This is a genomic window from Halegenticoccus soli, from assembly GCF_002844195.1.
In the GTDB taxonomy this organism is placed as follows: domain Archaea; phylum Halobacteriota; class Halobacteria; order Halobacteriales; family Haloferacaceae; genus Halegenticoccus; species Halegenticoccus soli.
Map to the genome: position 1 here is coordinate 1 of NZ_PEND01000006.1, position 57,671 is coordinate 57,671.

General features: G+C 68.6%; 41 protein-coding genes, 2 tRNA genes, 1 rRNA gene and 1 pseudogene (1 of these 45 running past the window's edge). 29 read left to right on the forward strand and 16 right to left on the reverse strand.

The window, feature by feature from the left end:
* A 16S ribosomal RNA gene (locus tag CNO20_RS16250) occupies positions 1-165 on the reverse strand; the annotation flags it as partial.
* A 907-nt stretch (positions 166-1,072) separates the two neighbouring features.
* Here CNO20_RS16250 and CNO20_RS16255 point away from each other — a divergent pair.
* Positions 1,073-1,633, forward strand: a complete 561-nt coding sequence (locus CNO20_RS16255) for a TATA-box-binding protein (RefSeq protein WP_101297185.1) — start codon at positions 1,073-1,075, stop codon at positions 1,631-1,633.
* Positions 1,634-1,752: 119 nt separating this feature from the next.
* The gene (locus CNO20_RS16260) at positions 1,753-2,547 is read left to right on the forward strand and encodes a helix-turn-helix transcriptional regulator (RefSeq protein ID WP_101297186.1); all 795 of its coding nucleotides are present in this window, start codon (positions 1,753-1,755) and stop codon (positions 2,545-2,547) included.
* A gap of 328 nt (positions 2,548-2,875) precedes the next feature.
* Here the strand turns inward: CNO20_RS16260 and CNO20_RS16265 are convergent, their stop codons facing one another.
* The gene (locus CNO20_RS16265) at positions 2,876-4,075 is read right to left on the reverse strand and encodes a Cdc6/Cdc18 family protein (protein ID WP_101297187.1); all 1,200 of its coding nucleotides are present in this window, start codon (positions 4,073-4,075) and stop codon (positions 2,876-2,878) included.
* Positions 4,076-5,887: 1,812 nt separating this feature from the next.
* On the opposite strand from CNO20_RS16265, the gene CNO20_RS16270 reads away from it, so the two are divergent.
* The 3 genes from CNO20_RS16270 to CNO20_RS16280 all read left to right on the forward strand — a co-directional run bounded on the left by CNO20_RS16270 (position 5,888) and on the right by CNO20_RS16280 (position 9,555).
* Entirely contained in the window at positions 5,888-6,316 is a 429-nt protein-coding gene (locus CNO20_RS16270; protein ID WP_233204233.1) for a hypothetical protein, read from the forward strand.
* A 646-nt stretch (positions 6,317-6,962) separates the two neighbouring features.
* The gene (locus CNO20_RS16275) at positions 6,963-7,283 is read left to right on the forward strand and encodes a hypothetical protein (protein WP_233204234.1); all 321 of its coding nucleotides are present in this window, start codon (positions 6,963-6,965) and stop codon (positions 7,281-7,283) included.
* Between the two features lie 172 nt (positions 7,284-7,455).
* A complete protein-coding gene (locus tag CNO20_RS16280; protein WP_101297188.1) occupies positions 7,456-9,555 on the forward strand; it encodes a DEAD/DEAH box helicase family protein in 2,100 nt (699 codons plus the stop codon).
* 95 nt (positions 9,556-9,650) lie between these two features.
* On the opposite strand, the gene CNO20_RS16285 is transcribed toward CNO20_RS16280, so the two are convergent.
* Positions 9,651-10,790 (reverse strand): pyridoxal-phosphate-dependent aminotransferase family protein, encoded by a 1,140-nt coding sequence (locus CNO20_RS16285; protein ID WP_101297189.1) that lies wholly within the window; start codon positions 10,788-10,790, stop codon positions 9,651-9,653.
* 230 nt (positions 10,791-11,020) lie between these two features.
* Here CNO20_RS16285 and CNO20_RS16290 point away from each other — a divergent pair, with 230 nt between their 5' ends.
* A complete protein-coding gene (locus tag CNO20_RS16290; protein ID WP_101297190.1) occupies positions 11,021-12,001 on the forward strand; it encodes an AIR synthase family protein in 981 nt (326 codons plus the stop codon).
* 80 nt (positions 12,002-12,081) lie between these two features.
* Here the strand turns inward: CNO20_RS16290 and CNO20_RS16295 are convergent, their stop codons facing one another.
* Positions 12,082-12,846, reverse strand: coding sequence for a hypothetical protein (locus CNO20_RS16295; protein WP_101297191.1), 765 nt, complete (start codon positions 12,844-12,846; stop codon positions 12,082-12,084).
* 243 nt (positions 12,847-13,089) lie between these two features.
* Here CNO20_RS16295 and CNO20_RS16300 point away from each other — a divergent pair.
* Positions 13,090-13,163 (forward strand) — tRNA-Tyr (locus CNO20_RS16300).
* A 59-nt stretch (positions 13,164-13,222) separates the two neighbouring features.
* On the opposite strand, the gene CNO20_RS16305 is transcribed toward CNO20_RS16300, so the two are convergent.
* Positions 13,223-13,762 carry an ester cyclase gene (locus tag CNO20_RS16305; RefSeq protein ID WP_101297192.1) on the reverse strand — a complete coding sequence of 180 codons (540 nt, stop codon included), beginning with the start codon at positions 13,760-13,762 and terminating at the stop codon, positions 13,223-13,225.
* A 407-nt stretch (positions 13,763-14,169) separates the two neighbouring features.
* Between CNO20_RS16305 and CNO20_RS23085 the strand changes: the two genes are divergently transcribed.
* The 9 genes from CNO20_RS23085 (at position 14,170) to CNO20_RS16345 (ending at position 21,152) form a co-directional block, all read left to right on the forward strand.
* On the forward strand, positions 14,170-14,316 hold the full coding sequence (locus CNO20_RS23085) for a hypothetical protein (RefSeq protein ID WP_158237437.1): 147 nt from the start codon (positions 14,170-14,172) through the stop codon (positions 14,314-14,316).
* Positions 14,317-14,703: 387 nt separating this feature from the next.
* Complete coding sequence (locus CNO20_RS16310; RefSeq protein WP_101297538.1) at positions 14,704-14,904, forward strand: DUF7835 family putative zinc beta-ribbon protein; 201 nt, start codon at positions 14,704-14,706, stop codon at positions 14,902-14,904.
* A gap of 238 nt (positions 14,905-15,142) precedes the next feature.
* Positions 15,143-15,559 carry an acyl-CoA thioesterase gene (locus CNO20_RS16315; RefSeq protein WP_101297193.1) on the forward strand — a complete coding sequence of 139 codons (417 nt, stop codon included), beginning with the start codon at positions 15,143-15,145 and terminating at the stop codon, positions 15,557-15,559.
* 233 nt (positions 15,560-15,792) lie between these two features.
* Positions 15,793-16,254, forward strand: a complete 462-nt coding sequence (locus tag CNO20_RS16320; RefSeq protein WP_101297194.1) for a 6-pyruvoyl trahydropterin synthase family protein — start codon at positions 15,793-15,795, stop codon at positions 16,252-16,254.
* 14 nt (positions 16,255-16,268) lie between these two features.
* Positions 16,269-17,042 carry a 7-carboxy-7-deazaguanine synthase QueE gene (locus tag CNO20_RS16325; protein WP_101297195.1) on the forward strand — a complete coding sequence of 258 codons (774 nt, stop codon included), beginning with the start codon at positions 16,269-16,271 and terminating at the stop codon, positions 17,040-17,042.
* 172 nt (positions 17,043-17,214) lie between these two features.
* The gene (queC, locus tag CNO20_RS16330) at positions 17,215-17,868 is read left to right on the forward strand and encodes a 7-cyano-7-deazaguanine synthase QueC (RefSeq protein WP_101297540.1); all 654 of its coding nucleotides are present in this window, start codon (positions 17,215-17,217) and stop codon (positions 17,866-17,868) included.
* Positions 17,869-17,967: 99 nt separating this feature from the next.
* Positions 17,968-18,804 (forward strand): class I SAM-dependent methyltransferase, encoded by an 837-nt coding sequence (locus CNO20_RS16335; RefSeq protein ID WP_101297196.1) that lies wholly within the window; start codon positions 17,968-17,970, stop codon positions 18,802-18,804.
* Between the two features lie 157 nt (positions 18,805-18,961).
* Positions 18,962-20,035, forward strand: coding sequence for a patatin-like phospholipase family protein (locus CNO20_RS16340; RefSeq protein WP_101297541.1), 1,074 nt, complete (start codon positions 18,962-18,964; stop codon positions 20,033-20,035).
* A 178-nt stretch (positions 20,036-20,213) separates the two neighbouring features.
* Entirely contained in the window at positions 20,214-21,152 is a 939-nt protein-coding gene (locus tag CNO20_RS16345) for a DMT family transporter (RefSeq protein WP_101297197.1), read from the forward strand.
* A 29-nt stretch (positions 21,153-21,181) separates the two neighbouring features.
* Here CNO20_RS16345 and CNO20_RS16350 read toward each other — a convergent pair whose 3' ends face one another.
* Positions 21,182-21,595, reverse strand: a complete 414-nt coding sequence (locus CNO20_RS16350; RefSeq protein ID WP_101297198.1) for a VOC family protein — start codon at positions 21,593-21,595, stop codon at positions 21,182-21,184.
* A gap of 432 nt (positions 21,596-22,027) precedes the next feature.
* A complete protein-coding gene (locus CNO20_RS16355) occupies positions 22,028-22,516 on the reverse strand; it encodes an SRPBCC family protein (RefSeq protein WP_101297199.1) in 489 nt (162 codons plus the stop codon).
* 80 nt (positions 22,517-22,596) lie between these two features.
* Between CNO20_RS16355 and CNO20_RS16360 the strand changes: the two genes are divergently transcribed.
* Positions 22,597-22,845 carry a hypothetical protein gene (locus CNO20_RS16360; protein ID WP_101297200.1) on the forward strand — a complete coding sequence of 83 codons (249 nt, stop codon included), beginning with the start codon at positions 22,597-22,599 and terminating at the stop codon, positions 22,843-22,845.
* On the opposite strand, the gene CNO20_RS16365 is transcribed toward CNO20_RS16360, so the two are convergent.
* Both CNO20_RS16365 and CNO20_RS16370 read right to left on the reverse strand, forming a co-directional pair.
* Entirely contained in the window at positions 22,842-23,822 is a 981-nt protein-coding gene (locus tag CNO20_RS16365; protein WP_101297201.1) for an NAD-dependent epimerase/dehydratase family protein, read from the reverse strand. The genes CNO20_RS16360 and CNO20_RS16365 overlap by 4 nt on opposite strands.
* A 160-nt stretch (positions 23,823-23,982) precedes the next feature.
* Positions 23,983-28,521: a DUF7997 domain-containing protein gene (locus CNO20_RS16370; RefSeq protein ID WP_101297202.1), complete on the reverse strand. Its 4,539-nt coding sequence runs from the start codon at positions 28,519-28,521 to the stop codon at positions 23,983-23,985.
* A gap of 233 nt (positions 28,522-28,754) precedes the next feature.
* Between CNO20_RS16370 and malA the strand changes: the two genes are divergently transcribed.
* Positions 28,755-30,824 (forward strand): alpha-amylase MalA, encoded by a 2,070-nt coding sequence (gene malA, locus CNO20_RS16375; RefSeq protein WP_101297203.1) that lies wholly within the window; start codon positions 28,755-28,757, stop codon positions 30,822-30,824.
* A complete protein-coding gene (gene gghA, locus CNO20_RS16380; RefSeq protein WP_101297204.1) occupies positions 30,821-33,361 on the forward strand; it encodes a glucosylglycerol hydrolase in 2,541 nt (846 codons plus the stop codon). The genes malA and gghA overlap by 4 nt, the downstream gene beginning before the upstream one ends.
* Positions 33,362-33,593: 232 nt before the next feature.
* Here gghA and CNO20_RS23450 read toward each other — a convergent pair whose 3' ends face one another.
* Positions 33,594-33,749, reverse strand: coding sequence for a DUF7563 family protein (locus CNO20_RS23450; protein WP_199174893.1), 156 nt, complete (start codon positions 33,747-33,749; stop codon positions 33,594-33,596).
* A gap of 107 nt (positions 33,750-33,856) precedes the next feature.
* Complete coding sequence (locus CNO20_RS16385) at positions 33,857-36,181, reverse strand: DEAD/DEAH box helicase (RefSeq protein ID WP_101297205.1); 2,325 nt, start codon at positions 36,179-36,181, stop codon at positions 33,857-33,859.
* Positions 36,182-36,288: 107 nt separating this feature from the next.
* Between CNO20_RS16385 and CNO20_RS16390 the strand changes: the two genes are divergently transcribed.
* The 3 genes from CNO20_RS16390 (at position 36,289) to CNO20_RS16400 (ending at position 38,085) form a co-directional block, all read left to right on the forward strand.
* Positions 36,289-36,552, forward strand: a complete 264-nt coding sequence (locus CNO20_RS16390; protein WP_101297206.1) for a hypothetical protein — start codon at positions 36,289-36,291, stop codon at positions 36,550-36,552.
* A 2-nt stretch (positions 36,553-36,554) separates the two neighbouring features.
* Positions 36,555-36,974: a GIY-YIG nuclease family protein gene (locus tag CNO20_RS16395; RefSeq protein ID WP_101297207.1), complete on the forward strand. Its 420-nt coding sequence runs from the start codon at positions 36,555-36,557 to the stop codon at positions 36,972-36,974.
* A 322-nt stretch (positions 36,975-37,296) separates the two neighbouring features.
* Positions 37,297-38,085 carry a helix-turn-helix transcriptional regulator gene (locus CNO20_RS16400; RefSeq protein WP_101297208.1) on the forward strand — a complete coding sequence of 263 codons (789 nt, stop codon included), beginning with the start codon at positions 37,297-37,299 and terminating at the stop codon, positions 38,083-38,085.
* Between the two features lie 142 nt (positions 38,086-38,227).
* On the opposite strand, the gene CNO20_RS16405 is transcribed toward CNO20_RS16400, so the two are convergent.
* Together CNO20_RS16405 and CNO20_RS16410 are read right to left on the reverse strand one after the other, a co-directional pair.
* Positions 38,228-41,626: an FAD-binding and (Fe-S)-binding domain-containing protein gene (locus CNO20_RS16405; RefSeq protein WP_101297209.1), complete on the reverse strand. Its 3,399-nt coding sequence runs from the start codon at positions 41,624-41,626 to the stop codon at positions 38,228-38,230.
* Between the two features lie 88 nt (positions 41,627-41,714).
* Positions 41,715-43,433, reverse strand: a complete 1,719-nt coding sequence (locus tag CNO20_RS16410; RefSeq protein WP_101297210.1) for an L-lactate permease — start codon at positions 43,431-43,433, stop codon at positions 41,715-41,717.
* Positions 43,434-43,857: 424 nt separating this feature from the next.
* Here CNO20_RS16410 and CNO20_RS16415 point away from each other — a divergent pair, with 424 nt between their 5' ends.
* The 5 genes and pseudogenes from CNO20_RS16415 to CNO20_RS16435 all read left to right on the forward strand — a co-directional run bounded on the left by CNO20_RS16415 (position 43,858) and on the right by CNO20_RS16435 (position 49,632).
* A complete protein-coding gene (locus CNO20_RS16415) occupies positions 43,858-44,427 on the forward strand; it encodes a helix-turn-helix domain-containing protein (RefSeq protein WP_101297211.1) in 570 nt (189 codons plus the stop codon).
* Positions 44,428-44,610: 183 nt separating this feature from the next.
* A complete protein-coding gene (locus CNO20_RS16420) occupies positions 44,611-46,398 on the forward strand; it encodes an Nramp family divalent metal transporter (RefSeq protein ID WP_199174894.1) in 1,788 nt (595 codons plus the stop codon).
* 155 nt (positions 46,399-46,553) lie between these two features.
* Positions 46,554-47,036: pseudogene (locus tag CNO20_RS16425) on the forward strand (LutC/YkgG family protein); the annotation flags it as partial.
* Positions 47,029-49,257 carry an LUD domain-containing protein gene (locus tag CNO20_RS16430; RefSeq protein WP_101297213.1) on the forward strand — a complete coding sequence of 743 codons (2,229 nt, stop codon included), beginning with the start codon at positions 47,029-47,031 and terminating at the stop codon, positions 49,255-49,257. The pseudogene CNO20_RS16425 and the gene CNO20_RS16430, both read left to right, overlap by 8 nt.
* A gap of 84 nt (positions 49,258-49,341) precedes the next feature.
* Positions 49,342-49,632, forward strand: a complete 291-nt coding sequence (locus CNO20_RS16435) for a PRC-barrel domain-containing protein (RefSeq protein WP_101297542.1) — start codon at positions 49,342-49,344, stop codon at positions 49,630-49,632.
* Between the two features lie 83 nt (positions 49,633-49,715).
* Here CNO20_RS16435 and CNO20_RS16440 read toward each other — a convergent pair whose 3' ends face one another.
* Complete coding sequence (locus CNO20_RS16440; RefSeq protein ID WP_101297214.1) at positions 49,716-51,170, reverse strand: DHH family phosphoesterase; 1,455 nt, start codon at positions 51,168-51,170, stop codon at positions 49,716-49,718.
* A gap of 690 nt (positions 51,171-51,860) precedes the next feature.
* On the opposite strand from CNO20_RS16440, the gene CNO20_RS16445 reads away from it, so the two are divergent.
* Positions 51,861-51,934, forward strand: a tRNA-Lys gene (locus tag CNO20_RS16445).
* Between the two features lie 590 nt (positions 51,935-52,524).
* Here the strand turns inward: CNO20_RS16445 and CNO20_RS16450 are convergent.
* Both CNO20_RS16450 and CNO20_RS16455 read right to left on the reverse strand, forming a co-directional pair.
* Entirely contained in the window at positions 52,525-53,712 is a 1,188-nt protein-coding gene (locus CNO20_RS16450) for a pyridoxal-phosphate-dependent aminotransferase family protein (protein WP_101297215.1), read from the reverse strand.
* A 76-nt stretch (positions 53,713-53,788) separates the two neighbouring features.
* Positions 53,789-56,827 carry an FAD-binding and (Fe-S)-binding domain-containing protein gene (locus tag CNO20_RS16455; protein WP_101297216.1) on the reverse strand — a complete coding sequence of 1,013 codons (3,039 nt, stop codon included), beginning with the start codon at positions 56,825-56,827 and terminating at the stop codon, positions 53,789-53,791.
* 145 nt (positions 56,828-56,972) lie between these two features.
* Between CNO20_RS16455 and CNO20_RS16460 the strand changes: the two genes are divergently transcribed.
* Positions 56,973-57,671: the 5' portion of an MFS transporter gene (locus CNO20_RS16460; RefSeq protein WP_101297217.1), read on the forward strand. The gene runs 579 nt beyond the window's last position; the window shows 699 of its 1,278 coding nt (coding positions 1-699); the start codon lies at positions 56,973-56,975; its stop codon lies beyond the right edge, outside the window.

A 57,671-nucleotide genomic window follows, 5' to 3' on the forward strand; every position in this document is an offset into this window, starting at 1 on the left:
TGGGAACGTTATGAGGTATTAGCCTCAGTTTCCCGAGGTTATGCCTCTCCGTAGGGTAGTTTGGCCACGTGTTACGGAGCTATTCGCCACGAGTCTGAACTCGTGCAACTAGCATGGCTAAATCGGATCCCAATAGCAATGGCCTCCGGCAGGATCAACCGGAATGGTCCTGGGCTCCCGGTTGGGAGCTCAGGGGGCGTGGCGGGAACTGTCGCCGTGTGCGGCGACAGGTCACCATAGCATTGCATGGTCCGTGTTCGGCGACGCGGTCGTCGGTCGACCGGGTGTCACCGAACTATCAGGGCTAACGTCAGATTCCATCTGTACGGCGGACCGCAGGGGTGGAATCCTCATGTCCTTCGGACCCTAGCGTAGCACAGTCGGGGCCTTAAACCCGTCGAAGTGCGTGTCGCCTCGCCCCCGACGGGGCGAAGAGGTCCGAGTGTGGATCGAATCGAACGACCCACGTCTTCTTCGGACGTGAACGGAAGCGACGTTCGGGTATAAACCCGTTGATTCGCTTCCGCCGCGGGAGTGGATCCCGCACCGTCCGCGAATATGGGTCGAGTTGAGCGACCCACATCCACGCTGCGTCTTACGCATTTCTACCGAGTGGTCTGTAGTACTTAATAGCACTGATATCGCCCGATATCCGAAAAATCATTGAGAAATCGGGGGCGTGTGCTACGGATTGCCACCTCATCCGCGATAATCTGAAAAGTGTTCAACAGAGTACCAGTAACGGAACCCGGTGACTGTTCGCCGGGCACGTCTATCGGTTCCCAGGTAGTCGGCGAGAGAGACGGTGAGAGAGGCGGTGAGAGGAGGGACGAGAGAAGGGAAAGGAAAGCGAAAGGGAGGGGAAAGAAGAGAAGAGAGACGTCCGGGAAAGCAGGGAGAGAACGAAAACGCGCAAGAGGGGCCCGAGAGAACCGGGCCGCCGCCGATGTCGGGGGTGAGCTTCGGCTCGTGGACGAACGTCAGTCGCTGGTATTTTCTACGCGTACGCGCGGCCACGTCACTTTATAACGTGTCCGTTTATAAGCCAAGGGTGAGGAAAAGAGAGCGAACAATGACCTCGCCAGCAGACTCTATCGAAATTCAGAACGTGGTGGCATCGACGGGGATCGGACAGGAGCTCGACTTGGAAGCGCTCGCCGACGACCTCCCCGGCGCGGACTTCAACCCGGACAACTTTCCCGGACTGGTTTACCGAACCCAGAATCCGAAGGCGGCGGCGTTGATCTTCCGATCCGGGAAGATCGTCTGCACGGGAGCAAAGAGCATCGAGGACGTTCACGACGCCCTCGGAATCATCTTCGACAAGCTTCGCGATCTGAGCATCCCGGTCGAGGACGACCCCGAGATCACGGTCCAGAACATCGTCTCCAGCGCGGACCTGGGGCACAACCTCAACCTGAACGCGCTGGCGATCGGCCTCGGGCTCGAAGACGTCGAGTACGAGCCGGAGCAGTTCCCGGGGCTCGTCTATCGAATGGACGCCCCCGAAGTGGTCATTCTGTTGTTCGGCAGCGGGAAAATCGTGATTACCGGTGGGAAACGCACCGACGACGCGACGACGGCGGTCGAACAGATCGTCGAGCGGATCCAGAACCTCGGACTGCTCGGCTGAAACGGGGAGACGCTGTCGAGGGAGTGTCGAAGGGCGACGCTATTCGCGGTGCGGGCGCGACCAAACGGGCCGCGGGAAGTCCAAAATGGTGATGTATCGGCGTCCGCAATGGAGGTTCGATGAGCGCACGAGAGGACATCGCTTTTCTCGTCGGTTCGGAAAGTCGGATAGAGATTTTGCGGGCGGTGAACGAGGCCGAGTTCCGACCCACCGATCTGGGCGAACGATGCTCGTGTGCCAGGGAAACCGCCCAGCGAACGCTGCGAGGGTTCGTCGAGCGCGGGTGGGTCGAGAAAGCGAACGGGCGATACCGAGCCACGCCGGCGGGACGGATGGTCTTCGAAGACTACGAACGGCTCGCCTCCACGGTGACCGACACGAGCCGGTTCCAGCAGTTTCTCGCACACGGCGGGGAAATCGCGCGGAGGCTACGGCCGGAGTCGCTCGTCGATCTGACCGTTACGACCGCGACCGCGGACAATCCCCACGCGCCGATAGACCGCTACCTCACCGTTCTCGGCGACTCGCCCGTGACGTCGTTCCGGGGAATGGCGCCGATCGTGAGCCGCGTGTTCAACGAGGCGGCGGAGGCAGTGATCGGACCGGAGACGAGCATGGAGCTCATCATCGACGAGGCGGTGCTGAACGCCTCGGAGGCGAGGTATCCGGACGCTCTCGCGAAGGCGTTTGATCTCCCCCAGTTTGAACTCCTCCTCTCGCCGGACGAGATCGACTTCGGCTTGGCGCTGATAGACGGGCGCGCGTTCGTCGGCGCGTACGACGAGCACGGCAATCTCATCGCGAGCGTCGACGGGACCGGCGACGCCCTCTGGGACCTCTCGACGGAGGTGTACGCCGAGTACCGCGAGCGCGCGCGCTCGCTCGAACGCGCCGACGTGACCGCCCGGCACTGAAACCGGCGCTGGGCACTGAGATCAGCGCTGAGACGAACGAACCGTGGGTGAGCCGGACGATCTTGGCCAATTCGGTAGTGTGACGGGATGGATCACTCGTGATTGTTTCGGTCACGATAGGGAGTGAAAAATTATAAGTCATCCCTGCGCCTGGACTCGAATGCAGCACGACCGAATCGTGCCTCCGTACCCCATCCGCTTCGGCCCTCTCACCGTTTTCTACGTCGTGGTTCGACGTCGTGGAGTGCCCCGGACGTCGGACAGCGCGAGATTTTCGCACCCGGTGCCCGAAAAGAGAGCTCGCCCGCCGCGAAGAACGCGCGAGCGCTCACGTGCTCTCGGTCAGAACTTCCTTGACGACTTCAGGATCCTCCAGCAGTTGGTGTTTCGTGTAGCTTCCCTCGGCACTGCCGCCGCTGTGCTTCGATTGTTCGATGATGTCGAGGAACGCGTGTTCTTTGAGGAGATCTCGAACTCGGCGCAGCGAGAGGCTGTCCGAACCTTCCTGCCGGCAGATGCTCTCGTAGATCTCGTACACTCGGCTCGTCCGGAACCCGTCCTTGCGCTGGTTCGAGAGGGAAAGGAGGGCGAGCGCCTGGAGGACGTACCGGGAGTGGGGCGTGGAGCCGCGGATGAGTTCGCGGAAGCGATCAGTCTCCGCGCGCTCGCGCGCCTGCGTGACGAACTCCTCTTTGACCGTCGGGGCGCCCTTCGACTGGGCGATTTCGCCGGCGTACCGGAGGATGTCGATGGCTTTGCGCGCGTCGCCGTGTTCCCGCGCGGCGAGCGCGGCCGCGCGGGGGATCGTCGACGGGTCGAGCACGCCGTCGCGGAACGCGTCGCTCCGCGCCTCCATGATGTCTCGGAGCTGGTTCGCGTCGTACGGCGGGAAGACGAACTCCCGCTCGCAGAGGCTGCTCTTGACCCGTTCGTCCATCCGATCCTTGTACTGGATCTTGTTGCTGATGCCGATGACCCCCAGTTTGCACTGTTCGATCTTCCCCGCCTCGCCCGCGCGGGAGAGCTGCATCAGGATGTCGTCGTCGTCGAGCTTGTCGATCTCGTCGAGGAGGATGAGGACCACGTCGAACTGCGCGTCGAGGATCCGCCAGAGTCGCTTGTAGTACGTCGACGTGCTGAGGCCCTTGTCCGGAACTTTGATACCGGTCGCGTCGACGTCGTTGACGCTGTCGGCGATCGTCTGCACCGCCTGGGTCTCGGTCGTGTCCTGCGCGCAGTCGACGTAGGCGAACGTCGCGTTGACGCCCTCGTCGCCGGCGGTTTCGACGAGCCGCTGGGAGACGTACTTCGCACAGAGGGACTTTCCGGTTCCGGTCTTCCCGTAGATGAGAACGTTACTCGGACTCTGACCGAAGATGGCGGGGTTGACCGCGTTGGCGAGGTTCGAAATCTCGTCGTCGCGGCCGACGATGCGCCCCTCCCCCGGAAGGTGGCTGATCTCCAGGAGCTCCTTGTTAGCGAAGATCGGGTCGTCTCTGGTGAAGAGATCGTCCCCTGTGTCCAACATACCAAGCCACACCACGTTTCCGGTGAAATGAGTTGTCCTTTTAGTCGGGACAGACACACCGGGTTTCCGGTGAAACGCGTGAACGGTGGATAGCGGTCCAGTTGAAACGGGGGGTTCTGATTCACCGGAAACGCGGTGTGCGCTCTTTCTCGCGAGCGCGTCGCAACTGTTCGAATGTCCTCCGGTGGTAGACGGACGACGAGAAAGAAGGCGACGACGGGGGCGCTGAAGACGATGAGGGAACGACGGAGGCGTGAGCGAGAGCTGACGGAGACGTGGAGAGAGCTGACGGAGGCGTAAAGAGAGCTGACGGAGGCGTAAAGAGAGCTGACGGAGGCGTAAAGAGAGCTGACGGAGACGTAAACGAGGAACAACGAAGGCGTCACGGTACGTTACGCCGGGCCGAAAACGACTGTAGGAGGACGGAGGAAACGATGGGCGCTTTCGACTGCGGCCTTGAGCGAAGCTCTCGTTTCAATTTTTGCGAAGAACTTGGTGAACTATTCACGAGTTCTATGTTTAAACCTTTTGAAAGTAGCTCCGCCACTACACCCGTGACGGACCTTCGTTGATAGCCTCGGCTCCCCGTTTCGGTTCCTTGTTTTAGTTTCCCGTTTCGGCCTCCCCTTTCATCGGAAACGTGGTGTGTCTCTCCGTACCGCTACCCGTTCCTCGTATTTTGACTCTCCGCGTTCCCCGCCCTTCCGCCTCCGTTTCACCGGAAACGCGGTGTCTCAGCGCGAACGATGGCCGAATTCCAGTGTATGACTGAATTCCGCTGAATCGGTAGATTTCGGCGTCGGCCGCCGTCCGTGAAGTCGCGGGCGACCCCCGCCGACTCTCCTCCCTGATCACGGTTCGACCGTTCGATTCACCGGAAACGTGGTGTGGTAGGGCACCGCGCGGGGGATGGAGGTCGAACTTCTCCGAATCGATTGCGCTGTTCACTCCGCGGCCGAACCGACCCCTTTCACATCCTGCATCCTCCGGGGAAGCCCCGCCGATGAGGAACGGAAGGCGGTAATCGGAGTACGCGAACGGCCAACCGGCGGGGGCGAGAAGCTCGATAGGGATCAGAACCGACCGACTGCACGGCGACGACCGCCCGGTTGAAGGCGGCTTTCAGACTGCGGAAGCCAGCGGCGGCGTCGGAAGCGTTCACCGGAAACGCGGTGTCTCCGCCGGCGTTCCCGTCGTCACAACTCGCGCTGCCCCTACTTTCCGCTGCCGTCCCACTTTCCGCTGCCGCCCCCCTTTCCGCTATCGTTCTATTTTTGACTCTCATCCTATTTCCGCTCTCATCTCACTCTCCCCCGCTGTCGCCCCAACTCCCGTTACGGCGGAACCGCCTCCACCGCGGGGCGTCCATCGGAAACGTAGTGTCCGTCCGTCGGATGCGCCGAAATCGTTCCGTCGTTCTGACTGTCTCGCATTTCACCGGAAACGCGGTGTGTTCGACACGGAATCTCTGGCCGCCCTCGTTCGACCGTCTCACGCCTATCGAGCCAAGGAACTTCACCGGAAATTCGGTGTGACTCGGCGCATTACCACCGTCCGAAAACCACCGTCCGAAAACCACCGTCCGAAAAGCGGCGCTCCGTCGCGCTTACACCGCCGCAAACGGCATAAACTTCCGGATCGTAGCCGCGTTCAGTGGCGTCGAGACACGGAAGTCAAAGCGCGGGAGGATCGACCGTCCGTTCGCAACGAACTCTGTGGGACCCGCCCGTTCGCGATCCGGGCGCCTACGCTCTAACGGACCACTTTCGTCGCCGTCTGCGACAACAGGGACGGTACGTCTCGCTTCCGATCGTGAGCGAGGCCATCAAACGCGGCCAGATCCGCTGGAACAGTTCCGACGGCTGGCGATTTTCGTTCGTCGAGGACGGGATCAGGTTCACCGTCGTCGTCGGCGATACCGAAACCCCGTCGCCGGTGGTTGTCACCGGCTGGACCGAGGTCGAATCGTGGCCGGCGGCGCTGTCGTCGCCGCGTTGGACGGAGAACGACGTTCACACGATACAGCTTCGCTCCGACCTGAGCGCGCACCGCGACGAGCAGATTCCCTCGCTCATCCGACCGCGCACCGTCGACCGTCCGTTCGAAGTCGGGAACCACCGCATCACGACCGAAGCGGGGGCCGGCTGCGTCGAGTGCAACGATTGCGGTCGTCGGTTCCGTTCGAAGGCCGAACTCTGCGGTCGCCGGTGCCGCGAACCCGCCGATCTGACGTCGATGTAATGGTGATGTGACGGTGGTGTGACGGTGGTGTGACGGTGGTGTGACGGTGGTGTGACGGTGATGTAACGGTGGTGTGACGGTGATGTAACGGTGATGTAACGTCGATGCGACGGTAACCCGAATCTCCTACAAAACGTCGTTGGAGCTCGTCCGCCGTCTCTCAGCGTCGAGTCACTGGCCGCGCGTTCGACCGATCGAACGACCAATAGAAAATACGTATTTACCCGTAGCGGAGACTGTACCGTTCGATAACGCGTATTTGGAAAGGCTGAACTATAACTCGCTCGGGTGCGTAATTTCGTTGTCGCTCGGAACGCGCTCGCTACGAGCACGAATCCTCACGACCACGAGCACGATCGCTCTACGGAGGCGAACCCACAGTGAACGGAGACCCGAACGGAGGCCGACCATGAGAACGCCGGCGTTCAATCGCGCGTGGACGCGAACGCGCCGGTGTATCGCACGAGCACTATCCGCGATAACGACCCCGCTCAGGGCCGCATCCGCCCGCGTAACGGCCCCCCTACGCGATCGATCGACGAACCGGGCGTGGGAACGGGCGTGGATCGCGCGCGGCGAGGCGCGGTGGCGGCGGGGTTCGGAGTCGATCGAGTGCTTTCGCTTCGCCGACGGCTACGTCGCGACCGTGGAGTACGAGGACCGCGACGTGACGTGGCAACTGACCGCCGGGCCGGCGAACCTCGCGGGAGCGCTCTTCACCGTCGGACTGTACATGCAGCACGGCGTCACCCCGCAGATCGACCCCGAAGGGCGGATGTTCATCGCGATCGGCGACGACGGACCGGTGCAGGTGTTCGAGGAAACGACCCGCGACCCCGTCGAGTACGTCTACATCGACGCGTTCCGGACGCTCGAGGAACTCCCCGGCTGCGTCGACGCCGACGAGATCGAACGCGCGTACCGTCGGCTCTCGCAGGACCGGCCGCGCGAGCTGCCGTCCGGATGAATTCACGGGAAGTCCACGCTCACACTCCGCGTCGACTTTCGAAACTTCCGCGCCGATCTTCCGCGTCTTTCCCCTCCTCCACCTCCATGTCTTTCCCCTCCTCCACCTCCATCCTCGATCTTCGTCCGCGGATGTCGCAACCCGTTTGCCGCTGGCGACGCTACCGCGACCGATGACCGACGAGGGGGACGATCCCGCGGACGACTTCGCGGACGACGCGACCGCCGATCCGCGAGACGACGCGGCCGCCGGTTCGAACGACGACGCGATCGACAGTCCGGATGACGACGCGATCGACGGTCCGAGTGACGACGCGGCTGACAGTCCGAATGACGACGCGGTCGATGGTCCGAATGACGACGCGGTCGATGGCCCGAATGACGACGCGGTCGATGGCCCGAAGGACGGTACGGCCGACGATCCGAGCGACGACGGCGAGCGGGCGGAGCCGACCGTCACGATCGATTCGTTCTACGACGCTATCGAGTCCGAGGGTCGACCGGTCGTGACCGCTCAAGAGGTCGCGCGACGGCTCGGCTACTCGCAGGCGAGCGCGGCCGAGGCGCTCGAGCGGCTGGCGCGCGAAGGGACGGTCCGGCGGGTCGACGTCGAGACCGATCCGGTCGTCTGGTACCCGACCGAGTGGGACGAGATCGCCGCGCGCGAACGGGTCATCCTCTTCCCCGAGCGCCGCGAGATCGTGGTCGATCAGCCGACGCAGTACACCCGCGCGCAGCTGTCGCAGTTCGCCCACCTCGTCGACTCGACCGGCACGCCGGGCGCGGGGACGCGGACGGAGGGCGCGGGCGGGTACCTCTACAAAATCAGACGGGAGGACGTCTGGCAGGCACCGTTCGACGACCTCGACGGCCTCCTCGCGAGCGTGCGAGCGGTCCTCCCCCGGCGGTCGCCCCACCTCGAAGCGTGGATCGAAGACCAGTGGCGGCGCGCGAACCAGTTCACCCTGCGCACGCACGAAGACGGTTACACGGTCCTCGAAGCCGCGAGCGAGAGCCTGATGGGCAACGTCGCCCGGCAGAAGCTCGACCACGAGCACCTCCACGGCCCCATCTCCGACACCGAGAGCTGGGCCGTCGACGGCGCGGAAGCGGCGATAAAGCGGATCCTCTACGAGGCCGGCTACCCCGTCCGCGACGAGCGCGATCTCGACGCGGGCGACCCGCTCGACGTCGAGCTCCGCGTCGACCTTCGGGAGTACCAGCGCGAGTGGGTCGAGCGCTTCGCGGACCAGAAATCCGGCGTCCTCGTGGGGCCGCCGGGGGCGGGGAAGACCGTCGCCGGAATCGGCGTCCTCGCGGCCGTCGGCGGCGAGACGCTGATCCTCGTCCCGAGCCGTGAACTCGCGGGACAGTGGCGCGACGAGCTCCTCGCGCACACCTCGCTCTCCCCGGAGCGGATCGGCGAGTACCACGGCGGCGAAAAGGAGATCCGGCCGGTCACCATCGCCACGTACCAGACCGCCGGTATGGATCGCCACCGTTCGCTCTTCGACTCCCGCCGCTGGGGACTCATCATCTACGACGAGGTCCACCACGTGCCGAGCCGGATCTACCGCCGCAGCGCCGACTTGCAGGCGAAACACCGGCTCGGCCTCTCGGCGACGCCCGTCCGCGAGGACGACCGGGAGAAGGAGATCTTCACACTCATCGGCCCGCCGATCGGCACCGACTGGTCGCGGCTGTTCGAAGCCGGGTTCGTACAGGAGCCGGAAGTCGAGATCAGGTACGTCCCCTGGCGGGACGAGACGGCGCGAAACGAGTTTCTCAGCGCCGACGGGCGCGACCGGCACCGGCTCGCCGCGGAGAACCCCGCGAAACTCGACGAGGTTCGGGCGATCCTCGCCGACCACCCGGACGCGAAGGCGCTCGTCTTCGTGGAGTATCTGGACCAGGGTCGCCGCCTGTCGGAAGTCCTCGACGCGCCGTTCGTCAGCGGCGAGATGCGCCACGCGCGCCGGGAGCGACTGTTCGAGGAGTTCCGCCGGGGCGACCGACGGACGCTTATCATCTCGCGCGTCGGCGACGAGGGGATCGACCTCCCCGACGCCGACCTCGCCGTCGTCGCCTCCGGTCTCGGCGGGTCGCGCCGGCAGGGCGCACAGCGCGCCGGCCGGACCATGCGCCCCGCGGGGAGCGCGCTCGTCTACGTGCTCGCGACGTACGGCACGAGCGAGGAGGACTTCGCCCAGAGACAGATGCGCCACCTCGCCGGAAAGGGCGTCCGGGTGCGCGAACGCGCGGCCGACGACTGAGCACCGAGCACCGCGCCCGACGACAAAAACACGTCGGCGACAATTCAACACCGGCGAAAGTCCAACTACGAGCGGCTGACGCTTCTGTCTGCGCTCTACTCCCCGTCCAGTACCGCGCCGAGCGCGTCCATCGTCCGGTCGACCCTCTCCACGTCCGCGTTGTACCCCATGTGCCCCACGCGGAGGATGTCGTCGGCGAGATCACCCAACCCGGTCGAGAGCACGACGTCGTGTTCCTCGTCGAGCCGTCGCTGGAGGTTCGCCGCCCGACCGGGGACGTGGAACGCGGTGACCGTCGGGGAGCTCCGCTCGGGATCGGGGTAGAGGTCGAGTCCGAGTTCGCGCCCGCGTTCCCGACACCGCTCCGCCGCCGCCTCGTGGCGGGCGTAGGCGGCGTCCAGCCCCTCGTCGAGCAGGAGATCGAGCGCGGCGTCGAGCGCGACCACGTTCGCCGTCAGGTGGGTGTACGGGAAGCCGTCGCTCGTGTCGCGCCACGGGAGGAGATTCGTGTACAGCGTGTTCGGATCGCGCGCCTCGATGGCGTCCCAGGCGGCGTCGCTGACCGAGACGGTCGTCAGCCCCGGCGGCGCGCTGAAGCACTTCTGCGACGCCCCGAGCCCGATGTCCACGTGCTCGGTCGGCACCGGCGTCCCGCCGAGCGACGAGACGGCGTCGACGATCGTGAGCACGCCGCGCTCGCGCAGGCGTTCGAGCACCCCTCCGAGGTCGTTCAGCGTCCCTGTCGGCGTCTCGCAGTGGACCATCGTGGCGGCCTTGAATCCGTCTCCGCCACCTGTACCGCCGTCCCGGTCAGTACCGCCGTCCCCGCCAGCACCGCCGTCCCCGCCCTCCCCGCCAGCACCGCCGTCCTCGTCCAGCGCCTCCTCGACGGCGGTCGCGTCGAGCGGTTCGGTGTAGTCGACGCCGACGAGCGTCGCCTCGCCGCCGTAGCTCTCGACGAAGTCGGCGAAGCCGTCGCCGTACAGCCCGTTCGACAGACAGAGCACGCGGTCTCCGGGCTCGATCAGCGAAGCGACGGCCGCCTCCAGGCCCAGGATCCCCTCGCCGCCGAGGACGACGAGGTCGTCGTCCGTCCCGTACACCTCGGCGAGCTTCCGGGTCACGTCCGCGTATCGTTCGCCGAACGCCTCCTCGACGTCCGGGTTCGGCATCTCCCGGCTCATCGCTTCCCTGACCTGCGGCGGGACTGCGGTCGGTCCGGGCGTCATTAGCATACGTCTCCGTAACACACCGGGGGATTTAGCTGATACCGGTTCGCTCGCGCCGAGTCGACGCGAGTAGCCAACTACCTGGCGGTGCGGCGACGAAGACGAGGTCGTCGCGGAGTCCGTCGGTATCGTCTCCGAGTCAGCCGATATCGTTTTCGAATCCACGGCTCGTCGCGACGGGACGACAGTCGGCGTCGACGGGAAGGCACAAGAGCGGGGGACGGCATACCACGCCCATGACGGGCAAATTCGATCCGGCGGACCTCGACCGCTACGTCCTCTCGCGGACGGGTGCACCGAACGACGATCTGCTCGTCGGACCGGCCTACGGCGAGGATGCGGCCGCCGTCCGGATCGGCGACGAGACGCTGGTCGTGAGCACGGATCCGATCTCGCTCGCCGCGGAGCGGATCGGCACGCTCGGCGTCGCGATCGCCTCGAACGACGTGGCCGCCTCCGGCGGGATCCCCGAGTGGCTCGTGAGCGCGGTTTTCCTCCCCGAACGCGACCTCGATCTGCTCGACACGATCACCGCGCAGCTCGACCGAGAGGCGGACAGGCTCGGAATCACCGTCGCCGGCGGACACACCGAGGCGGTCGGGGCGCTCTCGCGGCCGCTCCTCTCGCTGACGTGCATGGGGACGACCGACCGCTACGTGCCCACGTCCGGTGCCGAACCGGGGGACGCCGTCCTCCTCACGAAGGGAGCCGGCGTCGAGGGGACCGCCGTGCTCGCGACCGACTTCCGCGACGACCTCGAATCGCGCGGCGTCGCCCCGGAGGCGATCGCCGCCGCCGTCGAGTTCTTCGACGACATCAGCGTCGTACCCGAGGCGACGGCGCTCGGGCCGATCGCGACGGCGATGCACGATCCGACCGAGGGCGGCGTCCTCGCCGGCCTGATCGAACTCGCCCGCGCCTCGGAGGTCTCGATCGCCGTCGACCGCGCCGCGGTGCCGGTACGCGACGAGACCCGGACGCTCTGCGGGGCGATGGGCGTCGATCCGCTCCGCATCCTCGGATCGGGCGCGCTGCTGGCGACGGTTCCCGATGACGAGGCGGACGCGGCGCTCGACGCCCTCGCGGACGCGGGCGTCGACGCGACCGTCATCGGCCGCGCCGAGGCCACGGAAAGGGGGGTCGAAGCCGGCGTCGCGCTCGATGGCGAACGCCACGCCGAGGCGATCCGCGACGACATGTACGCACTCTGGGACTGAGCGACCGGCGGCCCGAACGCCACCGTCCGAACGCCACCGTCCGAACACCACCGTCCGATCGCGCACCGCGCGCGGAGCCTCTACATCCGCTCCGGTTCGCTCCACCTGTCGTCCGGATCGACCGGCTCCAGGGCGTGCTCGATCTGCTCCTCGGAGAAGTCGATCCCGTCGAGGACCATGCTCAGCCGCTGCCATCGCGCGCTGAGTTCGGACTCGCCCTCGGGGCCGACTCTCGCACCGCGTGTTTTGAAAAACTCCTTTCCCCGACCCATCCGGCTTCCCTCGCCGGTGTGCCCGTCGAAGATCACGTCGTACCGGCCGCTGGGTTCGAGGTCGCCGACGGGGAAATCGTGCGAGGGCTCCGTCCCCCGCTCGCGCGCCTCGGCGCGGACGTCGGCGACTTTCCGGAAGTACTCGTCCGCGTTGGCGGCCTCCCGCGACGCGGTCGCGCGGGCGACGGTCAGGGCGGCCTGGATCGCACACAGCCGGCCCTTCCAGGAGTCCATCGACCACCGTTCGGTCGCGAGTTCCTCGTACCGCTCGACGAGCAGCGCGGCGTCCTCTCCGGCGCGGAGGTCCTCGACGACGTAGAGGTTCAGCCGGTCCCAGAGGTTCCAGCCGTAGCCGGAGCGCGCGAGCTCCCAGGCGGCCCACGCCGCGACCTCCTCGTCCCCGCGGCGAATCGCCTTCTGCAGCAGGCTCGACACGTCGTACCGGTTGTAGCCGCCGTCCGTCTCGTCGTCCCCCTTCGCCTCGCCGAAGTCGTTCGCGCCGGTCGCCTCCGGCGGCACGTCCCGGTTGAACGTCCCGTCGCTGCCGAATGTGGCCTGTCGGTCGTCCCCCATGGGGCGGCGGACGACCGGGTTCCACAAAGTCCCGTCGGACGGACTTCCGAAGGTTCGTCGGACGGGCTCTCGGAACGCCGACGATCGGAGTCTCGGAGTTCCGCCGACCGGTCTCTCGGAACTCCGCCGACCGGATTCTCGGGGTTGCGTCGGACGGCTCCGCGAGCGAGGGGGACCGCGAACGCCGCGCCGAAACCGCGAATGGGAATTTTTAAGTCCCGATCGGCGACTACTGTACGGTGACCGCTCTTAGCTCAGCCTGGCAGAGCAGCCGACTGTAGATCGGCTTGTCCCCCGTTCAAATCGGGGAGAGCGGACTACTTCACTCGTCGGCCGGTCGCCGGCGAGTCCTCGGTCTCGTCGCCCCCGCTTCGACTCAGTCCCGAACGGTGCGCCAGACGGCGCGCGCGATAGTGAGCGGGTGCGCGAGCGGCGTGAGCAACCGGCCAAGCCCGCGGTCCGGTTCGTGGAAGACACCGAGTTGTCGGAGTACGGTGGCCCGGTCGTAGTAGATGCGTTCGCCCGCGAGTTTGTCCTCCTCGTCGAAGGAGTAGACCGCACACAGCGGGAACTCCACTCGGCGGCCAGTGCCCGGTAGCCCCCGCCACGGCCCCGTGTGGGTCCCGCTGATGACGACCTCCAGAACGACGTGCTCGTCGGTCACGTGGCGGCGCTGTACGTCGATGTGCAGGTCGGGCACCGCCCGTAGCAATCCCTCGTAGTACGCGCGGACGCCGTCCCGGCCGGTGTGGTGACCGCGCCACGGCGTATCTTCGTACTCGGGCGTCGCGCCGAACGTGGCCATCACGGCGTCGAGGTCGTGCCGGTTCTCGTGTCGGACGTGTTCCTCGACGAGAGTCAGTCGCGCCTCACGCGCCTCGCGTGTACCGCCTCCCGGTGAATCGTCTACTGTCATACCTGATCACGATTAATCACACGTGATCGGCGGACATAGCGGTACAGGGTAGTGGGGTGATATCGCCAGTTAGCGCCTCTTCGGCCCGCTCCGACGATTCGTCCTCGTGTCATTCGAGGGATAGACTCCCCGCCTTTTTCGGATCCGAAGACGGCAGTCCCTGCACGACGTGACGTGTGGCTCGTCTGCAAAGCCACGGGCGGTACTCGTGACGTGAGGGCGGCGCGGTGGACCGCCGTAGGTGGCCGTCTCGTGCCGTTCCCCTTCCAAATGGGGAGAGCGGACTCGCTCGCAAACCGGTCGAGCCGTTTCGAAGAGGAATCTCGCCCGAAGTTCACCCCCACGTAAACCCTTACAAATACAGAGAGAACTGGTATACGAACCGCGGGTATACTGCAAGTCGGCCGATGAACGAACCGAGACAGTACCGGTGCGAGGACTGCGACTGGGGCGTCGACGAACGCGACGAACCGGGTCGCGATCTCCCTCGCCTGGCCATCGAACACCACGCCGAAACGGGACACAGGATCACGAGCGACCGGATACGCAGCTAACCCCGTCGAGCGCTCGGACGACCGAGGGGTACGGCCGCGTATCGAACGCGAGGATCGCCGAACGCGAGCGCGATCGGACGACGGGGATCGATCGTTCGCGGACGGCTTTCGTACGCAAGGACAGCACCTTTTCCGTTGTGTCTCCTCCGTCAGTATGCAACGGCGGGGCACCCCGGGCTGACGTATCCCGAGACCGATTCGGGAGCGGCGCGTATCTGCCGCCGCGGATCGGCGGCTACGCGCCGCAACGACCGTCGTGCGTCGCCCGGCGGTGTCCGGGACGCGAACCCCGCTCGGCCGTACGTTGCGAGTCGCCGGAGACGAACGACGGCGGTGCGGAACGCGGTCGGACGCCTCCGCGGCCTCCACAGCCGGAATGTCACAACCATGTCCGAACCAGCAGATCAACTGAAAACCGTGATCGAACGGTGTTCCCGGTGCGACCGCGAGACCGAACACCGCGTCTCGATCGACCTCGTGACCGAGAGCGATCGAGACCGAAACACCGAGTTCTCCCGCGAGCCGTACCGCGTCAGCGAGTGCGTCGACTGCGGGACGCAGCAGACGCAGCGGATGAACAACGCGTGAACCGGAAGGCGACGCGACGCGGTCCGATTCGACGTTTCCGACGATAATTTTCTTCGGTTCGTTCGCGCCTCGAATCGCCCGATACCTTCGGTTCGACCGTCGTCACCGATAACCACACAGGCCGATCGTCGTCGCCGATGCCGCATCGATCGATCGTCGATCGCCGCTCTACTCCCGGACGGTACGCAGCGCGCGCCGAACCGGTGTCGTTTAGCGAACGCGGACCGTCGAATCGGCGATGTCCGACTACCGGTACGAAGCTTCGATCCAGGTTCGGTTCGGCGATCTCGACCTGCTGGGGCACGTGAACAACGCGGTCTACGTCACGTATCTGGAACAGGCTCGGATCGACTACTTCTCGGACGTGCTCGGCCTCGATCTGGACGACCTCGGCATGGTCATCGCGCGCCTCGAAATCGACTACCGCCGATCGGTCACGCTCGAAGACGAGCTCGTCGTCGCGCTGCGCGTCTCGCGGCTCGGCGGATCGAGCTTCGACATGGAGTACGAACTCCGCGCGGGCGAGGAGGTCGTCGCGACCGCAGAGACCACGCAGGTGACGATCGACGACTCGGGGAGTTCGCGGCCGATTCCCGAGCCCTGGCGGCGGCAACTCGCCGAGTACGAGGGGATCCCCGCGGGATTCGAGGGGTAGTCGCCCCGGGCTACCTCGGTCCCCGCTCTCGGCGTTCGTCTCGTTCTCGTTCTCGTTCTCCGCACGTCGTTGTCGCTCTCCTCACGCCGTTGTCGTCTCCTCACGCCGTTGTCGCTCTCCGCACATCGTTCTCGCTCTCCTCGCGCTCTGTGCGCTTCGCCGCTCGCGCCGCTCACGATCCGGCAGCCCGCCGAACGACTGGGGTTTATATGCACGGGCGATAATCTCCGAATATGACTCAGGGAGTATTCGAGGGGGAACCGAGTGCAACCCTCGCCGACGCGGGCGAGCGCGTCCTCCAGATCGGACGCGACAGGCCCATCCGGATCAGCGCCGGCCATCGGCTGCTCCACCACGACGGGAAGTGCAGCCGCCCGCACGGCCACAACTACGAGATCTCGGTGCGAATCGTCGGCGAACTCACGGCTGAGGGGTGGGTCGTCGACAAGGGCGACGTGACGGACGTGCTCCGCGAGTGGGACCACCGCTTCCTCCTGGAGCGCGGCGATCCGCTCGTCGAGGCCTTCGAGGCCGCCGGCGACGAGGACGCGGCGATCGTCCTCGACGCTCCGCCGACGGCCGAGGTGATGAGCGTCGTGCTCGAACGGAAACTGCTCGACGCGCTGCCCGACACCGTCAGCGACGTCTCGGTGCGGGTCCGCGAGACGAGCGAGCTCTGCGGCGGCGGGCGCTGATCGAGGTCCCGACGATGCCCGTCACCTCGAAGATCGACCGTCCCGAGAGCGCCCCGGAGGGTCCAGCTCTACCGATCAACGAGCTGTTCGCCTCCCTCCAGGGCGAGGGCAAGCTCGCGGGCGTCCCGAGCGTGTTCGTCAGGACCAGCGGCTGTAACCTCCGCTGCTGGTTCTGCGACTCGTACCACACGTCGTGGGAGCCGACCCACGCCTGGATGGGACTCGCCGAGATCGTCGACGACGTGCGCGGGTACGACGCCGACCACGTCGTCCTCACCGGCGGCGAACCGCTCGTCCACGACGCCTCCGAGGCGCTCCTCCGCCGCCTCGACGACCTCGGGTACCACACGACCGTCGAGACGAACGGGACGATCGTCCCCGACGCCGACACGCCGATCGACCTCGCGAGCGTCAGCCCGAAGCTCGCGAGCAGCACGCCCGTGCCGGAAAAGGACCCCCTGGGTGCCGGCGAGTGGGCCGAGCGCCACGACGCCCGTCGGGTCGACCTCGCCGCGCTCGCCGCGCTCGTCGACCGCTACGACCGGCAGCTGAAGTTCGTCGTCACCGGCCCGGAGGACATGCCCGAGATCGAGTCGCTCGTCGCCGACCTCCGCGAGGTCGCGAGCGCTCCCGTCCCGAACGAGGACGTGCTCCTGATGCCCGAGGGGCAGACCCGCGAGGAACTGGCCCGGACGCGGAACGTCGCGGCCGACCTCGCGATCGAACGGGGGTACAGATACACGCCGCGGCTGCACGTGGACCTGTGGAACGACGCGCCGGAAACCTGAAACCCGTGCCGAAACCTGCGACCAGATTGCCGACCGGCCAAGCCCGACCACCGACCGATCGTAGACCGACCACCGACCGCCAATCGATCAAACCCGATCCCGATCACCCGTGACCGCCACCGAATCCACCGACGCAGAAAAGAAACGCGCCGTCGTCCTCGTCTCCGGCGGCATGGACAGCGCGACGACCGCCTACGAGGCCAGAGAGCGAGGGTACGATCTGTACTTCCTGCACACGTCGTACGGCCAGAAGACGGAGGCGAAGGAGTACGAGTGCGCCCGACGGTTGGCCGAGGACCTCGACGCGGCCGACTTCCTACGCATCGAAACGGATCACCTCGCACGCATCGGCGCGTCGAGCCTCACGGACGAGTCGATGGCGGTCGAGGACGCGGACTTGGAAAGCGACGAGATCCCCTCGTCGTACGTCCCCTTCCGGAACGCGAACTTCCTCTCGATGGCGGTCTCCTACGCCGAGGCAAACGGCTGCGAGGCCGTCTTCGTCGGCGCGCACAGCGAGGACTACGCCGGCTATCCGGACTGCCGCCCCGAGTTCTTCGAGGCGTTCGAGGCGATGGTCGAGGTGGGCACGAAGCCCGAAACGCGGATCGCCGTCGAGGTGCCGTTCGTCGAGAACTCGAAGACCGAGATCGCGGAGCGCGGCGTCGAACTCGGCGTCCCGTTCGAACACACGTGGAGCTGTTACCGGGCCGAGGCGCCCGCCTGCGGCACCTGCGACTCCTGCGCGTACCGCCTGCAGGCGTTCCGGAACGTCGGCGTCGAGGACCCCATCGAGTACGAGACGCGGCCGCGGTACGCCGACTGACGCCGCGGGCGACCCTCGGTCGGACGTATTCGGTCAGTGTGACCGGCCACGCCTGCCGCGCTGCGAGAGGCTTTGGTGCTCGGCCGCGACGGACCCGCCATGAGCGACGACCGATCGCCTCCGACGGACGATCGACCGCACGCGGACGACGGACGATCGCGCGGTAGCGCCGGCGACGACCGATCTCGGAAGCGCACGACGGCCGAATCGTTCGGTCGGGCCGCCGAAGCGTACTTCGAAAGCTCGGTTCACCGGGAGGGCGACGACCTCGACCGCATCGGATCGTGGTGCGCCGACGCGAACCGCGCGCTCGACGTCGCCACCGGCGCCGGCCACACCGCGGGCGCGATCGCGGCCGCCGGGGTCCCGACGGTCGTCGCTGCCGACATCTCCCCGGAGATGATCGACACCGCGGCGACGGCCTACGACGGCGTGCTCGGCGTCGTCGCGGACGCGGAACGGCTGCCGTTCGCGGACGACTCGTTCGACGCCGTCGCCTGCCGAATCGCGGCGCACCACTTCCCCGACCCGGAGGCGTTCGTCGCGGAGGTCGCGCGGGTGCTCTCGCCCGGCGGCGTCTTCGCCTTCGAGGACAACGTCGTCCCCGAGGACGAGCGGCTGGCGACCTTTCTCAACGGGATCGAGCGCCTCCGGGATCCGACGCACGTTCGCCACCGTTCGGTGTCGCGGTGGCGCGGGTGGTTCGCCGACGCCGGGCTGTCGGTGCGCGAGTCGTCCGTCGCCAACCTGCCGATCGAGTACGAACCGTGGGTCGAGCGGACGAGCGTCCCGCCGGATCGGCGACGGGAACTCGAGGCGCGCTTCGCCGGAGCGCCCGACGCCGCGGTCGACCTGTTCGAGATCGAAACCGACGCCGACGGCGTCCGGTCGTTCTCTATTCCGAAGGCGCTGATCGAGGCGACGGCGGAGGAGTGACGGTCCCCGGACGGCAGGTGCGCCCCGGTCTACCGACTCGGAATTTATTGTGATCGAACCCGCTACCGTCCAGTGTGCCATCGCCCACGCCCGATACCGGAACCGCGCGGCGCTCACGTCGCCTCCCCGCGGCCGCGCCGACGTCGGGGAGGCGCACATGAGCGACGACGCCCCTCGAAAAGTCGCGATCGCCTGCCAGGGCGGCGGCAGTCACACCGCCTTCACCGGCGGCGCGCTCCAGCACTTGCTGTCGAATTCGGACGAGGAGTACGAACTCGTGGGGATGAGCGGCGCGTCGGGCGGTGCGGTCTGTGCGCTCACCGCCTGGTCGGGGCTGCACAACGGCGGCGAGCGAGAGGCCGCAACCCGCCTGACCAGCCTCTGGAAGGCGCTGTCCGCGAATACGTGGTTCGAACGGTTACAGAACGACGCGCTCGTCCGAGGCGTCCGAATGGCGGACGTCGGCATCGGACTGCCGCAGGTGAGCCCCTACGCCGTTCCCTACACCGAGACGGCGGTGGAGGACCTGGAGGAAACGCTCCGGGACCACATCGACTTCGAGGGGTTACGGCGGTCGACGGCGGAAGACGTGCTGACGAGAATCAGCGCGGTCGACGTCAACGACGGGACGTTCAAGACGTTCTCGAACGAGGACGTCTCCGTCGAATCCCTCCTCGCGTCGATGGCGGTACCGAACCTGTTCGAGGCGGTCAAACTGGACCCGACCTCCGATCCGAGTCCCTCCGACCCCCGATCGGAGGGGGACTCGCCGTACGACGGCGACTACCACTGGGACGGGTTGTTCTCCCAGAATCCCCCCGTCAGGGACTTTCTCGAACGACCCGCCGGGATCGAGAACAAACCCGACGAGATCTGGATCGTCCGAATCAATCCACAGCGCGCGCCCGGCGAACCGACGACGCTCGCGGAGATCGGCGACCGCCGCAACGAACTGGCCGGGAACCTCTCGTTGAACCAGGAGCTGCGCTTCATCCGCCAGGTCAACGAGTGGCTGGACGACGGAACGATACGCGAAGGCGGAGCGTTCAAGACGGTCCGACTGCGCTGTCTCGAACTCGACGGCGCGGGGCTCGACTGGTCGCTCGATCCAGCGTCGAAGCTCGACCGCAGTCCGGAGTTCGTCGCTGCGCTCATGCGGCGCGGCCGGGATCAGGCGCGGGACTTCCTCGCGAACCCTGACGACGACGCGTACGACTGTCCGCGAACCTGAGACGATCGGCGGAGGGGTATCGGCGGTCGCCTGTTCGGCGATTTCCGACGGATCTCGACGATCACCAGTTCGACGAGCCCCGGCGGACCCCGACAGTCACCAGGCCGACGAGCTCCAGCGGATTTCGACGGTCACCGCTTCCACAACCTGTAAGCCCCCGCGCCGGCTCTGCTCGGCCGTGAGTTCAGCCGTCGACGCGCGGGTGTCGCCGCTGGCCGCGCTCGCCGTCGCCATCGTCGCGGTGAGCACGAGCGCTATCCTCGTCCGGTGGAGCGAGGCGCCGAGCCTGATCAAGGCGCTCTACCGCGTGCTCTTCACCACCGCGCTCGTCGCGCCAGTCGCGCTCGCCCGTCACCGGGGGGACTTCCGCCGCCTCGGCGGGCGGGATCTCGCCGTCGCGTCGGCCGCGGGCGTCGCGCTCGCGCTCCACTTCGCCTCGTGGTTCGAGAGCCTGAACTGGACGACCGTCGCGGCCAGCGTGACGCTGGTCCAGTCGCAGCCGCTCTTCGTCGCCCTCGGCGCGTGGGCGCTCCTCGACGAGCGAGTCACCCGCCGAACCGTCCTCGGCATCCTCGTCGCCTTGGTCGGCATGGTCGCGATGTCGCTCGGCGACTTCCTCTCGGGCGTCGCGCTCGAAGCCGCCCGGCCGCTCTACGGCAACGGCCTCGCGGTCGTCGGCGCGGTCATGGCCGCCGCGTACGTGCTCGCCGGGCGCTCCCTCCGGCAGCGGATCGCCCTCCTCCCGTACGTGACGGTCGTATACGGCGTCTGCACGCTCGCGCTTTTCGGCCTCTCGATCGCTCGCGGGCACGCGCTGGTCGGCTACCCCGCCCGCGAGTGGCTGCTCTTTTTCGCCATGGCCGTCGGACCGGGGCTCTTCGGCCACACGGTCATCAACTGGGCGCTCGCGCACCTCGAATCCAGCGTCGTGAGCGTCTCGCTGCTCGGCGAACCCGTCGGCAGCACCCTGCTCGCGCTCGTCCTGCTCGGCGAGGTGCCGACGGCCGCGACGGTGATCGGCGGGGCGGTCGTCCTCGCGGGCATCTACGTCACCGCCTCGGCCCGCCGGATCGACGACCCCGCCGAGGGGGCCGACGAACTGCCCGGCGACGCCTGACGTTCGACGTAAACGCCTTTCGGCGCGGCTCAGTGCAGCTTGAGTTCGACCCGCCGCCCGTCGGGATCGCGGACGTAGGCGGCCCAGTCCCGTCCGTACGCGCCGTATCGCCGGTACGGCTCTCCGTCCTCCACCTCGACGCCGGCCCCTCTGAGGCCGTCCAGGAGGCGCTCTATCTCCTCTTCCGTCTCCGTCTCGCTCGACCGCAGGAGCAGACAGACGTGCTCGCCGTCCACGTCGATCGACTCCTCGTCCGTCGGGACGAGGTGGAGGTGCCGACCGCCGGCGACAACGGCGACGTAGGGGACCTCGCCGTTCTCGAAGCGCTCGCGGTCTCGGACCTCCATCCCGAGCAGGCCGTGGTAGAATTCGAGCGCGCGGTCGAGGTCGGTCACGCGGATCGCGACGTGGTCGACGTCGACCACACCGATGTCGAGGGTCATGTCCCCCGATTCGACCCCGGAGGGAAAAACCGTGGCGGCGGCCAAGAGGGCGCTGTTCGCGCTTGTACAACTGACGCGAGCGTGATTCAGTCGCGTGAGCTGCCGATACGGTTTCGAAAGCCCCCGGGCGCTCCGGTCGCGCGCCTCGCTGTGGTCCTCGACCTACGGCCTGCGGTCCTTGCTTCGGCGTGCTTCCCGGAGCCCCCGGCCTCTTTCAGTCCCTCCCCACGGCGGTTGGGCCGCCTGCAACCGCTTTATCCGAACACCGGCGGCCAGGGATATGTCCGCGTTCCTCCGCCTTCGGTTTCGTCCCTGGTCACTTCAGCGTCGCCCTTGGTCTCTCCGTCCTCCCTGCCCGTTCGATCGCTCTCGCCTCCGTTCGATTCCGGTCTCCGCCCGCCCCGTCCGAATCAACTTTACTCCGCTCTCGACTCAGCTCCGCCCCTCGAGCAACTCCTTCGTCCGCCGGTGTCGGTAGCGGAACATCGGCTCGAAGCCGACGCGGGCAAAGGGTCCCAGCGCCGCACCGCACCCCCCGAAGGGAAGCTCGTACTCGACCGCGTCGTCGACGATCGTCCCGCCGCCGTCGGCCGTGAACTCGTGGGTGTGGACCCACCGCCGGAACGGGCCGCCGACCATGTCGTCCTCGAAAACGGCCCGCCCGTCCTCCCGCCGACGCTCCGTGATGCGCGACACCCACCGCTGCCGCGGGCCGACGCCGAACGGCCGCAGCGACATCTTGACCTGCGACCCGGCTTCCAGCACGTCGGGGTCGTCCGTCCCGTCGGGCCCCCGGATCCGCTCTATCGAAAGCCCCATCCAGCCGGGCGTGAGCGCCTCCAGACCGGAAACCCGCGAGTGGAACTCCCAGACCGCTTCGAGCGGCGCGTCGACGCGCGTCCGACGGTGGTACGTGGGCATACCGCCGACTACGTGCCTCGCGGGCAAAAGATCACTGCGGATTTCGAAACGCGTTTGACACGTGGGAGCGAGCTCCCCGTATGGCCCCGCTCCCCCTGTTCGGCCCGATACCCGCCGGTCCGGAGCTCGTTATCGTCCTGATGGTGTTTCTCCTCCCGATCGCGGTCGGCATCTGGGTGTACTTCGACGCGAAACGCCACGAGATGCCCTACGCGCCCGCCTGGGCCCTGGGCGTCACCGCCCTGTTCATGGCGGGGTTCCTCCCCGGAATCCCTGCGTTCTTCGCCTACGTCTACGTCCGGGAGAAGCGGGCGAGGCGGCCCCGCTAGCCGGACGCCTCCGCCCCGACGCCGTCGACGAGAAACCCCTCCTCCTGCCACGCCTCGACGACCTGCTCCAACCCCTCCCGGTAGGTCGGGTACGCCGGCTCCCAGCCGACTTCCTCCCGAAACCGACGGTTCGTCGTCGTCGCCGACTTCGTGAACGCCCGAACGGTCTCGCGTCCGAGCACGGGGACGAGCAGCCAGCCGGGGAGCCGACGCGGCGACGGCGCGTCGAGCCGCTCGGCCAGCGAGCGCAGCAGCGCGGCGACGGCGACGGGTTCGTCGTCGACGACGTGCCACAGCCCCTCGACGCCGGCCTCCGCCGCGGCTACGAACGCCCGCGCGGCGTCGTCGACGTGGAGCACCGAGATCGCGGCGTCCCGACGGCCGAGCGGTCCGCCGCCCGGGATCGGGAGGCGTCCCTTGCGGAGGTTCTCGCCCGTCGTCCGCGTGTGCGCGGCGTCCGGCGCGTAGAACGTCCCGCACCGGAGGACGCCCACGTCGAACCCCTCACGGTCGCCGGCTCGTCCGGCGATGTACTCGGCGTCCAGGGCCGACTGGGTCACCCGTGTCGGATGGGGAACCGAATTCTCGTCGAACGCCGAGCCGTCCGGCTGGCGGGCCACCCACGTGATGCTCTGTTGCAGATACAGGCCGGCTCCGACCTCGGCCGCGGCGGCGGTCAGCGCCTCGGTCCCCTCGCGTCGGACGCGGTCGTTTCGCCGCCAGTCGGCCTCGCTCGGCCGGACGCCCGTCGGAATGGCCGTGGCCGCGTGGATCACCGCGTCCGCGCCCTCGGCTCCCCGGGCGAGCGACACGGGGTGGAACAGGTTCCCCCGGTGGGGCTCGCCCCCGCGGGCCTCGACGATCGCGTCCCCCTCCGCGCTCCGCGTCAGCCCCGTCACGGCGTGGCCGCGCTCGGCGAACCGGTCGACGAGCCGCCGACCGAGCACGCCGGTCGCGCCGGCGATGAACACGCGCATGCCCGACCGTTCGACTGGTCGTCCGGTAAACCTCGGCATCTTCAGGTCCGTCGGAACGTGGTCGCGCTGCACTGCGGTCCGGGATCGCTGTCGACGACTCGACGGCTCGACGATTCGACCGCCAGGAGTGCCGAGAGGCCCGGTCGACGGAACGACGCCCTCAGAGCGTGAACCGCTTGACCGTCGTCCCGGCGACCGTCAGGTCGGCGTCGGTCGCCGCCGCGACGACCACCTGATTCTCGCCGTGGCCGATGCCGAGTTTCGTCTCGAACCTCCCGCCTTCGGGTTCGACCAGCGTCGTCTCGGCGGGCGTTCGGACGGCGACGACGGCGCCGTCCGTCTCGCCGGACACCTCGAGCATGTCGCCCTCGAAGCGCGTGTCGACGCGGAGCGACGGCCCGTCGGGGCGGTCCGTTTCTATGTACCGTTCCCGGACGAAGGCGGGCGTCTCGATCGGCTCGCCGGCGTCGATCCCGTGGGCGAGGCGGACGTACTGCGCCATGCTCCACGCCAGCGGCGTCGCCGCCCCGGTCCCCCCGCCGAACTCCCAGCCGTACTCCGTCTCGTGCTCGCGGTCCCACACCTGCTCGGGGAGCATCCGGCCGCTGTTTGCGAACCCCTCCATGGTGCGCAGGAGGTTCTCCGGGGCGAGCGGCCCGTCGTCGGTCCCGGCGAGCAGTTCGTACTCCCCGCGCTCGCCGGTGAATATCGGCCACAGCCGACCCTTCCCGGCGGCTTCGATCGACCAGGGCGCTCCCTCGTCGTCGCGGCTGCGCTCGCCGTAGCCGTCGCCGTTGTAACGGTACCACGCCGGCCCGTGCGGCGTGTCCACGCGGATCGTGTCGTCCACCTCGGCGAGCGAGTTGCGGATCACCTCGTCGTTCCACGGCTTGATCCCCAGGCGCGTGAGTTCGAGGAAGCCCGCGTCGATGATCTCGCGCTCGTCGAGCGTCGGGCCGTTGTTGGCCAGCGTCCGGAGGTGGCCCGCCTCGGGGTCGCCGTCGCGCGTCACGCGGACGTAGTACGGCGTGTGGGTGTGCAGGTCCGTCCCCGTCTCCGTCGCGGTCCACGACTCGACGTTCTCCGTCCAGTCGTCCGCGAGCGCGAGCCAGACGAGCGCGTCCTCCTCGTGCCCCTCGTCGAGGGCGATGGCGGCCGCGCAGACGAGGCCGGCGATCTCGGCCGCGATCGAGGACGGCGAGTAGCCGGCCTCCTCCTCCCACCGCTCCTGCGCGGTCGGCGGGCCGTTCCGCGCCACGTAGTCGGCGGAGCGCTTGACGTTGACGTAGTCGTAGGGGGCGTCCTCGAAGCCGACACCGCGCCGTCTGAGCGCGTAAGCCATCACCTGCGGGAAGGAGATGTTGTCCATCTGCTCGCCGCCCCAGCGCGTCCGACCGTTGAGGTAGGTGTTCTGCGGAATGAACCCCTGCTCGTCCTGCTGGTACTCGTAGATGTACGCGAGCGCGTCCGCCGCGGTCTTCAGGTCCCCGACCGCCTCGAACACCGTGAACACCTGGTAGAGGTCGCGGGCCCAGACGAAGTTGTAGCCGTATCCCTTCGACTCCTCGGCGGTGACTGCCTCACCCCACGGCACCGAGGGGCTGGCGATGCCCGCCCCGAGGAACGTCTTGTCCTCGACCGCCCGCAGGCCCATCAGCGACGCCTTGTACTGGTTTTCGAGCTCCGGGTCGCCCCGCACGCTCTCGGGGAGCGGCTTGTCCCCCAGGAAGTCCGCCCAGGAGTCGACGTACGCCTCGCGGACGGTCTCGTAGCCGCGCGTGAGCGCGCCGACCGCCTCGCCGAGCGCCGCCGCCGTGTCGGCCTGCTCGGCGAACCCGAGCGCGAGCGTCTCGTCGATCTCCGCGCCGACGTCGCCGACGCGGCCGACGAGGACGACGTTCTCGTCGTCGATTCGGTCCCACGCGTCCGGCGGTTCGCCGTCGGTGAAGAGCCTGCTCAGGTGCTCCGACCCGGCGACGCCGACGGTCGCCCAGTCGAACCGGTTCGCGGCCGTGAGCGCGACGGCGACGCTGTACTCCTCGCCGTTCTCGTCGATGAGCAGCGGCTCGCTGGCCTCGCCGGTGTCGTACGCGCCAGAGTCCCGGGCGACGAGGTGGTGCCCGCCGGCCCGGCCGAGGCGGAGGCCGCGGTCCTCGTTGCCGGTGTTCGTCAGCGCCGCGTCGGCGATCGCGTACACCTCGTACTCGTTGTCGTCGTCGGCCTCGAAGCGCATCTCCGACAGCAGCGCGTCGTGGGCGGGGTCGACCGCGTACTCGACGGTGAGCGTCCACCGGTGTCCGCGGCCGTCGCCCGACTCCGAGATGGTGTGCCGGAACACGAGCGCGTCGTTCTCGACGATCTCCGCCCGGCGCTCGATCGTGTCGGCCGCGTCGTCGAGCCGCGTCTCGTTGTGCGTCCGGGCCGTGTACGTCGAATCGGGGTCGGCGTCGACGACCAGGAAGTCCAGCGTCCGGAGGTTCATCAGGTCGACCCTGGGGAACCGAACCTCCGTCAGCGCGCCCTCGGTCAGCGTGAACCACACCCGGGACGGGTCGGCCGACCCGTGATCGGCGACGGTGCCGACGCCGTACTTCTCGCCGGTCGTCCACCGCGGCCGGTCGCCCGGACCGGACGGGGCGGGCTTGGCCGCCGGGAGCGCGTCGTGCTCCCGCAGGAACGCGGTCGTGTGCAGCCGGAGCGCGTGCGACCAGCCCAGCGGGGTCGCGCTGTCGGGCGTGCCGTCGTCGAACATCTGCTCGACGAGGTAGCCGACGTCCGTACAGAGCGGCCCGCTCGGATCGAGCAGCTCGTACAGCTCGGCCGCGCGGTCGAGGAGCGCCTCGCCGTCGCGGCCGTACCCTCCGAGGAGGACCCCGAGCTTCGCGGCGGCGTTCGCGCCCCACGCGGTCGAAACCGACCAGATCTTCTCCGGCACCTGCTCGCCCGTGCGCCAGAAGTCGTCCTCGAAGCGGACGAGCCCGGCGACGGGGGTGTCGTCGGGGTCGCGGTAGAGCCCGTCGAGCGTCTCCTCGACGTGCGATTCGAGCCTGTCGAGGTCCGCCTCGGTCAGGTCTTCGAGCGCCTCGTACTCGGCGAAGGCGTCGACGAGCGCGAACGTGCTCGAATCGAGCCGCGCGTCGGGCTCGCCGCCGTCGAGCCGCAGGACGTAGTGCCCCTCCGCCTCGTCCCACAGTTCGTCGAGGCCCCCGAGGACCGCCCGCGCCTGCTCGGCCGCGTGCTCGCGGAGGCCGTCGTCCACCGGCGCCCGCGCGACGGCGGCGTACGCCTCGAGGAAGGTGGCGGCCGTGTGCGTGAAGCGCCCGCTCATGTTCTCCCAGGCGTTCTGACAGCGGATCGGCAGCCCGTCGTCCCCGACGGTCTCGTCGAGCCCGTCGACCGCGCGGCGGAGGGTCTTTCGGATTCGGCCGGCCAGATCGTGCGGGAGTTCGCCCCGCCGCAGCCGGAGCAGCGTCGCGAGGAACGCGGCGACGCTCGCGGTCTGGTCCGCCTGGTACTCCGCGCTGGCGGCGCCCTCCACCCGGGCGTTGGCCCACCCGGGAGCGACGGTCCCGTCGACCGCCCAGACGCGGTGCGGCCAGGTGCCGTCCGGCCGCTGCGTGTCGCAGTAAAAGCGCGCACTCGTCTCCAGCCGATCGCCCAGACCGAGGTCGAGCAGGTCGTCCGCGTCGAGCAGGTGCGCCGAGATCTCGGCGTCGTCGCGGAACCACGTGTACCCGTAGCCGCCCGAGTGCGAGTAGAACGGGTCGAACTCCGGACCGGCGATCCGGGCGCCCGTCGGCGCCGTCAGGAGCGAGAGCACCCGCAGGTCCTCGCGCACGACGCGCGCCCGCGGCGCGTTCTCGGGGACGGTCACCTCCGCCCTGGCGCGCCCCGCCTCGCGGAGATCCTCCGCGCTGGCATGCCGGAGCGCGCAGTGGCGCAGATCCGAGAGCGCCTCCTCGCGGGTCATCTCGCCGTGGTTCGAAAGCTGCGTGACGAGCGTCGTCCTCGCGGCCCGCCCCTCGCGTTCGAGCGGCGCGCTCACGACGATGTCGCCGCTCAGGTGGGTGTCCTCGTAGCGTTCGAGGACGGCCTCGCGGGGGAACTCGAACGCCTCCTCGGAGAGGATCTCGTCGAAGCGCTCGGGGATCTGCCCCCGGACGTCGTCGAGGCCCGTCGAGGCGGTGACGTAGTCGTGCTCGGTCCGGTGGAAGACTTCGACGGCTTTCGTCCCGTTCGGCCCCGCCTCCTCGTGGATGAGTCGGCCGACCCGGGTCTCGCGCCCCTCGGGCGCGAACGTGATGAAGGCGGTCAGGTGCGCGTCCGTCGGCACCGCCCCGCGGAGTTCGACGTGCGTGACGTGCGCCCGCCCCAGCGTCAGGTCGTACTGGTGGACGGTGAACGCCCCGGCGTCGTACTCCGTTTCGACGACGTTCGTCTCCCGGTAGTAGTGCTGCCGCACCGGGTGTAGTTCGTCGAACCAGTAGGTCTGCTCCGGCGTCTCGATGCCGAAGCGCGAGCGGTCGATGCCGTACAGCCCCGACAGCGACGAGGAGTAATCGCGGAGGAACCCGCCGGGATCGACGTAGACGAGCCGATCGCCGTGCCCGGAGAACGCGCCGGCCGCCGTCGGGAACTCCTCCGGGAACGGCGACCCGCGGTTTCGCTTGTAGTCGTTCAGGGCGGTTCGGAGTCGCATGGAAACACAGCCGTCGCCCACTACATAAGTATTGCCGGAATCCGCAAAATAGGACGAACCGCGGTTTACGGCGCTCTCGCCGCCTCTACACCGGTTATTTTTCGTTCGATTGATGGATCCGGAACTCGGGATTCACCTCTACTATTTAAATTTTTCTTATCGATGTACTACACCTGTTCACAATACTTCGCCGAGGAGTAAAGACAAAGTAGCGGTGAGCGCAGCATCTCGGTATGCATCACCCTGGTCCGCCGAGGTTCGTCGCCGCGGGCGACTCCGTCGAACTCGCCCCGCGGGACCCCGATCCGGAGGCGACGTACACGTGGCAAGTCAAGAGCGCGCCCGCGTCGAGCAGAGCCTCCCTAGGCACCGACGCCGTCGAGCACTTCGTCCCGGACGAACCGGGCAGGTACGCGGTCGAACTCGACGCCCCTGACGGGATTCACGAGCTCACGATCCGGGCGTTCCCCGGCGACCTCCGACCGGTCGACGCGCCCGCGGAAGGCGCGAGTGGCGTCAGCGGACGCAGCGGATTCAGCGGCGCGAGCGGCGTTAGCGGCGTCAGCGGGATGGCCGGCGCGAGCGGCTCCGGAAGCGGAGCGCGCGGGGGCGACTCCGGTGGCGGAGGCGGTCGCCCGCGGATCCAGCTTCGGGCGCGCGTCGAGGGCGACGCCGTCGTCGTCGAGGCCGACCCGCGGCCCAACCCCAACAGCGACGCGGACCCCGCGGACCTCGGCGTCGAGTTCCTCCTCGACGACCGCGACGACGTGAGCGAGGGCGACGTCGAGATCGGCGACCGGACCGTCCGAATCCCCCTGTCGAAACTCTCCGATCGGGTTCGCGTCCACGCCGTCGCGATCGACGACTCCTACAGCGTCCCGGACTCGATCTCGATCGAGCGCGACCCGAACTCCGGCGACCTCGTCTCCGACGGCGGTGTCGAGGCCGGTACCGTCGAGGATGGCGGTGTCGGGGGCGACGGAATCGCGGACGGCGGAGTCGACCTCGATTCCGCCGCGTCGAACCCGAGCGAGGGCGTCGAGGTCGTCCGCCTCAACGACCCGCCGGAGTGGTCGAAGTCCGTCACGCTCTACGAGATCTACGTCCGCGGGTTCGCCGCGGACGACGAGGAGGCCGAAACCACCTTCGAGGCGCTCGAAAAGCGGCTCGACTACCTCGCCGACCTCGGCGTCGACTGCCTGTGGCTCACGCCGGTGCTGCAGAACGACCACGCGCCGCACGGCTACAACATCACGGACTTCTTCAGCGTCGCCGCCGACCTCGGCACCCGCGAGGACTACGAGTCGTTCGTCGAGGCGGCGCACGACCGCGGGATGAAGGTCCTGTTCGACCTCGTGCTCAACCACTCTGCGCGCGAGCACCCGTTCTTCCGGGACGCCTACGGGAACCCCGACTCGGAGTACTACGACTGGTACGAGTGGCAGGAGAACGGCGAGCCCGGCACCTACTTCGACTGGGAGTACATCGCGAACTTCAACTTCGACAACCTGGAGGTCCGCCGCCACCTGCTCGACGCGGTCGACGCGTGGTTCGAGCTGGTCGACGGGTTCCGCTGCGACATGGCCTGGGCCGTCCCGCAGCCGTTCTGGCGCGAGCTCCGCGACCGCGTGAAGGAGCGCGACCGGGACTTCCTCCTCCTGGACGAGACCATCCCGTACATCGCGGACTTCCACGACGGGATGTTCGACGTGCACTTCGACACGACCCTCTACTTCACGCTCCGGCAGGTCGGCAGCGGGCACGAGCCGGCCGAGGCGATCCTCGACGCGATCGAACAGCGGACGGAGGTCGGCTTCCCCGACCACGCGTCGTTCATGCTCTACCAGGAGAACCACGACGAGACGCGCTACGTCGGCGAGTGCGGCGAGCCGGCGGCGTTCGCCTCCGCGGGCGCGCTGTTTACGCTCCCCGGCGTCCCCATGCTGTACGGCGGCCAGGAGCTCGGCCAGCTCGGTCGCCGCGACCCCCTCGCGTGGGAGCACGCCAACGAGGAGCTCCGCGACCACTACGAGTCGCTCATCGAGACGCGGAACGAGGTCCCCGCGCTCCGGTTCGCGGGCGACTTCCGCCGCGTCGACTACGAGAGCGACTCCGACGAGGCCGTCGCGTTCGCCAGGATCGACGGCGACGAGGGGTACGTCGTCGCGCTGCACTTCGGCGAGGGGGCGGCGACCGTCTCGGTCGATCCCGACGTCGGGGAGACGGACGTCGTCTCCGGCGAGTCCGTCGTCGAAAGCGGTGCGCTGCGGGTCGACGACGTCGCGGTGGTACCGATCCGATGAGCGCGGAGGAGACGCACACGGCCCCTCGGCTGCTCGACGGGGCGACGGCCGATCTGCTCGCGTGGCACGGCGACGTCCTCTCGCGCCACGAGTCGGCGTTCGAGGCCGCGAAGGAGCTCTCGACGCGGCTCGGTGCGCACCGCGTCGACGGACGGGGGAACGAGGGCGGAACGGGGGGCGATGCGCCCGGCTCCGCGGCAGGCGGGGGCGGGAGGACCGACTCTGCGGTCGAGGGAGATGGGTCGACCGGCTCCGCGGTCGAGGGGGACGGGGCGTCGACGGCCGTCGCGCGGGTCGGATTCTGGACGCCCGAACTGCTCGACGCCGACGTGCCGCCGGAGAACGTCTTTCTCGAAGTGCTGACGCCGACGGAGGACGTCGATCTCTCGGCCGACGAGCGGACGGTGACGTTCCGCCGCGATCGGGTCCCGCTGCGCCGCAAGGGCGAGTACCACTGGGGCGTCGTCGAGGGGATGCGCCCCGGGACGAAGGAGCGCCTCGGTTCGCTCTACCAACTCGTCTACGAGGCGGACGGCGAGTGGCGCTCGGTGACCGATCCGCTCGCGTACTCGGTCCCGTTCGGCGCGTTCGCGCCCGCCGAGTTCTACGACCTGGACCGGCTTGACCGCGAGCGACCGGACCGGGAGTACTTCGAGTCGCTCGGAACCGCCGACGAGCGGGTGTCGACCACCGAAGACGACGATCTCCCCCGGGTCGACCCTGCTGTGAGTATGCTCGAAATCCACCCCGGGACCGCGACCGAGTCGGGGACGCTCGCCGGCCTCGCCCGACGCTACGAGGAGATCGGACGCAAGGTGCGCGGGGGGGAGGATCTGACCCCCGCCGAGCGAAACTTCGTCGGCTACGACGCGATCCAGCTGATGCCCGTCGAGCCGATCACCGAAAACGAGAATCACCCGGGGTACTGGCGGCCGCAGGAGACCGACCCCGACGCGGACGAACTGGAGGTCGCGGTCTCGCGGCCGGACGCGATCAACTGGGGGTACGACATCGTCGTCTCCGCCTTCTCGGCGACGAATCCGGCGGTCCTGGAGACGGGTCGGCCGGACGAACTCGTCGAGTTCATCGCGGCCTGCCACAACCACCCGGAGCCGATCCGCGTCGTCTTCGACGTCGCGCTCGGCCACGCCGACGACGGCGCGCTCGAACTGCTCAACGACTACTACTTCGAGGGGCCGGGCATGTACGGGCAGCACCTGAACTACCGCCACCCGACCGTCAGGGCGATCCTCCTGGAGATGCAGCGCCGGAAGATGGACTTCGGCGCGGATGGCATCCGCGTCGACGGCGCGCAGGACTTCACCTACTGGGACGCCGAACGGGAGGAGAACGTCCACGACGACGCGTTCCTCGCGGAGATGGACGCGGTCGTCCAGGAGGTCGCTGGAACGCGGTACCGCCCGTGGATGATCTACGAGGACGGCCGCCCGTGGCCCCGCGAGGACTGGGAGCTCGCGTCGACGTACCGCGCGCTCATCGAACAGCACCCCCACTCATTCCAGTGGAGTCCGATCACGTTCGCGCACAACACGCCGGCCCTGCTCACGTTCTGGGCGACGAAGTGGTGGCGCGTCCGCGAGGTGGCCGACTTCGGCGGCCACTGGCTCACCGGCGTGGCGAACCACGACACGATCCGCCGCGGGACGCAGATCGACCCGACGGTCGAGTTCAACCAGTCGCCGGTGAACCCGTACCTGGGCGAGACGCTGCCCGACACGCTGGACGCGGCGTACAACAATCCGGCGGCGAGCGCGCTGTTTTACTGCGCGCTGCCCGGCGTGCCGATGGACTTCGTCCACGCGAACATGCGCGCGCCGTGGGGCTTCGTCCGCGACACGGACGCGATCTGGAACGTGAAAGTGGTCTCCGAGGAGTCGAACTTCGTCGACTGGCAGGTGCGCCCGGAGGCGTTCCAGCGCCCGGAGCACTTCCGCCGCCTGAAGGACCTCGGCTTCGAGAACCGCGAGGAGGTGCGGACGTTCATCCGCGCGCTGTCGGCTTCGGTCGACGCGACGGACTACGACCTCGACGCGACGGCCGCGATGCTCTCCGCGCTCGACTCGCCGCTCGGGTCGGCGCTTTCGCCCGACGACCTGGAGGCGTTCGGGTACGCGTGGATGCGCGACGTGCACGACTTCGCCAACCTCGCCCACTGGACGGACGCGCAGGACGACGACCGCACCGCGTTCGACCTGTCGGTCCGCCGGTTCCGCCACGACCGCGAGTGGCTCCGCGACGACCTCCGGGAGGGCGACTTCTTCACCTACCGCCACCCGACGGAGGGGACGGTGCTGTACTACGGCCTCCGCGAGTCGCCGGACGGGGACGAGCAGGTGCTCTTCGCGGCCAACATGGAGGGCGTTCCAGTCGCCGTCTCGCCCGAGCTGCTCGACCTCGACGAGGCGTCGAGCGAGGGGTGGCGCGTCGCGCTCTCCTCGCCCGGCGTCGACGAGGCCGGGGGCGAACCGTTCTCGCTCGCGAACGGCGAGGCGGTCGTCTGGACGCGCGCGCGGTAGGCGGGATCGGGGACCGGCCTCCGCTCTCGGCGCTCCTTCACCTCTCCGCGGAAGCCGTGTATCGCGCGTCGGACACGACGCGCCCCGCGGGGGTCGCGTGCGTCACACGGCCGACGAAGTCGATCGGAAAGCCGTCGAGACCGAGACGGCGCGACCCCTCTGCGGTCGACGGCGGGAGAAATCCGCGAATCGCACCCCGACGGGCGAGACCTCTCGCCGGTCGCCGTCGAATTCAGAGGCGCTTCGAGCGCGCGTCGCGGACGGTCCCGCCGTCCCGAACCTTGTCCTCGCAGGCGGGGCACACGCGAACGTCCGCGTATCCGTCGGGCGCGAACACCCGGACGTACTTTTCCGTCACGAACGCGCCGCAGTTTAGACATTCCGGCATCGCAGTCTTATCGTGGCTATTACGCGACCTATATTTTTGGGCCGGAGCGACGGCGTCGGAGCCGTTCCGGTCGCGCGACGGTCGGGGAGTTGTCGGAAAGCCGACGGTCATCCGGCGAGCGCGTCGAGGAGCGTCACCGCCGGTTCCTTCGCCAGCGGCTCGTTCGCGTTGCCGCAGTGGGGCGACTGGACGCACGCGGGACAGCCGTCCTCGCAGGGGCACCCGTCGATCAGCCTGGCCGTTCGCGCCATCAGCTCCTCGACGATCTCGTAGCCGCCGCGCGCCAGCCCGACGCCGCCGGGGTACCCGTCGTAGACGAAGATCGTGCTCCGGCCGGTGTGCGGGTGGACCGGCGTCGAGAGCCCCCCGACGTCGGCTCGGTCGCACAGGAGCGACAGGGGAAACAGGGAGATCATCCCGTGTTCGGCGGCGTGGATGCCGCCGTTGAACCCCCGGTCGCCCGCCGCCCCGCGCATCTCGGTCTCGACGTCGCGCGGGACGGTGAAGTACAGCGCCTTCGTCCGCAGCGTCGTCTCCGGCAGGTCGAGCGACTCCCGGCCGATCGCCTCGCCGCGCCTCGGGTCGCGGCGCTCGAAGCCGGTGATGCGCGTCGTCACCGTCACGTCGGCGAACCGGACGGACGCGTCGGGCCGGGCGGACAGCGGCTTCTCCGCCAGCTCCGACTCGACCCGCACGTCCTTGTCGTGCAGAATCCGCGTGTAGTAGTCGGCCCACGTCGGCTGGAGTTCGGCCACGTCCCGATCGAGGTCGAGGGTCACGACCTCGTAGGACTGCCCCTGGTGGTGGTAGATCGCGCCGGGGTGGGCGTCCCGCAGGCCGTCGGAGAAGGACAGCGACGCGATCACCTCGTTGGACCGGCGGTCGAGGAGATCGATCTCGCGGCCGTCGATGGTCCGCAGGCTCATCTCGTGCTGGGGGCTTCCGCCGCCCGCGTGCGTCCAGCGGACGCCCTTCGCGGTGTCCCGCCGTTCCAGTCGACCCGCCGCTTCGAGGTCCGCGACGACCCCCGGGTAGCCGGCACCGAAGTGGCGCTCGTCGCCGGTCGACAGCCAGTTCTCGCTCGCGGCGCACGCGACGTGGTCCGGGAGCAGGTGGTCGTTTTCGGGATCCGAGACGGCTCGCTCCGGATCCCCGTCGAAGAAGTCGTCGGGGTTCCGCATCAGATACTGGTCGAGCTGGTCCTCGCCGCCGACGAGCACGACGAGCGCCGGATCGTCGCCCCGACCCGCTCGTCCGGCCCGCTGGAACGCGGACATGCGCGTTCCGGGGTAGCCGTCGAGGATCACGGCGTCGAGCCCGCCGACGTCGACGCCGAGTTCGAGGGCGCTCGTGCTCCAGACGCCGCGGACCGCTCCCGCGCGGAGGTCGGCTTCGATGTCCCGTCGCCGGCCGTGCCGGAGCGAGGCCTGGTACGCCCGGATCCGGCCGGCGAGGTCGCGTTCGCCCCGCTCGCGCAGCGCTTCCGCGCTCTCGGTCGCGTACCGCTCGGCGGTCTGTCTCGCGCGCGTGAACGCCAGCGTCTGACAGCCGCGCGAGACGAGGTCGACGAAGAGGTTCTTCGCCTCGACGTGGCTCGATCTCCTGCGCCCGCTTCCCGCCCGGTCGCCGTCCCGGTACTCCGGCGGGTTCCAGAACACCCAGTGGCGCGGTCCGGCCCCGCTCGCGTCCTCGTCGACGAGCGCGAACGACGATTCGGGCCGGCCGGTGATCCGCGCGGCGTGCTCCGCGGGGTTGCCGACGGTCGCGGAGCAGCAGACGAACTGGGGATCGGAGCCGAACCGCTCGCAGACCCGGGCGAGCCGGCGGAGCGTCAGCGCGACGTGGCTGCCGAAGACGCCACGGTAGTCGTGAATCTCGTCGATCACGACCGTTTCGAGTCCCGAAAAGAACCACTCCCAGAGGCGGTGGGCGTAGGGCAGGAGCGCGTAGTGGAGCATGTCCGGGTTCGACAGGAGCACCGTCGGCCGGCGGTCGCGCACCTCGCGCCTCTCCCGCTTCGACAGCCGGCCGGTGTACTGCGCGACGGAGACGCGGCTGCCGAAGCCGAGGCCGCGCGCCAGCCCCGAGAGCGTCTCCTCCTGGTCGGCGACGAGCGCGTTCTGCGGCGCGAGGTACAGCGTCCGTCCGCCGTGATCCATCGCACGCTCGAACGCGGGAACGGTGTACGCGAGGCTCTTTCCGCTCGCGGTTTCCGTCGCCAGCACCACGTTCTTCCCGCCGCGGAGGGCCGCGACGGCCTCCGCCTGGTGGCGGTAGAGCCGGTCGACGCCCTCGGCTTCGAGCGCCCGCGCCAGCCGCGGTTCGAGTTCCGCGTCCGCGAACGCGGGTTCGCGGGCGGGACGGCGGCGGTGGGCGACTACCTGTCCCTCGTAGGAGGGTCGTTCGCGGAGCCACTCGACGAGGTCGTCCACGGTACCGGTCGGACGCGATCGCGCCTAACGGTTGCGATCGCGCGCGAATCCGCCGCCGACTGCCGCCGCCAGAGCCCCTTTCGTCGACGAGCGCGTACTGTCGCCCGATGTCGGAGCCCGACGCCTTGCTCGTCCACGACGGCGACTGCCCGTTCCGCTCGGCGGCGACCGCGGTTCGGCACGGCCGCGGCGGCGGCATCGTCCCCTGGAAGGACGACGCCGCCCGGCGGTACTACGAGGACGAGGGGGACCTGATTCTCACCTGCACCGCCACGCCCCGATCGGACCTCCGGATCGAAGTCTGCAAGCACGAGGAGACGCTCGACCACCGGGCGGAGCACGACAGACCGCCGGGCACCGCAAAGCGGTAACGATGGCGGCTCCGAAGGGCACGTACACGCTGGTGTTCGAACTGCCCGAGCCGACCCGGATCACCGTCGGGGCGCTGGGGGAGTGTGCGTTTCCGGCCGGCGGGTACGCGTACACGGGCAGCGCGTTCGGCCCCGGCGGCCTCGATCGGGTCGACCGCCACCGGCGGATCGCAGCCGGCGAGCGCGACGTTCGACACTGGCACGTCGATTACGTTGCCGGCCACCCCGCGACGACGCTCAGAACCGCCGTCACGACGGTCGACGCGGACGTCGAGTGCGACGTCGCGGAGCGCCTCGGCTCCGGGCCGGTTGTCGGCTTCGGCGCGTCGGACTGTTCGTGTTCGTCCCACCTCGCGCACCGCGAATCGGTCCGCTCGCTGGAGCGCGCGGTGGACGACGCTCACCGGACCGCGAGCCGGTAGCGGCGCTCGGCGATGTAGAGCGAGTAGAGAGACGGGAAGCCCCCGGAGCGGCCCCGACGATCCGGGCAAGGTCGGCGAGGCCGCAGCGATCCGAGGGCTCTCCGCGTGGACCGGCCGATCCGGGCAGAGTCGGCCGGTCGAAACGAATTGCCGGTTTGTCAGAGGCACCCCGGCGTTCTGACGTATAGTCGCTTCTATCTTTACCTCACTCGTCGGGCTAGCCAGTCAGGTCTTGACAACGGATATTTAAAAATTTCTCCCCTTTATCAGTAAATGTGGCGCAACCGAAACTTTATCGTTTCCCTCTCAGCTACACTACCCGATGACACGACCGGATCCCGCCGAAGTCATGGCCGTCGTCGCGCGTCGGGGTCGCGTTCTCCGCGCGGCCGGACCCGACGGGGTTCGAAAGCGCGATCTGGTTGACGACCTGGACGTGTCCCGGTCGACGATCGACCGGGGGATCCGCGAACTGGAGGGGATCGGGCTCATCGAGCGGACTGACGGCAAGTACCGTCGAACCCTGTGCGGCAGGCTGGCCCTGGCGGAGTACGACGCCTTCGAGTCCCGCATCGACGGCCTCATCGAAGGCTCGTCGGTGCTCTCAAAACTCCCGCCGGACGCCGACTTCGACGCCGCCGTCCTCGACGGGGCCGAGATCGTCCGCGCGAAACGCCACTCCCCGCACGTCCCCGTCTCACGTCTCGGCGACGTCGTCTCCCGCGCGACGCACGTCCGGGCGATGGCCCCGGCGGTCATGCCCCAACAGGTCGAAACGTACCGGACGGGCATCGTCGAGCGGGGGCTGACGGCGGAGGTCGTCCTGTCGGACGCGGTGGTCGGCCGTCTCGTCGCCGCGTACCCCGACGCGCTGGAGGAGGCGCTCGAAACCGGTCGGCTCTCGCTGCGCCGGACGGAGGAGTCGATCCCGTACAGCCTCCTCGTCGCCGACACGCCCGACGGACGGGAGATCGGCGCGCTCGTCTACGGCGACAGCGGCGTGCGCGCGTTCGTCGGCAACGACGACCCCGCGGCCGTCGCCTGGGCGGAGGACTGCCTCGCCGAGCGCTGGGAGCGGGCCGAGCCGTTCCCCTCGCCGCTCGCCGACTGACCGCGCGGCCGCCCGTCGCCGGCGTCCGCGTGGACCCCCGATGGACGATCGGGCGGTGGCGACGGTCCGGGATCGACGCCGACGCTCCGGCGCGTTACAGAGGTTCGAGGAGAAAGCCCACGACTTCAGTCGTGGGAGGAAGTCAGGCCAGCGCCTCAGCCAGTTTTTCGACGGGGTGCGGCGGCTCCGGTTCGCCGTCGCGGTCGCCGAGCTGCGACCGGCAGGACGCGCCCGGCGCGACGACGGCGTCGCCGTCGCTCGCGTCGACCTGATCGTAGAGGATGCTCGCGATGGCCTTGCTCATCGAGTAGTGTTCGGCCTCGTAGCCGAACGACCCGGCCATCCCGCAGCAGGTGGAGTCGAGGGGATCGACCTCGTAGCCGGCCCGGCGGAGTACCCCGACGGCGTGGTGATCCTTCTTCGTCGCCTTCTGGTGGCAGTGGCCGTGGTAGGTGAGCCGCTCCGCCGGCGCGTCGAACGCCATCCGCTCGTCGAGGCGGAACGCGTCGACGTACTCCATGACACCGTAGGCGTTGTTCGCCACCGCGGTCGCGTCGCTCACGTCGCGAGAACCCTCCGAGGCGGTCGGCCTGTCGGGCCGCTCGTCGGACTGGACGGCGTCGAGACCCGCGTCCGACGCCGCGTCCGTCGTCGACGACTCGGCGGCCGGCCCGGCGAGCGCGGACCCGGAGGCCCCGCCGCCGTCGGCGGAGAGCAGGTCGAGGTAGTCCGACTGAAACATCACCGCGTCGGACGGTTCGACGACGACCACGTCCCAACCCTCCCGGACCTTCGGCGCGAGGGCCGCGACGTTTCGCTCGGCCTCGGCCCGCGCCCTCCCGACGAATCCCTTCGAGAGCGGCGGCCGACCGCTCCCGCCGACGCCCTCGGGGACGGCGACGCGCACGTCCGCGGCTTCGAGCGCCCGGACGGCGGCCTTCCCGGCCTCGGGGTGGTTGTAGTTCGTGTACGTGTCCGGGAACAGGAGCGCCTTCCGGGCGGCCCCGGATTCGGGAACCGTCGACCCGCCCCGCGCCTCGAACCAGTCGACGAAGCTCTCGCCGCGGAACGTCGGCAGGGTTCGGTCCCTCGCGATCCCCACCGTTTTCTCCATCACCGTCCGGGCGCCCGGGAGCTTCGCCGCCCAGTTCGACACGGGGGCGAAGCGCGAACCGAGCGCCGACAGCGACTCGACGTTGGCGAAGAGGTGGTCGCGCAGGCTCGCGCCGTTGCGCTTGTGGTACTCGTACATCACCTCCGTCTTTAGCTTCGCCATGTCCACCTCGCTCGGGCAGTCCTTGGCGCAGCCCTTGCAGCCGATACAGAGCTCCAGCACCTCGTGGACGAACTCGTCCGTGAACACCTCGTCCTCCGGGAGCTCCCCGCTCATCGCCTGCCTGAGCATGTTCGCCCGGCCGCGGGTGGCGAGGATCTCCTCGTTCTCCGCCCGGAAAGTCGGACACATCACGCCGCCGGTCGTCGACTGGTTGCCCCGGCAGCCGCCGCACCCGTGGCAGAGTTCGGCCATCCCCCGGAAGCCGTTCTCGTTGTCCCAGTTCAGCGAGGGCTCGAACCCGGCGTCGAACTCGTAGGCCGGGTCGAATCGGAGGTTCTCCGTCATGCGGGCGTCGCCGCAGACGTTCCCCGGGTTGAGCAGCCAGTCCGGGTCGTAGGCGGTCTTCAGGTCGCGGAAGACGTTCCACAGGCGGTCGCCGTACAGCTTGCGGTTCCACTGGGTGCGCGCGCGGCCGTCGCCGTGCTCGCCGGAGACGCTGCCGCCGTACTTCACGACGAGGTCCGTCACCTCGTCCGCGATGGCCTCGAACGTCTCCAGCCCCTCGACGGTCTTCGTGTTCACGAGCGGCCGGATGTGGAGCACGCCCGGCCCGGCGTGGGCGTAGTAGCTGGCGAAGGTGTCGTGCTCGTCGAGGATCTCCTGGAAGTCGGCGACGTACGCCGGCAGGTTCTCCGCCGGGATGGCGGTGTCCTCGATGTAGGCGATGTGCTTCGCGTCCGAGGTGCGGGACAGGAGGATCGGGAGCCCCGACTTGCGCATCTTCCAGAACTTCGCGCGCGTCTCGGCGTCGTGGGCCTCCATCGCGCCCACCGCGTACGCCTCCTTCTCCGTGATCGACGCCGCGCCCTCGCTCGGCTCGGCCTCCGACGCGCCGTCCGGAACCCGATCGGCGATGAGATCGGCGACCTTCCGCCTGCCGTCGTCGTCGTCCTCCGCGTAGAACTCGACGAGCAGCACCGAGTCGGTTCCCTCCGGCAGCATGCCGACGACGTCCGTGAACTCCGCGGTGTCGCGGGCGAGGCTGAGCAGCACGTCGTCCATCACCTCGACCGCCGCGGGGCCGTGTTCGAGGATGGGAGCCACGTCCTCCATCGCGTCGATGACGCTCTCGTACGTCAGGAGGGCGACCGACTTCGTGTTCGGAATCGGTTCGAGCGAGACCGTCGCCTCGGTCACGATCGCGAGCGTCCCCTCGCTGCCGGCGAGCAGGCGAGCCAGGTTGACCGTCTCCGGTTCGCCGCCGGAGCCGGTCCCCTCCTCGCCGCCCGAGCCGGTCTCCGCCTCCCTGTCGGAGCTGATCCTCTCCTCGCCGCCCGAGTCTGCGCGCGATCCGCCCGCCTCGTCGACGAGCACGTCAAGGTTGTACCCGGAGACGTTCCGCTTGAGGTCGGGGTACCGCCGCCGCACCTCGTCGGCCTCCTCGTCGATGACGCGGACGACCTGCGCGTAGATCCGCGGCAGCAGGTCGCTCTCAGGGCCGTCCGGCCCCCACGCGTCGGCGTCGGGATCGGCCTTCTCGCGCAGCTCCTCGACCCCGATCTCGCCGAATCGGGTCACGGTGCCGTCCGCCAGCACCGCCTCGACCTCCTCGACGTAGTAGTCCGTCTTGCCGTACTTCAGCGAGTGCGCGCCGGTGCTGTTGTTGCCGATCGCGCCGCCGATGGCGCTCTTGTCGCCCCAGGCCGGGTCCGGAGCGAACTTCAGCCCGTGGGGTTCGAGCCGCTCGTTTACGTCGCCGAGGATCGCCCCGGCCTGCGCCGTCGCCAGCCGCCCTCGGACGTCCACGTCGAGCAGGTCGCCCATGTGGCGGGTGAAGTCGAGCACGACCGCCTCGTTGACCGTCTGCCCGGCGAGGCTCGTCCCGCCCCCGCGGGGGAGGACCGGGATCTCGCGCGCCGCACAGTACTCCATCACCGCCGCGACGTCCGCCGTCGCGGTCGGGAAGACGACGCCGATCGGCGTCACCTCGTAGGCGGAGGCGTCCGTCGCGTACAGCTGGCGGGAGTACGAGTCGAACCGCACGTCGCCGTCGACGAGCGATTCGAGGTCGGACACCAGCCCCGGTCGCGCCACGTCGTCGCTCGCGTAGTCGTAGTTCGCCCGTCGGTCGCCCGCCGGATCGTTCTTTGCCCGTTCGTCGCCCGGCGGACCGTCCGTCGACCGTCCACCGGCCGCGGGATCGCTCGCCGTCCGCCCGTCGCTCGCGGGATCCCCCCGCGGCGAGTCCGTCGTGTGAGATGCCATCTTGAATCAGAGTTCGCGCGTTACGTTATAAACGTCCGGACCTTGATGCGGTCCGGTGACGCGGTTCCGCCGTTCGATTGTCCGCCGGTCAGAAGACGCCCGGGAACAGCACGTAGCTGAACAGCAGTGTCAGGAGCCCGGTGAACGTCGCGTAGTAGACGAGCGGGATGAGCTCCAGCCGGATCACGCGGCCCTCCTCGCCGACGAGGCCGACGACCGCGAGCGCGGCGACCACGTTGTGGACGGCGATGAGGTTGCCGATGGCGCCGCCGACCGCCTGCGAACCGAGCATGATCGTCCGGGGCGTGCCGATGCTGTCCGCGACGCCGTACTGGAACGTTCCGAACAGGATGTCGCTCACCGTGTTCGAGCCGGCGAGGAACGCGCCGAACGCGCCGACCCACGGCGCGAAGAACGGGTACGCCGCCCCGGCGATGCCCGCCGTGCCCTCGGAGAGCACGATGAGCATGCTGTCGCCGTCGACCGCCGCTCCCGACTGGAGCATGATCTGCACCGTGGCGACGGCGAACAGCAGCGCGATCACGGCGGGCGTGACCTTCTCGCCGGTCTCCGTCCACGCGGCGGCCACCTCCCCCAGGCTCATCCGGTGGAGGCCGATGGTGAGCAGGTGGACGAACACGAAGATCGCGCCGGGCAGGTAGAGGACCGCGATGTCGTCCTCGAGGCCGGTGCCGAGGATGTCGGTCCACGCGAGGACGAGGTTGCTCGTCAGGAACGTCGTCAGCGGGTCCCACACCCGCGTCAGGACGAGCAGCACCGCCAGCAGCGCGTAGGGGAGCCACGCCATCCCGAGGGACATCGCGTGCGAGGGGTGCCCGCCGTCGGCCGCCACCGCACCGGACCGGTCCGAGGACTCGCCGGGTTCGATGTCGCCGACCCAGTGGTCGGGCCAGCGCGATTCGGGCGCGAAGTCCCACTCGTCGTCGGGGTGGAAGAACCCCGCCTTGAGCGCGCCGACCGTGACGAAGAGGCCGACCATCGAGCCGATGAGGCCGGGGAACTCCGGCCCGAGGAAGTAGGCGGTGAGCCAGTACGGGACGACGAAGGCGAACCACGCGAACACCGTGAGCGGGAACGCCGCCAGCGCGGGCCTGACGGACCTCTCCTCGCCGAAGAAGCGCGTCATCATCGCGACGCCGATGAAGGGGAGGAAGAAGCCGACGATCCCGTGGAACGTCGCCGCGAAGACGCCGATCTGGGCGACCCACTCGGGGATGCTCGCGAACTGCGGCTGGGCGAGCACCTCGGTGCGGATGCCGGTGACGCTCTCGAAGATGTCTATCATCCCGATGATGAGCGGCGTGCCGACCGCGCCGAAGGTGATCGCCATCAGGTTCCCGGTGAGGGCGACGACCACCGCCGCGAGCGGCGGGAACCCGAGGCCCACGAGGAGCGGCCCGACGATGGCCGCGGGCGTGCCGAACCCGGCGGCCGCCTCGATGAACGAACCCATCAGGAACACGAGCAGGACGACCTGCACGCGGCGGTCCTCGCTCACGGAGGCGAACCCCTGGTTTATCACGTCGAACGCGCCCGTCTCCTTCAGCGTGTACAGCAGGAGGATCGCGCCGAAGACGATCCAGAGGATGTTCGCGGCCGTGATGAACCCGACGATGGTCGACGCGGCGATCCACGTCTCGTTCATCCCCCAGTACAGCCCCGCGCCGATGGCGACGAGCCACGCCACCGGCATCGCGCGCGTGGCCGGCCAGTACAGCCCCACCATCAGCACCGCGATGGTGAGAAGCGGGAGCAGCGCGACCAGCACGTCGACGGCGCTAGCCATGGCGGCCCTCCGGTTCTCCCCGCTCGCTCGCGGGCCGACGGCGATCGCCGACCTCTGCCTCCGTGACTATTCCAGATGGATGCCTGTTTCCTCCTGGCATGAGTCGCCATGCGTAACCGTACCAAAAAATACCTATCGATCGTTGCAATCCGTGAAAGATCAGGATCCGGCGGGCGATGGATCAGGGATCATTTACCGCCGCGTTAGCACCCCTGTTCAGACGAATGCACTGGAGAATTTGGCGAACAGGGGGGCTCAAACCGGAAATATCCGTCGGGTGCCTGACTACCCCCTCTCGGAACAGCCGGTACGGACGTCGCTCGTCCGACCGGCCGTTCACTCGTGTGCACTGGCGAGCTGTACCCTTACCGACAGCTTCGCTACGTGTGCATAGGCTTATGTTCTCGTGTGTAAAGGCCTTCTCATGGGCGAACAGACCCCCGACCGCCGCAGAAACGAGCACGGGCAGTACGCCGACCGCATCCCGCTCGACCGCGTGATGGGAGTCTTCGAGGCGCGGGACGACCGCGCGCGCCCGCTCACGGCGACCGACGTGATGGAGGCGCTGGGTTGCTCGCGGCGGACGGCCCACAACAAGCTCAACGCGCTCACGGAGCGGGGGGCTCTCGACACCCGAAAGGTCGGCGCGCGCAGCCGCGTGTGGTGGGTACCCATAGAGCGCCCTGTCGACCCGGAGGTGCCGTCGGACGGCCGACCGGCGGCGGTTTCGCGCGCGATCGAGACCGCGAACCTCCCGGGGAGCGGGCCGACGCTCGAAGCGCGCCGGGAGGCGCTGTCGGCCGCTTACGACTACCTCGCGGAGTACCCGGAGGCGAAGAAGGCGGACTTCCTGCGCGACGTGTACCACGAGCACTCGGCCGGGTTCGAATCGGCCGAGGGGTGGTGGAACGCGATCCAGCCGGCGCTCAAGCAGCTTCCGGGCGTCGATCCGCCGAAGGAGCGCGGCCACATCTGGCACTTCCTCGGCGGTTGATTTCCCCCGACGGCTGATCCTCCCTCGGCGGCCGCTCTTCGCTCGGCAGTCGGTCCCCGCGTCCGCCGGATGCGGCGACCAGGTGGTTTTATGTCACGATAGGAACCACCACCCCCCGACGCACCATCGACGGACAGCCCGCCGGTCGGACGCTCGCCGGCGAAGTCGGTGCGACACGAACTCATGAGCCGGCCCATCGATCCCTCGGACGACGTGGCGGAGCCGAGCGAAGACGCCTCCACCGACGAGGGGGACGAGGGATCCGTCTACGCGTCCGAAGTCGAGGGAAAGCAGTACCGCGGGACGTGGTACGTCCCGCTGCCGTACGAGAGGCTCGAAGCGGCTCCCGAGACCGACGACTACCCCGACCGGGGGACCGGTGGCGGGTTCAGGCTCGCCGACCTCCCGCGGGTCCCGCGCGTCCGACACGTCGTGGGCCCCAGCGCGATCATGCTCGGCGCTTCGCTCGGCAGCGGGGAGACGCTCTTCTGGCCGGTGCTCGTCGCACAACACGGCTGGGGTCTCTACTGGGCGTTCGTTGTCGGGGTGGTCACGCAGTTTTTCATCAACACGGAGCTCCAGCGCTGGACGGTCGCGACGGGCGAGAGCGTCTTCCGTTCGTTCGTCCGCGTGCACCCGCTCTGGCCCTGGCTGTTTCTCCTCGGCGGATTCGTCAGCCTGGGGTGGCCGGGCTGGGCCGCGGGGGCCGCGCAGGTCGGCGCGACGGCGCTCGGCCTGGGCGGGACGACGACCGCGGCCTTCGGGTTCGAGATAGCCAGCTGGAAGCTCCTCGCAGTCGCGCTGATGACGATCATCTGGCTGTCGTACCAGGTCTCGTCGGTGATGTACAACGCGGTCGAGGCGTTCCAGGTGGGCCTCCTGTTCGTCGCCATCGGGGCCACCCTCGCGCTGGTGACCGTCACCGACTCCCTCGGGGAGCTGGCGAACGCTCCCGCGGGCGTCCTGCGCGTCGAACCGCTGCCGCCCGGCATGGACATCGCGGTCTTCCTCGGCGGGCTCGCGTTCGCCGGCGCCGGCGGCTACCTCAACCTCTCACAGAGCCTGTGGGTCCGCGAGAAGGGCTACGGGATGGGAAACTACCAGGGTCGTGTGAAGAACCCGCTCATCGGCGACGACCCGGAGCCGATCGAACGCGACGGGTTCACCTTCCGCCCGACGCGGCTCAACCTCCGTCGCTGGCGGGGCTGGTGGCGCGTCGTCCAGCTCGAACACTTCCTGACGTTCGTCGTCGGCCTGCTCGTCGTCGCCACCGTCCTCATGACCGTCTCGGTCCGCTACGCGCCCGGGACGACCGCGAACGCGCTCGAAATGTGGCTGGGCGGGATCATGCCGCAGCTCGGCGGCCTCGGTCGGCTGCTCGTGTTCCTCGTGCTCTTCGTCGCGCTCTTCACCACGGAGTACGCGATCGTCGAGTCCTTCGTCCGAAACAGCGCCGACGCGCTGTACGAGGCCTACGGCCGCGACGCGGGGTGGAACCTGTCGCGCATCTTCTGGCGGCTCCTCACGGGGTTCACCGCGTGGGGCGTCCTCATCATCCTCCTCTTCAGCGCGCCTCTGGCCCGGCAAGGTCCCTTCTTCTTCCTCGTCGTCGGGGCGGCGATGTCCGGGGCGATAATGTGGCCGTACACCGCGCTCACGCTCGTCGTCAACACGACCCGCCTGCCGGAACACCTCCAGCCCGGCTGGCTGCGCGTCGTCGCGATGTGGTGGGGGTCGTCGTTCTACGGCTACTTCACCGTTCTCCTGGTCGGCGACACGCTGACGACGTGGCTCGGCTTTTCCGCCTTCGCGACCGCGGCCGGCGTCGTCGGAAGCGGCCCCGGCGGCTACGCGCTGTGGGCCGCTTTCTTCGCCGCGCAGGCGTACGTCATCCTCCGCTCGGCCGTCGGCAAGCGCGACGCCGGTGACACCGTCGACGACGCCGAGGAGACGAGGAACCTGTTCTCCTGAGGCGCCGCCGCGTCCGTGCTCCCGCGTTCACCGTCGCGCGCCCCCGCGGGGGTCGCCGTCAATACTTTGAGGAATTCCGAAACGACATAGGGGGGCGCACCCATGAGACGACATGGCATCCGAGACCGTCGCCGAATTCGAGGCGTCGCTCGGGCGGCTGGACGCGGACCGACCCCGAGGGGTTCGACGAGACGCTCCGGTCCGTCGTCGAGGAGCCGGCGGTCGGGGCGTCCCTCCCGTTCGAGGGCGTCTCGCTCGCCGGCACCCCGGTCGTCACGAATCCGACGCCCGCGCAGCTCGCGGACACGAAGACCGGCGTCACCGCCGCCCGGTTCGCCGTCGCAGACTACGGGAGCCTCGTGCTGGAGTCGACTCCCGACGGCGCGGAGCAGACGAGCCTCTTTCCCGACCTGCACGTCGCGGTGCTCCGCGCGTCGGACGTCCTCCCGGACATGGGGGCGGCCTTCGAGCGACTCGGCCCCCGTCTCCGCGAGGGCCGGACGCCGGGCGCGAACCGCAGCGCGATCATCGCCACCGGCCCGAGCGCGACGGCGGACATGGGCGCGCTCGTCCGCGGGGCGCACGGACCGAGGGAGGTCCACGTCGTGATACTCGAGGGGGGCGAGGTCGATGAGTGAGTCGAGAAGCGCGAAGGCGGCCGAGATCCGGCGGCTGATGCGAACAGAGGGGGACGCGGTCGCGCGGGGAACGCGCGGGTTCAACCTGGGTCGGTACGAGTCGGTCGCCGACCTGGAGGACTACGAGGAGCTGAAGGACCGGGCGCGGGAGATCAAGGAGGACGCGATCGAGCGCCTGCCGGAGCTGATCGATCGGCTCCGCGAGCGCGTCGAGGAGAACGGGGGCACGCTCTACGTCGCCGAGGACGCCGCGGACGCGAACCGGTACGTCCGCCGGGTGGCCGAGGACAGGGGCGCGGGGCGGCTCGTCAAGAGCAAGTCGATGACCACGGAGGAGCTCGACCTGAACGACCACCTCGAAGCCGCGGGGATCGATGTCGTCGAGACCGACCTCGGCGAGTGGGTGCTCCAGGTCGCCGACGAGTCCCCGTCCCACATCGTCGCGCCCGCGATCCACAAGTCGCGTGAGGAGATCGCGGCGCTGTTCAACGAGGTGTTCGAGCCCGACGAACCGCTCGAAACGGCGGCGGAGCTCACGGCGTTCGCCCGCGATGAGCTCGGCGAACTCATCGCCGGCGCGGACGTGGGCGTGACGGGCGCGAACTTCGTCACGGCCGACACGGGGACGATCGCGCTCGTCACGAGCGAGGGCAACGCCCGGAAGACGGCCGTCGTCCCCGACACGCACGTGGCGGTCGCGGGCGTCGAGAAGGTGATTCCCTCGGTCGAGGACCTCCGACCGTTCGTCGAACTCATCGGTCGGTCCGGCACGGGGCAGGACATCACCTCCTACGTCTCGCTTCTCACCCCGCCGGTGGAGTCGCCGACCGTCGACTTCGACGACCCGGACGCGCCGATGGCGGACGCGGCCGCGGAGCGGGACTTCCACCTGGTGCTCGTCGACAACGGGCGCACGGCGATGTGCGAGGACGACCAGCTCCGCGAGACGCTCTACTGCATCCGCTGTTCGGCGTGTTCGAACTCCTGCGGCAACTTCCAGAGCGTCGGCGGGCACGCCTTCGGCGGCGAGACGTACTCCGGCGGCATCGCGACCGGCTGGGAGGCCGGCGTCGAGGGGCTCGACACCGCCGCCGAGTTCAACGATCTGTGCACCGGCTGCACCCGCTGTGTGAACGCCTGCCCGGTGAAGATCGACATCCCGTGGATCAACACGGTCGTCCGCGACCGCATCAACCGCGGGGCGGACCCGAGCGCGTTCGACCCGCTCGTCGAGGGCCTCACGCCGGACGCGGAACCGGCCGGAATGAGCCTCCAGAAGCGGTTCTTCGGCAACTTCTCGACCGTCGCGAAGCTCGGTAGCGCGACCGCCCCGCTGTCGAACTGGGTCGCAAACACCGGTCCCGCGCGGGAGCTGATGGAGCGGACGCTCGGCGTCGACCGTCGGCGGGACCTCCCGGCGTTCGAGCGCGAGACGCTGCGCAAGTGGTTCGACGCCAGGGGGGGCTCGCGCGTCCCGGCCGCCGCCGCCGCCCGCGAGGCGGTCGTCTACCCGGACCTCTACACGAACCACGTGCAGGTCGACCGCGGGAAGGCGACCGTCCGGGCGCTCGAAGCGCTCGGCGTGCACGTCCGCGTGCCGGCGGTCGCGTCGAGCGGCCGCGCGCCACTCTCGCAGGGGATGGTCGAGACGGCCGAGCGGCACGCCCGCGACGTGTACGGCGCGCTCGCAGAGCACGTCGACGCCGGGCGAGACGTCGTCGTCGTGGAACCGAGCGACCTGGCGATGTTCGAGCGGGAGTACGCGAAGTTCCTCCCGGAGACGTCCCACGAGCGACTCGCGGGGAGCAGCTACGAGGCGATGGAGTACGTCTACGGGCTCCTCCGCAACGGTGCGGACGCGTCGGCCCTCCGCGGGGCCGCGGACGCCGAGAGCGCCGGGGTCGCGTACCACAGCCACTGCCAGCAGCGCACGCTCGGCCTCGAAGCGCACACGGTCGCCGTCCTCGAGGAGCTCGGCTACGACGTGCTCACCTCCGAGACGGAGTGCTGCGGGATGGCGGGCTCGTTCGGGTACAAGGCGGAGTACTACGAGCTGAGCGTGGACGTCGGAGAGCCCCTGCGGGAGCAGTTTACGAGCCCGGAGGCCCGCGGCCGGACGATCGCGGCCAGCGGCACGTCCTGTCTCGAACAGCTCGAATCGCTGCTCTCGCGGCCGACCCGCCACCCGATCCAGCTCGTCGCGCCGCGGGGCGGAGACTGACGGACCGCCGTCCCGGATCCGTCACCCCGCCGTCACGAATCGCACCTACGAACGCTTAAGACCCGGGACTCCAACAGCATGGACATGGACGAAACGCCTCAGGAAATCACGACGCTCGTGGGCCGAGAGGTCTACTCGAACAACGGTGTGTTCGTCGGCGAGGTCGAGGACGTGCGCCTCGATCTCGATCAGGAGGTCGTCACCGGCATCGCGCTCTCGCAGCTGAACGACGAACTGTTCCGCGACCGGATCGAGCGCGGCAAGGGCGTGATGATCCCGTACCGGTGGGTTCGGGCCGTCGGGGACGTGATCCTCATCAACGACGTCATCGAACGGCTCGAACAATCAGAAGAGAGCGACGAGATCGCGGCGTAGCCGAATCGACGTCCGCCGGAGGTAGAACAGCCGGCCTCCCGTCGGTCGCGCGCGAACCCGCGCCGGGAGCTTTCGCGAGCCCGCTAGCTGCCGTTGCTACTCTCGCTCCCGTCGACGCCCATCGCGTCGAACAGTTTCCTGCGAACCGCCTCCTCCGTCAGCGCGAGCAGCGTGTCGCGATTCCCCTCGCTCGCCTCGATGCCGGTGAAGATGCCCAGCGGGATCTCGACGCTGCCCTGCGTCGAGTGGCCGCCCGCCGTGCCGATCTCCTCGAACGCGTCCTGGAGGATGTTCCCGATGTTGATGCGGATGTCCTTCGAGCGGGCGGCGAGGTAGATGTTGTCGTCGGCGATGCCGAAGACGGCCGTGGTCGTGATGCCTTCGAGGTTCAGGAGGTGGTTCGCGGCCTGGCCGAGCGCCTCGCGGTCGCGGATGAACCCCGCGTTCGAAACGAGGTGGCTGCCCTGGACCTCGCGGTTCTGGATGGCTTCGGCGAGCACGTCCAGCGTCTCCGGCGACATCGACGGCGACTCGACCTGTTCGAGCGTCTCGTGGTTCGCGAAGGGGTAGAGGTAGGCGGCCGCCGTGAGGTCCGCGGGGGTCGTGTCGCGCTTGAAGTCGAGCGTCTCCGCCCGGATGCCGTACAGTAGCGCGGTGGCGACGGCCTCGCTCGGGCTGAGGTCGAACTCCTGGATGTACTTCGTGAGGATCGTCGACGTGGAGGAGACGTTGGGTCGGACGTCCATGAAGCGCGCGTCGACGTCCGTCCCGGGCTCGAAGTGATCGATGAAGATGTCGACGCCCGCGCCGATGTCGAGGTCGCCCGACTTCATGTGGTCGACCAGAGCGATCGCGCTGTACTGGGACAGCGGCGGGGCCTCGTCGCGCTGGCGGAGCTCGATGCCGAGGAGGTTGACGAACGCGCGGTTCTCTTGGTGCCCGATGTCGCCGTCGTAGAGGATGTCGGCGTCGACGTCGTACTCGCGCGCGATCGCCTGCAGCGCGACGGCGCTGGCGATCGAGTCGGGGTCGGGGTTGTCGTGGGTGAGGATGGCGAGCGTGCCCTCCGTCTCGCCGAGGATGTCGGCGAGCTGTCGGGCCTTGTATTCGAGCTCGCCGGATTCGAGCGTTCTGAGGGCCGAGTCGGCGATGACGGTCGAGGGGTTGATCACCACGTCCGCCCCGAGGTCGCGGAGTTCGTCCTCGGAGACCGGATCGGAGGCGCGGACGACGACGAACTGCTCGCCGCCGTGGTCGCGGATGGCCGAAACCGCGGCCTTGTTGGCCTCAACGTCCGACGCGAGGATGAGGATGACGTCGCGTCCGTCGACGGCGTTGGCCACGGCGGGCTCGCTGATGTCCTGCCGCCGCGCGTTCAGATCCTGATCGCGGAGCGTCTCGACGCGGCTCTCGTCCTTGTCGAGAATGAGGACGTCTTTACCCTCGTCGGCGAGCTCCTCGGCGACGATGTGGCCGACGCTCCCGCAGCCGAGAATCGCATACGTCGACATCGAGGAGATAGTGACCCCGGTACTCATCAGTACCGGAACTAGCCGCGGACGACACTTAACACCCACTCTTTGCTATGGATTTGGACAGGGTTCTTCACAAACACAAGAACGTCGGAGGGGTACGAATGATCGGTAGTCGATCGGGTGACAGACGACCACCCGGCCGCTTCCGCCGTGTTATCGGCGGTGCGGTCGCAAACGTACCGGAAATCTGTCATCGTCGTCGATCGGTCGGTCACGGGTGACGAACCCGGTCACGACCGACGAATCGGCGCGGTCGGTCGGCTTGTTCTCGGTCAGAAATCCACCGTTAGATTTACTATTCAGCGCGAAAACACTAGAGTACCCGCCGTCCTGGCTGTGGTGGTCCCGTTCACCTTCCAGCCCTCCCGTACGGCGGGTATGGGTCTCAGACATTTCGGCGCGCGAACTTCCGCGCGTCGTTTTCGAGAATCGCGCCGGTAGCCGACGCTTCGTCGCGCAGTCTTCGACGGCTCCGTCGGAGGCGTCAGCGACCGATACGGCGCTCTCGCTGCGCCGGCGACGGAGCAATCGACTCCTCTATGGCCCCTCGGAGCGACCGACGCGCCGCCCGCGAATCGCTCCGTCTCCTCCGCGCCGGCGTTCGAAATGGCGTTCGACGGCACCTCCTCGGCCGATCGTCGCCCCGCCCGAAAGGGAAACGCCTTTTAATCAACCCCGGCAATGACCTCGTGAGGGCCGGTAGCTCAGTTAGGCAGAGCGTCTGACTCTTAATCAGACGGTCGGGGGTTCAAATCCCTCCCGGCCCGTGCACTGAACCACCGAGCGACAGCGAGGTGGTGAAGGAATCGGCAGGAGGATTTGAATCAGGGAGTGAAGCGAGCGCACGCGAGCGGAACGACCGAGGTTCAAATCCCTCCCGGTCCGTTTTCCCGCGAACGAAGTGAGCAGTGAAAACGCCGCCGTGGGATTTGAAGTAGAGGAGACGAACGAAGTGAGTCTCGGCGTGGTTCAAATCCCTCCCGGCCCGCTTCTGTGACGAACCAACCGACGAGCGCCGCGTCGCACGTGCGGGTCGCTCCCCGGATCGAACCCCCCGAAAAGCACCGTAACGCGAGAACACGCGTGCGTTCCCCTTCGCACTGAGACGCCCGACGCGAACCCGCCGTCCGCGCCGGGCGCCCTCGGCCTGAAGCCTCCCTGGGGTGCTCATGAAGAAGCAGGACGTGTCGTCCTCCCTTCCCCCAGGTCGACTAAATATCGAGGCCCATTGCTTGTAAATCATTCTATCTAACACCTAGAATAATTACCGGTGACAATCAATACCATCCGAAATACGCGCGATTCGATAGGCGACGTGGGGGTCACGCTAGCACGCCGCGAAGACGGGGCGGGGCTCTCAGTCCGCCAGTCGCTCGCCCATCGCCGCGATGCCGGCGTCGACGTCGACGGTCGCGCCCTGCGCGTCGAGCGCGTCGCCGAGCGTCGAGAGCAGGTAGTTCACGTTCTTCGGGCGCGCGGAGTGGCCCATGCAGCCGATGCGGAAGATCTCGCCCGCCAGGTCGCCCAGGCCGCCCGCGATTTCGAGGTCGTACTCCTCCAGCAGGTAGCCGATGACCTCCCCGTCGTCGACGCCGTCGGGGACGCGCACCGCGTTCAGGCTCGGCAGCCAGTACTCGTCGGGGGCGTTCATCTCCAGCCCCATCGCCTCGACGCCCGCCTTGAGCGCCCCGGCGACGTGCAGGTGGCGGTCCCAGCGCTCCTCGATGCCCTCCTCGGCGACGAGGCGCAGCGCCTCCCGCAGCGCGTAGACGTTCGTGATCGGCGCGGTGTGGTGGTACGACCGGTCGTCGCCCCAGTACCCTTCCAGCAGCGAGAGGTCGAGGTACCACGACCGCGCGGGCTCCTCGCGGTTCAGCACCTTCTCCATCGCGCGGTCGTTGAGGGTGAGCGGACTCGCCCCCGGCGGACAGGAGAGACACTTCTGCGGCCCGGAGTACGCCACGTCGATGCCCCACTCGTCGACGCGGAGTTCGACGCCGCCGAGCGAGGTGACAGCGTCGGCGATCACGTAGGCGTCGTGCTCGCGGGCGATCCGCGTCAGCTCCGGAACGTCCGGCTGGCGGACGCCCGTGCTCGTCTCGGCGTGGACGAACCCGAACACGTCCGGCTGGTGCTCGTCGAACGCCGCCCGCACGTCCGCGGGGTCGAGCGGCTCGCCCCACGGCGCGTCGACGTGGACGACCTCGCCCCCGGCGCGCTCTGCCATGCTCTCCATCCGGCCGCCGAAGTAGCCGTTCGTCGGGACGAGCATCGTGTCGCCCGGCTCGACGAGGTTGCCGATGGCGGCCTCCATCGACGCCGACCCCGTGCCGCTGATCGGGATGGTCCACTGGTTGTCGGTCCGGAAGGTGTACCGGAGGAGCTCCTGCACCTCGTTCATGATCTCGATGAACGAGGGGTCCAGGTGACCGACGAGCGGCGTGCTCATCGCCCGGAGCACGCGGGGGTTCACGTCGCTCGGGCCCGGTCCCATGAGCGTCCGTTCCGGCGGTGTCAGTTCGTCCACGACTGGGGCGTCGGACATACGCCACCCTTCCGCTCACGGCACGAAAAAACCACGGTTAAACATCACATACTGCGGGTTTCGAGGCCGGGGACGGCTACTCCAGCGCCGCGGCCACCAGTTCGATCGGATGCGCCGGTCGCTCCGCGCCGGGACGGTCGCCGAGCTGCGTCCGGCAGGACGCGCCCGGCGCGACGACGACGTCGCCGCGGCTCTCGTCCACCTGCCGGAAGAGGATCCTCCCGATGGCCTGCGAGAGGTCGTAGTGCTCGGCCTCGTAGCCGAACGACCCGGCCATGCCGCAGCAGCCGCTGTCGAGGTGGTCGACCTCGTAGCCCACTCGGCGGAGCACGCTCGCGGCGTGGTGGTCCTTGTTCGTCGCCTTCTGGTTGCAGTGGCCGTGGTAGGTGAGCGACCCCGTCACGTCCGTCAGGGCGAACCGCTCGTCGAGTCGGTACGCGTCGACGAACTCCAGCGCGCCGTAGGCGTTCGCGCCAACGTCGAGCGCGTCGTCGCCGTCGAGGAGATCCGCGTACTCGTCCTGGAACATGACGGCGTCGGAGGGTTCGACGAAGACGACCGACCAGCCGTCGTCGACGTACGGCTTCAGGAGACGGACGTTTCGTTCCGCGCGCTCGCGCGCGAGGTCAAGAAACCCCATCGAGAACGCGGCCCGCCCGCTCGGCGAGACGTCCGCCGGGATCGCGACGTGGACGCCCGCGGCTTCGAGCACGCGGACGGCCGCCTCCCCGGCGTCCGGGTAGACGTAGTTCGTGTACGTGTCGGGGAACAGCAGCACGCGATGCTCCGCGTCCTCGCGCGGGACGCGACACCCGCCGCGCTCGTCGAACCAGTGTTTCAGCGTGGTCCGCCTGAACGTCGGCAGTTCCCGCTCGGATGCGATTCCGAACGCGCGTTCCGCGACGGCCCGCGCGCCCGGCACCGCGTCCGCCAGGTTCGAAAGCGGGGCCAGTTTGCTCCCGATCGCCGCCCACCGGTCGATGTCGGCGAACAGCCGCTCTCTGAGGCTCGCCCCCTCGCGTTCGTGGTACTCGTGTTTCACCTCCGCTTTGAGCTTCGCCAGGTCGACGCCCGTCGGACAGTCGCTCATGCACCCCTTACAGCCGACGCAGAGGTCGAGCACCTCCGTCTGGAACCGCTCTGAGTACAGCTCCTCCTCCGAGAGCTCGCCGCTTATCGCCGCTCGGAGCATGTTCGCCCGTCCCCTGGTGGTCTCGGCCTCGTCCTTCGAGGCGCGGTAGGTCGGACACATCGTGTCCGAGTTCGCCTGCCGGCACGTGCCGCAGCCGTTGCAGAGTTCGACGAGGTGCGCGAAGCCGCCCTCCTCGGAGAAGTCGAGGGCGGTGTTCGGCTCGACGGACGAGTACGACGCCCCGTACCGGAGGTGCTCGCGCATGTCCGTGGGGTCGTCGTCGCGGTAGACGACCTTGCCCGGATTGAGCCGCCAGTCGGGATCGAACGCCGTCTTCAGCTCCTTGAACGCCTCCCACAGCGTCGGCCCGTACATCTTCGGGTTGAACTCCGTCCGCGCGAGGCCGTCGCCGTGCTCGCCCGAGAACGAGCCGCCGTGTTCGAGCACGAGATCGGTCACGGCGTCCGAAATCGATCGCATCGTCTGGATGCCGTCGTCCTCCTTGAGGTTCAGGATCGGCCGGATGTGGAGCGTCCCCGACCCGGCGTGCGCGAAGTACGCGGCGGAGGTGCCGTGATCGTCGAGGATCTCCTCGAACGACCGGACGTACTCAGCGAGCTCCGCGGGCGGGACGGTCGCGTCCTCGATGAACGGGTAGGGCTTCGGATCCCCCTCCAGCGACATGAGAAGCGGGATCGCGGCCTTCCGGAGCTTCCAGAGCTTCTCCTGCTCGTCGTCTGCGTACGCCTCGATGACGTCGAACGCCGCCCCCTCCTCGACGAAGTGGGCGTTCGTCTCGGCGACGGCCGACTCGAAGTCCTCGTGCAGCTCCGAGTCGAATTCGAGCATGAGCGCCGCGGCCGCCTCCTCCGGGATCGGCTCGGCGTACCGCGCGAACTCGCCGGAGTTCCGCGCCAGCCTGAACACCTCGTCGTCCATCAGTTCGACGGCGCTCACGTCGAAGGTGAGCGCCTCAGGCACGGCCTCCATCGCCTCGACGAGGTCGCGGAAGCAGTACAGCGCCAGCGCGGTCTCCTCGGGCTTCGTCACGAGCGACACCTCCGCCTCCACGACGATCCCGAGCGTCCCCTCCGCGCCGACGAACAGCTTCGAGAGGTTGATCACGCGGTCGCCGTCGTCCGCGTCGCTCGCGCTCCTCACGCCGTCCCCGACGCCGTCCGCCGGGTTGTCCTCGTAGATCACCTTCTGCAGGTTGTACCCGGAGACGTTCCGCTTCAGCGTCGGGTAGCGCGATTCGATCTCGTCCTCGTTCTCCTCGACGAGCCGGCGGACGGTCCGGTACAGCTCGGCCTCCAGGTCGTCCTTCCCGACGATCTCCTCCCACTCGGGGCTGTCGAGGACGACCTCCCGCGTGTGGATCAGGGATCCGTCGGCGAGTACCACCTTCAGCTCCTCCGTGTACGCGTCGGTGATGCCGTAGCGGACCGAGTGCGCGCCGGTGCTGTTGTTGCCGATGCCGCCGCCGACGGTCGCCCGGTTCGACGACGCCGGATCCGGCGCGAACTTCAGCCCGTGCGGCGCGAGCGCCGCGTCCAGGTGGTCCTGCACCACGCCCGGCTGGACGCGCGCCCGCCGCGCCTCGGGGTCGATCTCGACGACGTCGTCCATGTACTTCGAGAAGTCGAGGACGACGCAGCCGGGACCGACAGCCTGCCCCGCGAGCGACGACCCCGCCCCGCGCGGGAGGACCGGCGCGTCGTGCTCGGCGGCGATGCGCACCGTCGCCCGCACGTCCTCCACCGTTCGCGGGAGCACGGCGCCCGCGGGACGCGCCCGGTAGATGCTCCCGTCGGTGGCGTAGAGGATCTGGGTGTACTCGTCGAACCGCACTTCGCCTTCGACCGCCCCCCGGAGATCGGAGGCGAGCGCGGCGTGCGCTTCGACGTCCGGCACGTCGTATCCCCTGCTCTCCCGGAACGTCTCGAAGTCGCTGAGATCTGACCGTGGCTCGTCGACCGCCATTGCGGTGACGTACAATCGTTCGTGATAAATACCCTGTGCCGGATTCGCACGATGAGAACCCGGACGGCCGCCTCCCGTCGAAGCGGTCGTCCGCCGCGAGTTTCGAATCGAAACGACTTTTCGCCGACTCCGTGCACGCCTCGGCGTGGACGACAACAGGATCCAGTTCTACGCGCTCTACCTCACGCGGTTCGCCGACGGCTTCGGGTTTATCACGCTCATCACGCTGCTGCCGACGTACATCAACGTCCTCGATCCGTCGGCGGTCACGGTTCTCGGCGTCACCCTGAGCGCCGGGTTCGTCATCGGCATGTTCACGACCGGGTTCACGCTCGCGCAGACGGCGGCCGTGATCCCCCTCTCGTGGGCGGGCGACCGGTTCGACAAGCGTCTGGTGCTCCTCGGTTCGCTCGCGGTCGGCGCGGTCGCCTACGCCCTCTTTCCGCTCGTCGACTCGTCGCTCGCGTTCGTCCTCGCGCGCGGCCTTCAGGGCGTCGCGGTCACCGGCGCGTCGCTGATGTCCCTGTCGCTGGTCGGCGAGCTCGCGGCGACCGGCACGCGCGCGAACCACATCGGCAAGGCCAACGCGGCGAACTTCTCCGCGGCGATCTTCGGCAGCCTGAGCGCCGGCGCGCTGTACGAGGCACTCGGGTTCACCCCCATCTTCTCGATCATCGTGGCGCTCTTGGCGGTCGCGTCGATCGGCGTCCGGCTGTACCTCCCGCCGGACGGGACGACCGTCCGCGGCTTTCCCTTCTCGGACCTCGCGCTCAACCGCCGCATCCTGACACTCACGAGCTTCCGCGCCCAGTACGCCGTCGCCGTCACCCTCGTCCGGACGTGG

Excerpts from the sequence above, each read along its gene's own strand:
- CNO20_RS16310 (WP_101297538.1), top strand. The coding sequence starts at position 14,704 with ATGTCCGAACCAGCAGATCAACTGAAAACCGTGATCGAACGGTGTTCC.
- CNO20_RS16325 (WP_101297195.1), top strand. The coding sequence starts at position 16,269 with ATGCCCGTCACCTCGAAGATCGACCGTCCCGAGAGCGCCCCGGAGGGT.
- malA (WP_101297203.1), top strand. The coding sequence starts at position 28,755 with ATGCATCACCCTGGTCCGCCGAGGTTCGTCGCCGCGGGCGACTCCGTC.
- CNO20_RS16415 (WP_101297211.1), top strand. The coding sequence starts at position 43,858 with ATGGGCGAACAGACCCCCGACCGCCGCAGAAACGAGCACGGGCAGTAC.
- CNO20_RS16405 (WP_101297209.1), bottom strand. The coding sequence starts at position 41,626 with ATGGCATCTCACACGACGGACTCGCCGCGGGGGGATCCCGCGAGCGAC.
- CNO20_RS16410 (WP_101297210.1), bottom strand. The coding sequence starts at position 43,433 with ATGGCTAGCGCCGTCGACGTGCTGGTCGCGCTGCTCCCGCTTCTCACC.
- CNO20_RS16340 (WP_101297541.1), top strand. The coding sequence starts at position 18,962 with ATGAGCGACGACGCCCCTCGAAAAGTCGCGATCGCCTGCCAGGGCGGC.
- CNO20_RS16255 (WP_101297185.1), top strand. The coding sequence starts at position 1,073 with ATGACCTCGCCAGCAGACTCTATCGAAATTCAGAACGTGGTGGCATCG.
- CNO20_RS16455 (WP_101297216.1), bottom strand. The coding sequence starts at position 56,827 with ATGGCGGTCGACGAGCCACGGTCAGATCTCAGCGACTTCGAGACGTTC.
- CNO20_RS16365 (WP_101297201.1), bottom strand. The coding sequence starts at position 23,822 with ATGCGCGTGTTCATCGCCGGCGCGACCGGCGTGCTCGGTCGGCGGCTC.
- CNO20_RS16370 (WP_101297202.1), bottom strand. The coding sequence starts at position 28,521 with ATGCGACTCCGAACCGCCCTGAACGACTACAAGCGAAACCGCGGGTCG.
- CNO20_RS16350 (WP_101297198.1), bottom strand. The coding sequence starts at position 21,595 with ATGACCCTCGACATCGGTGTGGTCGACGTCGACCACGTCGCGATCCGC.
- CNO20_RS16315 (WP_101297193.1), top strand. The coding sequence starts at position 15,143 with ATGTCCGACTACCGGTACGAAGCTTCGATCCAGGTTCGGTTCGGCGAT.
- CNO20_RS16395 (WP_101297207.1), top strand. The coding sequence starts at position 36,555 with ATGGCGGCTCCGAAGGGCACGTACACGCTGGTGTTCGAACTGCCCGAG.
- CNO20_RS16430 (WP_101297213.1), top strand. The coding sequence starts at position 47,029 with ATGAGTGAGTCGAGAAGCGCGAAGGCGGCCGAGATCCGGCGGCTGATG.
- CNO20_RS16400 (WP_101297208.1), top strand. The coding sequence starts at position 37,297 with ATGACACGACCGGATCCCGCCGAAGTCATGGCCGTCGTCGCGCGTCGG.
- CNO20_RS16435 (WP_101297542.1), top strand. The coding sequence starts at position 49,342 with ATGGACGAAACGCCTCAGGAAATCACGACGCTCGTGGGCCGAGAGGTC.
- queC (WP_101297540.1), top strand. The coding sequence starts at position 17,215 with ATGGACAGCGCGACGACCGCCTACGAGGCCAGAGAGCGAGGGTACGAT.
- CNO20_RS16285 (WP_101297189.1), bottom strand. The coding sequence starts at position 10,790 with ATGCTAATGACGCCCGGACCGACCGCAGTCCCGCCGCAGGTCAGGGAA.
- CNO20_RS16305 (WP_101297192.1), bottom strand. The coding sequence starts at position 13,762 with ATGACAGTAGACGATTCACCGGGAGGCGGTACACGCGAGGCGCGTGAG.
- CNO20_RS16260 (WP_101297186.1), top strand. The coding sequence starts at position 1,753 with ATGAGCGCACGAGAGGACATCGCTTTTCTCGTCGGTTCGGAAAGTCGG.
- CNO20_RS16390 (WP_101297206.1), top strand. The coding sequence starts at position 36,289 with ATGTCGGAGCCCGACGCCTTGCTCGTCCACGACGGCGACTGCCCGTTC.
- CNO20_RS16360 (WP_101297200.1), top strand. The coding sequence starts at position 22,597 with ATGGCCCCGCTCCCCCTGTTCGGCCCGATACCCGCCGGTCCGGAGCTC.
- CNO20_RS23450 (WP_199174893.1), bottom strand. The coding sequence starts at position 33,749 with ATGCCGGAATGTCTAAACTGCGGCGCGTTCGTGACGGAAAAGTACGTC.
- gghA (WP_101297204.1), top strand. The coding sequence starts at position 30,821 with ATGAGCGCGGAGGAGACGCACACGGCCCCTCGGCTGCTCGACGGGGCG.
- CNO20_RS16420 (WP_199174894.1), top strand. The coding sequence starts at position 44,611 with ATGAGCCGGCCCATCGATCCCTCGGACGACGTGGCGGAGCCGAGCGAA.
- CNO20_RS16280 (WP_101297188.1), top strand. The coding sequence starts at position 7,456 with ATGACCGACGAGGGGGACGATCCCGCGGACGACTTCGCGGACGACGCG.
- CNO20_RS16290 (WP_101297190.1), top strand. The coding sequence starts at position 11,021 with ATGACGGGCAAATTCGATCCGGCGGACCTCGACCGCTACGTCCTCTCG.
- CNO20_RS16440 (WP_101297214.1), bottom strand. The coding sequence starts at position 51,170 with ATGAGTACCGGGGTCACTATCTCCTCGATGTCGACGTATGCGATTCTC.
- CNO20_RS16320 (WP_101297194.1), top strand. The coding sequence starts at position 15,793 with ATGACTCAGGGAGTATTCGAGGGGGAACCGAGTGCAACCCTCGCCGAC.
- CNO20_RS16450 (WP_101297215.1), bottom strand. The coding sequence starts at position 53,712 with ATGTCCGACGCCCCAGTCGTGGACGAACTGACACCGCCGGAACGGACG.
- CNO20_RS16355 (WP_101297199.1), bottom strand. The coding sequence starts at position 22,516 with ATGCCCACGTACCACCGTCGGACGCGCGTCGACGCGCCGCTCGAAGCG.
- CNO20_RS23085 (WP_158237437.1), top strand. The coding sequence starts at position 14,170 with ATGAACGAACCGAGACAGTACCGGTGCGAGGACTGCGACTGGGGCGTC.
- CNO20_RS16265 (WP_101297187.1), bottom strand. The coding sequence starts at position 4,075 with ATGTTGGACACAGGGGACGATCTCTTCACCAGAGACGACCCGATCTTC.
- CNO20_RS16295 (WP_101297191.1), bottom strand. The coding sequence starts at position 12,846 with ATGGGGGACGACCGACAGGCCACATTCGGCAGCGACGGGACGTTCAAC.
- CNO20_RS16335 (WP_101297196.1), top strand. The coding sequence starts at position 17,968 with ATGAGCGACGACCGATCGCCTCCGACGGACGATCGACCGCACGCGGAC.